This is a genomic window from Kribbella sp. VKM Ac-2571, from assembly GCF_004362255.1.
GTDB classification, from domain to species: Bacteria; Actinomycetota; Actinomycetes; order Propionibacteriales; family Kribbellaceae; genus Kribbella; species Kribbella pratensis.
On record NZ_SNWS01000026.1, the window covers coordinates 1 to 56,343 of the forward strand.

At 68.6% G+C, this 56,343-nt stretch carries 55 protein-coding genes (1 of these 55 only partly in view); 32 read left to right on the forward strand and 23 right to left on the reverse strand.

What is annotated here, in order from left to right; translation table 11 throughout:
- Positions 1 to 423 precede the first annotated feature (423 nt).
- From EV651_RS41700 to EV651_RS38355, 3 genes are all read right to left on the reverse strand, one after another.
- A complete protein-coding gene (locus EV651_RS41700; RefSeq protein WP_166658929.1) occupies positions 424 to 660 on the reverse strand; it encodes a hypothetical protein in 237 nt (78 codons plus the stop codon).
- A gap of 544 nt (positions 661 to 1,204) precedes the next feature.
- Positions 1,205 to 3,835, reverse strand: coding sequence for an HNH endonuclease signature motif containing protein (locus EV651_RS38350; protein ID WP_133790628.1), 2,631 nt, complete (start codon positions 3,833 to 3,835; stop codon positions 1,205 to 1,207).
- A gap of 257 nt (positions 3,836 to 4,092) precedes the next feature.
- On the reverse strand, positions 4,093 to 4,680 hold the full coding sequence (locus EV651_RS38355) for a helix-turn-helix domain-containing protein (RefSeq protein WP_133790630.1): 588 nt from the start codon (positions 4,678 to 4,680) through the stop codon (positions 4,093 to 4,095).
- A 77-nt stretch (positions 4,681 to 4,757) separates the two neighbouring features.
- On the opposite strand from EV651_RS38355, the gene EV651_RS42805 reads away from it, so the two are divergent.
- The 7 genes from EV651_RS42805 to EV651_RS42815 all read left to right on the forward strand — a co-directional run bounded on the left by EV651_RS42805 (position 4,758) and on the right by EV651_RS42815 (position 7,736).
- On the forward strand, positions 4,758 to 4,913 hold the full coding sequence (locus EV651_RS42805; protein ID WP_238157472.1) for an FAD-dependent oxidoreductase: 156 nt from the start codon (positions 4,758 to 4,760) through the stop codon (positions 4,911 to 4,913).
- Complete coding sequence (locus EV651_RS38365; RefSeq protein ID WP_133790632.1) at positions 4,855 to 5,163, forward strand: hypothetical protein; 309 nt, start codon at positions 4,855 to 4,857, stop codon at positions 5,161 to 5,163. The genes EV651_RS42805 and EV651_RS38365 overlap by 59 nt, the downstream gene beginning before the upstream one ends.
- 84 nt (positions 5,164 to 5,247) lie before the next feature.
- Positions 5,248 to 5,550 carry a hypothetical protein gene (locus EV651_RS42810; RefSeq protein WP_238157473.1) on the forward strand — a complete coding sequence of 101 codons (303 nt, stop codon included), beginning with the start codon at positions 5,248 to 5,250 and terminating at the stop codon, positions 5,548 to 5,550.
- A gap of 24 nt (positions 5,551 to 5,574) precedes the next feature.
- Positions 5,575 to 6,027: a hypothetical protein gene (locus EV651_RS38375; protein WP_133790635.1), complete on the forward strand. Its 453-nt coding sequence runs from the start codon at positions 5,575 to 5,577 to the stop codon at positions 6,025 to 6,027.
- 42 nt (positions 6,028 to 6,069) lie between these two features.
- Complete coding sequence (locus EV651_RS38380; protein WP_133790637.1) at positions 6,070 to 6,363, forward strand: hypothetical protein; 294 nt, start codon at positions 6,070 to 6,072, stop codon at positions 6,361 to 6,363.
- A gap of 48 nt (positions 6,364 to 6,411) precedes the next feature.
- Complete coding sequence (locus EV651_RS38385) at positions 6,412 to 7,176, forward strand: alpha/beta fold hydrolase (protein WP_133790638.1); 765 nt, start codon at positions 6,412 to 6,414, stop codon at positions 7,174 to 7,176.
- Positions 7,177 to 7,241: 65 nt separating this feature from the next.
- Positions 7,242 to 7,736: a DUF5956 family protein gene (locus tag EV651_RS42815; protein ID WP_238157474.1), complete on the forward strand. Its 495-nt coding sequence runs from the start codon at positions 7,242 to 7,244 to the stop codon at positions 7,734 to 7,736.
- A gap of 6 nt (positions 7,737 to 7,742) precedes the next feature.
- Here EV651_RS42815 and EV651_RS38395 read toward each other — a convergent pair whose 3' ends face one another.
- Complete coding sequence (locus tag EV651_RS38395; RefSeq protein ID WP_133790642.1) at positions 7,743 to 8,156, reverse strand: hypothetical protein; 414 nt, start codon at positions 8,154 to 8,156, stop codon at positions 7,743 to 7,745.
- Between the two features lie 574 nt (positions 8,157 to 8,730).
- On the opposite strand from EV651_RS38395, the gene EV651_RS38400 reads away from it, so the two are divergent.
- From EV651_RS38400 to EV651_RS38430, 7 genes are all read left to right on the forward strand, one after another.
- On the forward strand, positions 8,731 to 9,837 hold the full coding sequence (locus EV651_RS38400) for an exo-beta-N-acetylmuramidase NamZ domain-containing protein (protein ID WP_133790644.1): 1,107 nt from the start codon (positions 8,731 to 8,733) through the stop codon (positions 9,835 to 9,837).
- Positions 9,834 to 10,799, forward strand: coding sequence for a GNAT family N-acetyltransferase (locus EV651_RS38405; protein ID WP_133790647.1), 966 nt, complete (start codon positions 9,834 to 9,836; stop codon positions 10,797 to 10,799). The genes EV651_RS38400 and EV651_RS38405 overlap by 4 nt, the downstream gene beginning before the upstream one ends.
- Position 10,800: 1 nt before the next feature.
- Positions 10,801 to 12,087, forward strand: coding sequence for an extracellular solute-binding protein (locus EV651_RS38410; protein WP_133790649.1), 1,287 nt, complete (start codon positions 10,801 to 10,803; stop codon positions 12,085 to 12,087).
- The gene (locus EV651_RS38415) at positions 12,084 to 13,022 is read left to right on the forward strand and encodes a carbohydrate ABC transporter permease (protein WP_133790651.1); all 939 of its coding nucleotides are present in this window, start codon (positions 12,084 to 12,086) and stop codon (positions 13,020 to 13,022) included. The genes EV651_RS38410 and EV651_RS38415 overlap by 4 nt, the downstream gene beginning before the upstream one ends.
- Positions 13,019 to 13,894 (forward strand): carbohydrate ABC transporter permease, encoded by an 876-nt coding sequence (locus tag EV651_RS38420; RefSeq protein WP_133790653.1) that lies wholly within the window; start codon positions 13,019 to 13,021, stop codon positions 13,892 to 13,894. Before EV651_RS38415 ends, EV651_RS38420 begins: the two co-directional genes overlap by 4 nt.
- Before the next feature lie 24 nt (positions 13,895 to 13,918).
- Entirely contained in the window at positions 13,919 to 14,665 is a 747-nt protein-coding gene (locus EV651_RS38425) for a PIG-L deacetylase family protein (protein WP_133790655.1), read from the forward strand.
- A gap of 64 nt (positions 14,666 to 14,729) precedes the next feature.
- Complete coding sequence (locus EV651_RS38430; RefSeq protein WP_166658931.1) at positions 14,730 to 15,488, forward strand: carbohydrate deacetylase; 759 nt, start codon at positions 14,730 to 14,732, stop codon at positions 15,486 to 15,488.
- A gap of 20 nt (positions 15,489 to 15,508) precedes the next feature.
- On the opposite strand, the gene EV651_RS38435 is transcribed toward EV651_RS38430, so the two are convergent.
- Positions 15,509 to 16,228: an AraC family transcriptional regulator gene (locus tag EV651_RS38435; protein ID WP_166658932.1), complete on the reverse strand. Its 720-nt coding sequence runs from the start codon at positions 16,226 to 16,228 to the stop codon at positions 15,509 to 15,511.
- 85 nt (positions 16,229 to 16,313) lie between these two features.
- On the opposite strand from EV651_RS38435, the gene EV651_RS38440 reads away from it, so the two are divergent.
- Positions 16,314 to 17,078 (forward strand): phytanoyl-CoA dioxygenase family protein, encoded by a 765-nt coding sequence (locus EV651_RS38440; RefSeq protein WP_133790662.1) that lies wholly within the window; start codon positions 16,314 to 16,316, stop codon positions 17,076 to 17,078.
- Here EV651_RS38440 and EV651_RS38445 read toward each other — a convergent pair.
- From EV651_RS38445 to mce, 5 genes are all read right to left on the reverse strand, one after another.
- Positions 17,073 to 18,353, reverse strand: coding sequence for an AI-2E family transporter (locus tag EV651_RS38445; protein ID WP_133790664.1), 1,281 nt, complete (start codon positions 18,351 to 18,353; stop codon positions 17,073 to 17,075). The genes EV651_RS38440 and EV651_RS38445 overlap by 6 nt on opposite strands.
- Positions 18,350 to 20,350: a transposase gene (locus EV651_RS38450; RefSeq protein WP_133790666.1), complete on the reverse strand. Its 2,001-nt coding sequence runs from the start codon at positions 20,348 to 20,350 to the stop codon at positions 18,350 to 18,352. Before EV651_RS38450 ends, EV651_RS38445 begins: the two co-directional genes overlap by 4 nt.
- A 95-nt stretch (positions 20,351 to 20,445) precedes the next feature.
- Complete coding sequence (ccrA, locus tag EV651_RS38455) at positions 20,446 to 21,777, reverse strand: crotonyl-CoA carboxylase/reductase (protein WP_202870716.1); 1,332 nt, start codon at positions 21,775 to 21,777, stop codon at positions 20,446 to 20,448.
- 168 nt (positions 21,778 to 21,945) lie between these two features.
- Entirely contained in the window at positions 21,946 to 22,845 is a 900-nt protein-coding gene (locus tag EV651_RS38460) for a sensor histidine kinase (RefSeq protein WP_133790668.1), read from the reverse strand.
- 83 nt (positions 22,846 to 22,928) lie between these two features.
- On the reverse strand, positions 22,929 to 23,354 hold the full coding sequence (gene mce / locus EV651_RS38465) for a methylmalonyl-CoA epimerase (protein WP_133790670.1): 426 nt from the start codon (positions 23,352 to 23,354) through the stop codon (positions 22,929 to 22,931).
- A gap of 125 nt (positions 23,355 to 23,479) precedes the next feature.
- Between mce and EV651_RS38470 the strand changes: the two genes are divergently transcribed.
- The 4 genes from EV651_RS38470 to EV651_RS38480 all read left to right on the forward strand — a co-directional run bounded on the left by EV651_RS38470 (position 23,480) and on the right by EV651_RS38480 (position 26,932).
- The gene (locus EV651_RS38470) at positions 23,480 to 24,682 is read left to right on the forward strand and encodes an acetyl-CoA C-acetyltransferase (RefSeq protein WP_133790672.1); all 1,203 of its coding nucleotides are present in this window, start codon (positions 23,480 to 23,482) and stop codon (positions 24,680 to 24,682) included.
- A gap of 21 nt (positions 24,683 to 24,703) precedes the next feature.
- On the forward strand, positions 24,704 to 25,660 hold the full coding sequence (gene meaB / locus EV651_RS38475; RefSeq protein WP_133790674.1) for a methylmalonyl Co-A mutase-associated GTPase MeaB: 957 nt from the start codon (positions 24,704 to 24,706) through the stop codon (positions 25,658 to 25,660).
- A gap of 297 nt (positions 25,661 to 25,957) precedes the next feature.
- Positions 25,958 to 26,116: a hypothetical protein gene (locus EV651_RS41705; protein WP_165546737.1), complete on the forward strand. Its 159-nt coding sequence runs from the start codon at positions 25,958 to 25,960 to the stop codon at positions 26,114 to 26,116.
- A 90-nt stretch (positions 26,117 to 26,206) separates the two neighbouring features.
- Positions 26,207 to 26,932, forward strand: coding sequence for a PH domain-containing protein (locus EV651_RS38480; RefSeq protein ID WP_133790676.1), 726 nt, complete (start codon positions 26,207 to 26,209; stop codon positions 26,930 to 26,932).
- 19 nt (positions 26,933 to 26,951) lie between these two features.
- Here the strand turns inward: EV651_RS38480 and EV651_RS38485 are convergent, their stop codons facing one another.
- The 3 genes from EV651_RS38485 to EV651_RS38495 all read right to left on the reverse strand — a co-directional run bounded on the left by EV651_RS38485 (position 26,952) and on the right by EV651_RS38495 (position 29,368).
- Complete coding sequence (locus tag EV651_RS38485; protein ID WP_133790679.1) at positions 26,952 to 28,196, reverse strand: RNA polymerase sigma factor; 1,245 nt, start codon at positions 28,194 to 28,196, stop codon at positions 26,952 to 26,954.
- Between the two features lie 10 nt (positions 28,197 to 28,206).
- Positions 28,207 to 28,554: a YciI family protein gene (locus tag EV651_RS38490; RefSeq protein ID WP_133790681.1), complete on the reverse strand. Its 348-nt coding sequence runs from the start codon at positions 28,552 to 28,554 to the stop codon at positions 28,207 to 28,209.
- Positions 28,555 to 28,645: 91 nt separating this feature from the next.
- Positions 28,646 to 29,368 (reverse strand): maleylpyruvate isomerase family mycothiol-dependent enzyme, encoded by a 723-nt coding sequence (locus tag EV651_RS38495; RefSeq protein WP_133790683.1) that lies wholly within the window; start codon positions 29,366 to 29,368, stop codon positions 28,646 to 28,648.
- 95 nt (positions 29,369 to 29,463) lie between these two features.
- Between EV651_RS38495 and EV651_RS38500 the strand changes: the two genes are divergently transcribed.
- From EV651_RS38500 to EV651_RS38515, 4 genes are all read left to right on the forward strand, one after another.
- Entirely contained in the window at positions 29,464 to 29,967 is a 504-nt protein-coding gene (locus tag EV651_RS38500) for a MarR family winged helix-turn-helix transcriptional regulator (RefSeq protein WP_133790685.1), read from the forward strand.
- A gap of 90 nt (positions 29,968 to 30,057) precedes the next feature.
- Positions 30,058 to 31,731, forward strand: coding sequence for a methylmalonyl-CoA mutase (locus tag EV651_RS38505; RefSeq protein ID WP_133790687.1), 1,674 nt, complete (start codon positions 30,058 to 30,060; stop codon positions 31,729 to 31,731).
- Entirely contained in the window at positions 31,652 to 33,448 is a 1,797-nt protein-coding gene (locus tag EV651_RS38510; RefSeq protein ID WP_133790689.1) for an NAD-binding protein, read from the forward strand. Before EV651_RS38505 ends, EV651_RS38510 begins: the two co-directional genes overlap by 80 nt.
- Positions 33,449 to 33,497: 49 nt before the next feature.
- Positions 33,498 to 34,433, forward strand: a complete 936-nt coding sequence (locus tag EV651_RS38515) for a tetratricopeptide repeat protein (protein ID WP_133790691.1) — start codon at positions 33,498 to 33,500, stop codon at positions 34,431 to 34,433.
- Between the two features lie 490 nt (positions 34,434 to 34,923).
- On the opposite strand, the gene EV651_RS38520 is transcribed toward EV651_RS38515, so the two are convergent.
- Both EV651_RS38520 and EV651_RS38525 read right to left on the reverse strand, forming a co-directional pair.
- Positions 34,924 to 35,976, reverse strand: coding sequence for a transposase (locus EV651_RS38520; protein WP_133790693.1), 1,053 nt, complete (start codon positions 35,974 to 35,976; stop codon positions 34,924 to 34,926).
- 124 nt (positions 35,977 to 36,100) lie between these two features.
- A complete protein-coding gene (locus tag EV651_RS38525; RefSeq protein WP_202870717.1) occupies positions 36,101 to 36,547 on the reverse strand; it encodes a MarR family winged helix-turn-helix transcriptional regulator in 447 nt (148 codons plus the stop codon).
- A 100-nt stretch (positions 36,548 to 36,647) separates the two neighbouring features.
- Between EV651_RS38525 and EV651_RS38535 the strand changes: the two genes are divergently transcribed.
- The 3 genes from EV651_RS38535 to EV651_RS38550 all read left to right on the forward strand — a co-directional run bounded on the left by EV651_RS38535 (position 36,648) and on the right by EV651_RS38550 (position 40,564).
- A complete protein-coding gene (locus EV651_RS38535; protein ID WP_166658933.1) occupies positions 36,648 to 37,757 on the forward strand; it encodes an SMP-30/gluconolactonase/LRE family protein in 1,110 nt (369 codons plus the stop codon).
- 319 nt (positions 37,758 to 38,076) lie between these two features.
- On the forward strand, positions 38,077 to 38,958 hold the full coding sequence (locus EV651_RS38540; RefSeq protein ID WP_133790699.1) for a MurR/RpiR family transcriptional regulator: 882 nt from the start codon (positions 38,077 to 38,079) through the stop codon (positions 38,956 to 38,958).
- A 139-nt stretch (positions 38,959 to 39,097) separates the two neighbouring features.
- Positions 39,098 to 40,564, forward strand: a complete 1,467-nt coding sequence (locus EV651_RS38550; RefSeq protein WP_238157476.1) for a hypothetical protein — start codon at positions 39,098 to 39,100, stop codon at positions 40,562 to 40,564.
- 123 nt (positions 40,565 to 40,687) lie between these two features.
- Here EV651_RS38550 and EV651_RS38555 read toward each other — a convergent pair whose 3' ends face one another.
- The gene (locus EV651_RS38555; protein WP_133790703.1) at positions 40,688 to 41,938 is read right to left on the reverse strand and encodes a citrate/2-methylcitrate synthase; all 1,251 of its coding nucleotides are present in this window, start codon (positions 41,936 to 41,938) and stop codon (positions 40,688 to 40,690) included.
- Positions 41,939 to 42,011: 73 nt separating this feature from the next.
- Between EV651_RS38555 and EV651_RS38560 the strand changes: the two genes are divergently transcribed.
- Positions 42,012 to 43,151: a citrate/2-methylcitrate synthase gene (locus EV651_RS38560; protein WP_133790705.1), complete on the forward strand. Its 1,140-nt coding sequence runs from the start codon at positions 42,012 to 42,014 to the stop codon at positions 43,149 to 43,151.
- 196 nt (positions 43,152 to 43,347) lie between these two features.
- On the opposite strand, the gene EV651_RS38565 is transcribed toward EV651_RS38560, so the two are convergent.
- Positions 43,348 to 44,784, reverse strand: a complete 1,437-nt coding sequence (locus tag EV651_RS38565) for an NAD(P)/FAD-dependent oxidoreductase (RefSeq protein ID WP_133790707.1) — start codon at positions 44,782 to 44,784, stop codon at positions 43,348 to 43,350.
- 100 nt (positions 44,785 to 44,884) lie between these two features.
- Here EV651_RS38565 and EV651_RS38570 point away from each other — a divergent pair, with 100 nt between their 5' ends.
- Both EV651_RS38570 and EV651_RS38575 read left to right on the forward strand, forming a co-directional pair.
- Entirely contained in the window at positions 44,885 to 45,256 is a 372-nt protein-coding gene (locus EV651_RS38570) for a YciI family protein (RefSeq protein ID WP_133790709.1), read from the forward strand.
- A 24-nt stretch (positions 45,257 to 45,280) separates the two neighbouring features.
- Positions 45,281 to 46,585, forward strand: a complete 1,305-nt coding sequence (locus EV651_RS38575) for an RNA polymerase sigma factor (protein ID WP_370354083.1) — start codon at positions 45,281 to 45,283, stop codon at positions 46,583 to 46,585.
- Between the two features lie 49 nt (positions 46,586 to 46,634).
- Here the strand turns inward: EV651_RS38575 and EV651_RS38580 are convergent, their stop codons facing one another.
- Complete coding sequence (locus EV651_RS38580) at positions 46,635 to 47,051, reverse strand: MerR family transcriptional regulator (RefSeq protein WP_133790712.1); 417 nt, start codon at positions 47,049 to 47,051, stop codon at positions 46,635 to 46,637.
- Positions 47,052 to 47,074: 23 nt separating this feature from the next.
- Here EV651_RS38580 and EV651_RS38585 point away from each other — a divergent pair, with 23 nt between their 5' ends.
- A complete protein-coding gene (locus EV651_RS38585) occupies positions 47,075 to 48,466 on the forward strand; it encodes an MFS transporter (protein WP_133790714.1) in 1,392 nt (463 codons plus the stop codon).
- Here the strand turns inward: EV651_RS38585 and EV651_RS38590 are convergent.
- A complete protein-coding gene (locus tag EV651_RS38590; RefSeq protein ID WP_133790716.1) occupies positions 48,447 to 49,412 on the reverse strand; it encodes an RNA polymerase subunit sigma-70 in 966 nt (321 codons plus the stop codon). The genes EV651_RS38585 and EV651_RS38590 overlap by 20 nt on opposite strands.
- Before the next feature lie 89 nt (positions 49,413 to 49,501).
- Here EV651_RS38590 and EV651_RS38595 point away from each other — a divergent pair, with 89 nt between their 5' ends.
- Positions 49,502 to 49,885, forward strand: coding sequence for a DUF4870 domain-containing protein (locus EV651_RS38595; protein WP_133790717.1), 384 nt, complete (start codon positions 49,502 to 49,504; stop codon positions 49,883 to 49,885).
- A gap of 36 nt (positions 49,886 to 49,921) precedes the next feature.
- The gene (locus EV651_RS38600) at positions 49,922 to 50,734 is read left to right on the forward strand and encodes a phosphotransferase family protein (RefSeq protein WP_133790719.1); all 813 of its coding nucleotides are present in this window, start codon (positions 49,922 to 49,924) and stop codon (positions 50,732 to 50,734) included.
- Here the strand turns inward: EV651_RS38600 and EV651_RS38605 are convergent.
- From EV651_RS38605 to treS, 4 genes are all read right to left on the reverse strand, one after another.
- Entirely contained in the window at positions 50,724 to 51,599 is an 876-nt protein-coding gene (locus EV651_RS38605) for a GNAT family N-acetyltransferase (RefSeq protein WP_133790720.1), read from the reverse strand. The two genes, EV651_RS38600 and EV651_RS38605, sit on opposite strands and share 11 nt — an antisense overlap.
- Before the next feature lie 10 nt (positions 51,600 to 51,609).
- Positions 51,610 to 53,838, reverse strand: a complete 2,229-nt coding sequence (gene glgB, locus EV651_RS38610) for a 1,4-alpha-glucan branching protein GlgB (protein ID WP_133790722.1) — start codon at positions 53,836 to 53,838, stop codon at positions 51,610 to 51,612.
- 90 nt (positions 53,839 to 53,928) lie between these two features.
- The gene (locus EV651_RS38615; protein WP_133790724.1) at positions 53,929 to 55,341 is read right to left on the reverse strand and encodes an aminoglycoside phosphotransferase; all 1,413 of its coding nucleotides are present in this window, start codon (positions 55,339 to 55,341) and stop codon (positions 53,929 to 53,931) included.
- Positions 55,342 to 56,343, reverse strand: partial view of a maltose alpha-D-glucosyltransferase gene (treS, locus tag EV651_RS38620; protein ID WP_133790726.1) — the 3' portion only. It continues 732 nt past the right edge of the window; 1,002 of the gene's 1,734 nt are visible here — the last part of the coding sequence; the start codon falls outside the window, past its right edge; its stop codon occupies positions 55,342 to 55,344.

A 56,343-nucleotide genomic window follows, 5' to 3' on the forward strand; every position in this document is an offset into this window, starting at 1 on the left:
ACGATGGCGTCCCCTACGACCCCGCCAAACACGGTGCCGCAGCAGCGCTCAACAAGCCCGTCGCTGCCTGAGGTTGACACAGGGAGTGTCATGGGTACCGGTCAGCGGCGTGCTGGCGAGCGGCGTGCTGGCGAGCGGCGTGCTGGCGAGCGGCGTGCTGGCGAGGGCGTGCGGGTGAGGGGCGTGCGGTGAGGGGCGTGCGGTGAGGGGCGTGCGGTGAGGGGCGTGCGGTGAGGGGCGCGCTGGCGACGAGCCTGCCGGTCAGGAGCCGGGCTGGGCCGTTTGCAGCTGTGCGTGGTTTCGCGGGCTGGTTGTGGTCACCGCGCGATCCGTGTTCGCCGACCGTGGTGCCGACACGGCGTTTCTGGCGATGGTGCTTGCCGGCGATGGCGTGCTGGCGCCGGTTACCCGTGATGGCCGCGGTCATGGCGTGCCTGCAGAGTGATGGCGCGTCTTCAGGATGATGGCGTCCGCCCAGCCCAGCCATGCGCCCAGCCCCAGCCATGCGCCCAGCCCCAGCCATGCGCCCAGCCCCAGCCATGCGCCCAGCCCCAGCCATGCGCCCAGCCCCAGCCATGCGCCCGGCCCCAGCCATGCGCCCGGCCCCAGCCATGCGCCCGGCCCCAGCCATGCGCCCGGCCCAGCCCCGGCCCCAGCCATGCGCCCAGCCCAGCCATGCGCCCAGCCCAGCCATGCGCCCGGACCGCGCGAACTGCCCGAGGGCGGCTGATGAGTTCCGTTTGGCGCACTGGCTTCAGAACGGTGGCAGGTCGTGAGCTGCTTCCATAGTGGTGGCGTGCGCCCGGCCCAGCCGCGCGGCCGGGCAGGGCGGTCGGGCAGGGCGGTCGGGCAGGGCGGCCGGGCAGGGCGAACGGGCAGGGCGAACGGGCAGGGCGGCCCGGGGCGACGGTGGTTGGTGGGTTCCGAGTGGCGTGCTGGCTTCAGAACGGTGGCGGGTTGTGAGCTGCCTGCCGGAGGGGCGATCGTGCTTGCTGGCGACGGCGTCGCCCGTGATGGCGTCGGTGATGTCGTGCCTTCAAAGTGATGGCCTGCTCCTGGCCCAGTTGTGCGGCCGGGTCATGCGAGGGGTCATGCGGCCGGGTCATGCGGCCGGGTCATGCGGCCGGGTCATGCGGCCGGGCCGCGTGAACGGGCCGCGTGAACGGGGCGAGGGGGGATGCTGGTTCCGACTGGTGTGCTGGCTTCAGAACGGTGGCCGGTCGTGAGCTGCTTGCCGGGGGCCGGTGCTGGGGCTTGCGTCGGGCTGTTGGGTGATGGGGCCGCGGGCGGGTGGGACGGTGGTGTAGCGGTGGCCGGTGGGGGTGGTGAGTGTGATTGATCCGTCGTGGTGGCTGGTGGTGGTCCAGCCCCACGCATGGGTGTCTTTGATGACGTGGTGATATTCGCAGTACGGCGCCATTCCGGTGAGGGTTGTGCGCCCGGAGCGGGTGAAGGGGGTGAGGTGGTCGCGGTCGCACTCGCGGGAGGTCCGGTTGCAGCCGGGCCAGGCGCAGACGGGGTGGCGGGCGAGCAGGGTTTCGGTGACGAGTGCGCCGGGGTCGTGGCGGGTGGTGGAGGCCTCGAGCACGGTGCCGTTGGTGGGGTCGGTGAGCAGCCGTCGCCAGGTGCCGTCAGTGGCGATGCGGCGGGCCAGGTCGGCGGGGATAGGTCCGTAGCCGGTGAGCTCGGCAGGGTCGTCGTCCAAGCCGAGCAGGGTCGAGGCAGGGACGACGACCTCGATGTGAGGGCGGCGGCGATGCTGGTCGGGCAGCCGCCGCCCGAGCCAGTCCAACCCGTTGCGCAGGATGTGCTCGAACAGATCCGCAACCACATCCGCACGCCGCTGCTCGGCGGTACGGACGTCCTTCCCCGCACCGGCACCCGCACCAGCAGCCCCCGCGCCAATACCCGCACCAGCTCCGGTATCCGCATCAGCGCTCGGGCCAATACCCGCACCAGCTCCGGTATCCGCATCAGCGCTCGGGCCAATACCCGCATCAGCTCCGGTATCCGCAGCAGCGCTCGGGCCAATACCCGCACCAGCTCCGGTATCCGCAGCAGCACTCGGGCCAATACCCGCATCAGCTCCGGTATCCGCATCAGCACTCGGGCCAATACCCGCACCAGCGCCCGCACCGGCATCAGCACACGCACTGGAACCCACACTTGCGGTGGTGCCGGTGGTGGTGATGTCGTCGGGGATGGCCGGATCGGGACCGGGTCTGGCGTGCGGGGATGGGTCGGCGTCCGCGGGGGCCGTCGGTGCGGGATGCACGGACGCGCCGAGCGGCGCCGTTGCGGCATTGCCTGTGGGCGCTGAGTCGCTGGCTTGAGGCGCCGCGGTGGCGCTGACAGTGCCGCCGCCTGGGACGTCGGCGATACCTCCCGCGGGGACCGTGTTGCGAGCGTTGCAAGTCATGCCTGGGTTGCCCGTCGTGCCCGTGAGACCGGTCGTGCCCGTGTCGGCGGCGGAGCTGCCGACGACGTCCGCAGTGGTGGCGGCGGACGTGGCGCGTGCGTTGGCGTCAGTGGTGGCGGCTGCGGGCGCAGCTGGGTTGGCGGTGGGGTTGGCGGTGAGTTTGGTGGTGGGGTTGGTGGTGGGGTTGGTGGTGGGGGTGCTGCGTTTGGCGAGGGTGGTCATGGCTTGGAGGGTGATCCACATTTGCTGGATCTTGTCGGCGGTGTGGACGATCCATAGTCCGGCCATGCCGTTGGGCAGCGGGACGATCTTGCAGGTCCGTTCGGCGACCGCGGCGCGGTGATCGTCGGCGGCTTGCGCGGTGGTGTGTTTGGCGACCTGGCGGCGCAGCGACTCCAGTAGGTTGCGGTGGGTCTGGCGGGCGGCGCGTTTCAGCACATGCGCCTGCACTGCGCGGGCCGCGTCATCGGGGAGTTCGCTGGTGGCCTCGGAGATTGCTAGCGCTTTGCCCCAGGTGAGTGCGCCGCAGCGCAGGCCCGAATGGGTGGCCGCCAGGGTCGAGGTGAGCCGCAGCGCGGTGTCGACTCGCCGTCCCACGGTGTTGGGGGACAGGCCGAGGGCGAGGGCGATCTCGCCGTGCCAGGACCGCTCGGGGTCGATCGGGCGGCCTCTGGAGTCGAGCTGGGTCGGGCGCGGCGACTCGCGGTGTTCGGCGCGGCGCTGACGGACGAACGATGCCGTCGCGCTGGTCTTGATCGCCTCGCCCCAGCTGATCAGCCGGTCCGCGGCCTTCATCAACTCGATCAGCGCCATCGGCGACATCGCCTCCGGCCGGGTCACCTCCAACGCGGCAGCCAGCGCACCGCCGGGCGGCAGGAACACCCACGGCGGCGCCTCCCGGCGCAGCATTTCGCGCTCGGCGGCGTCCTGCTCGATACCGTCCCACTCCTGCCACTCGAACTCGTCGACACGTGAGTAGCGGTTCCGGCCGAGCAGCTCGTCGAGTTCGGCGTCCAACTGGTCCTGCTCGCTGATGACCGCCTGGCCGCCGGGGAGTTCGGGATCGGTCGGGTAGAACAGGTCGTCGGGGACGTAGTCATCGTTGAGCGGCGCGTCATCCCAACCGCTCCATGGAGACCGCCTGGCGGCCCCACCGGGGGTGGAGTCGATCGTGGCCGCCTGGCCGGGAGCCGAAGCCGTGATCGTCGAGGCGCGGACAGGGGAGGCGGTCTGGCAGCCGCTGGCTGGTGCAGTCCGGTCCGGTCGGCTCGTGGTGGTTGCGGTCTCGGAGAGGTCGTGCGCGACTGGGGTCTCGGGCGAGCTGGCTGGGGAGAGGACGACCTTCGCCGCGGGCGCGCCCGGTTCGGCAGGGACCTGGTGGTCGCCGCTGAGGTGGGTGCCCGGGATTCCTCTCATGCGCCTATATTAGAACATCTGTTCGATTAGACCAAATCGCGGATCCTCACTCGGATCGTGAAGGGTGGGCTCAGGGCAGCGAATGCAGGAGTGTGAGTCCGGAGATGTCGTCCGGTTGATCGGACTCTGGCACGACCAGCGGATCGCCGGCTTGGACCATCGTCTATGGCGCGGCGTGTGAGACCGCCGAGGGCGCGGCGCCAACGATGTGCTGGTGGAGTACGCGACGCGCCGAGCCGGGCCACGCGCGCACCGGATCAGGATTTGGGGTCCGGGGTTCGGATGTTCATTCGTTCGCCGGGTCTTGCGAAGATGCTGAGGATCTCCGAGGGCCCCTCACCGGTGCTGCCGAACCAGTGCGGCACGTGGGTGTCGAACTCGGCGACCTCGCCGGGCCCGAGGACCCAGTCCCGTTCGCCGAGGACGAATCGCAGGTGTCCGGACAGGACATAGATCCACTCGTGGCCGTCGTGGGCCCGCGGCTCCGGGACGATCTTGCTGGTCGGGATGACGATCTTCCAGACCTGCATGCCATCGGGCTGCCGGGTGAGCGGGATGACCGTCCGGCCCTTGACGCGGCCGGGCTTGAGGCGAATGCGTGGGTCGCCGACCTCGGGCGCGCCGACGAGATCGTCCAGGGGTACTCGGTAGGCCTGCGACAGCGCGAGGAGCAGTTCAAGGGTCGGTCGCCGCTGTCCGGTCTCGAGTCGCGAGAGTGTGCTCTTCGAGATGCCGGTCGTGGCCGCCAGACCGGTCAGGGTGATATGGCGCTGGGTGCGAACCCGCTTCAGCCTGGGCCCAACCTGCTCGAGCACCGCCGCGATCTCCGATGAGGTGTCTTCCACGACCTCATCACACTGCGCATTCCCGGAAACAGCAACGACCGTAGGTGAGAGATCGACGGTGCTTCAGCCTGATGGACATGAGTCAGTACGACGTGGTGGTCATCGGCGGAGGCGCCGTCGGACTGTCCACTGCCCTGGCCCTGTCACGCGCTTGCCGGAAGGTTCTCGTGGTCGATGCCGGCACGCCTCGCAACGCTTCGGCCGTTCACCTGCACCGGGGATCTGTCGCGTGAGGGCCTCCTGCTCAGCGAACTGCTGGAGCAGTGGGAGGAACTGGCTGCGCGTGGAATCGCCGAGCTCGGACGAGACGAAGTCGGGAGGTACGGCGCTGACGCCCGCACCGGCGTCGCACGCCTGACCGACGAGCTGCAGATCGACGGGGTACGGCCGCGGCCGTTGTTCCCGGCGTCTGGTGCGCCGGCAATGTCGTCGACCCTGCGCTCAGGTCGTCGCCGCCGCCGGCGTCGGTCGCGATCGGGTTGAACGCCGATCTGGTCGAGGGCGACGTACGCGAAGCCGCTCACGGCCTCGTGCACTGATCCGACCATCACAAAACCAAGGAGCGATATGAGCACCCCGAATCCCCGCAGCAGCGCAGCCGTGCCCGAGTCCCGGGCGATCGTTGCCGAGCCGGGCCGGCGTATTGCCGGGCCGCCGACCAAGCATCAGTTGGCGTTGATGATCTGGCTGGCCGTCTTCCCGACTCTCACCGTCCTCAATCTCACCCTCGCCGACTGGCTGGGCACGCTTGCGCCCGTACTGCGCACGTTCGTGCTCGCCACCATCGCCGTACCGATCGTGAGCTACGGCGTGATGCCGCAACTGCACCGGCTCCGGATCCGCATCCTGTCTCGATCCGCGGACCGCTGAGCCATTCCCAACTAAGGAGCTCCGATGTCGACTCTGATCACGCACCCAGAACGCACGACCGCCGCCGATCTTCCGCTCTACCGCCTGCATCTCATGCGCGCCGGGTACCTCCTCATGGGCGTCGGGCTCGCCATCGTCAAGTGGCCGGTCCTCATCACCCACGCGGTGCTTCAGCCTGACAGCTCCTGGCCGCTCTTCGAAGGAGTCGTCACCTGCATTCTCACCGCCATGTCGCTGCTCGCGTTCCTCGGATTGCGCTACCCGGTCCGGCTGCTGCCGATCCTTCTTTTCGAGTCCGCCTGGAAGCTCATCTGGCTCTCCGTCGTCGCACTGCCCCAGGTAGTCGCCGGGGAGATGGACTCGGCCACACAAGGAGTTGCGGTCAACTGTGCGGTGGTCCTGGTCATCCTCGCGGTGACGCCGTGGCGGTACGTCTGGCAGCAGTACGTGCGTGCTCCTGGAGACAGGTGGCGATGACCTCCAAACTCTGGTTGAGGCATGGCCTAGCCTTGAGGGGCTATGTCGCGTAGAAGGCCTTCCAAGTGGCAGCGGCCGGTCAGTGACCGGCCGCTCCTTGGTGGTACCCAGTCTCGCGAGGCGAAGGCGGGCGCCGAGTGGAACGTCCGCCGGGTGTCCGGGTCCGCGTCGGCGAAGTCCTATCGCTGTCCCGGCTGTGACCAGCAGATCCCGCCCGCGACACCGCACGTCGTCGTCTGGCCGGAGAACCCGAGCCTGCTCGGTGCGATCGGTGGCAGCCAGTCGTTGGACGAGCGGCGGCACTGGCATACGGCCTGCTGGCAGCGCAGCCGGTGATGCAGTCGGTGAAGCGGTCGGTGAGCACGTGGTGAAAGGGTGGAGGGCATGAAGCTTCCGGTCACGGCGTACGGCGAGACTGGTACGCCGGTCGTGGTGATGCACGGGTTGTTCGGCTCGGGGCGGAACTGGATGACCGCCGCGCGCCGGCTCGCGGACCGGCACCGGGTGTTCGCGTTCGACCTGCGCAACCACGGGACCTCGCCGCACGTCGAGACGATGAGCTACCCGGAGATGGCCGACGACGTCCGCGAGACGATCGAGTCGCTCGGGCTCGGGCCGGTCGCGCTCGTCGGGCACTCGATGGGCGGCAAGACCGCGATGCTCACCGCATTGCAGTACCCCGCGGCGGTCGAGCGGCTCGTCGTCGTGGACGCGGCGCCGGTCGCGTACCCGCCGGCGTTCGTCGAGTACGCCCGGGCGATGCGGAACGCCGACCTGTCCTCGGTCACCCGCCGGGCGGAGGTCGACGCCCAGCTCGCCGCCGCCGTACCGACGCCCGGGACGCGCGCCTTCCTGCTGCAGAATCTGATCCTCGATGCCGACGGTGCGCGCTGGCGGCCCAACCTGCCGGTGATCGAGGCCGCGCTGCCGGCCATCTCCGGCTGGCCCGCGGTCGAGGGGCGGCGGTACGACGGGCCGACGCTGTTCATCTACGGCGGCAAGTCCGACTACGTCCAGCAGGACCACCGCGCGACCATCGCGGCGTACTTCCCGCACGTCCAGTACGCCGAGGTCCCGGAGGCCGGCCACTGGGTCCACGCCGAACGCCTCGACGACTTCCTCGCCGCCCTCACACCGTTCCTGCCGTAGCGCAGCCGACCTTCATCCTGACGCCCGCTCGTTTACATGTCGTGATACCTGTTGGGAGAGCGGTGATGGTGAGTTTCGACTGGGGACTTGATGAGCCGGCCGCGACGCCTGGTGTTGGGTGCATCGCGGTTCCGCCTGCGGACCTACCTGAGGTGGTTGAGCTAGTAGGTCAGGGCTGGAGTCTCGCACCGGAGGAGCCCCTCTGGGTCTTCCTGCCCGCGATCTGGCCAAGAACTCATCGGACGTGGGTGGCGGACCGTTCGACGCGTTGGGTCGAGCATTCACGTGATGGCGTCGTTGTCGAACGAGTACCGTGGTCCGCCGACGTGTACGCGGAGGTCGAGTCGGATTACAACGGTTTGCTGGCCGAGGCGGAGATCCCGCCTCGGCCCGCCAACCGGCTTTGGCTGCTCAAGCCGCCGTCATCCGTCGTCTCGGTGCAGGCCGTGCTCGACCGGCTGCTCGAGCCGACTCTGTCACCGGACAGCGAGATCGTTCCGAGTTGCAATTCGGCCTTCGTGAGTCACGCACACCGTACGATCCACGCACTCTTCAGCTGACCACTCTTACGGCAGCCACGGGACTTGGTAGTACTTGCAGTTCGGCCCACACTGGCGCCAGCGACCGGTATGAATGGTCCCCAGCCCGAATGTCTGGGAATAACCGTCGGCCTTGAAGCTGCCGTGAAGGTCGTCGTGGTACGTCGTGTTGTTGGACAGCCTCGTACTCAATTGGTTATATCCGGTGGACGACGGCGCCCACGAACGCCAGCTGGTTGAGGTGATGTTGGAAAAGTCGAGCTCGACGTTGCCGCAGAAGCCGTCGGGACCAGAGCGATTGATCCGGCAATCGGCCCAGAACAGGTTCGGGCGAACGGTCGGTCCACTGTCCCAGATCAACAGTCCGCGCCACCGTGGATAGGCTCCGTTGAATGCCTGCCGGACGACGAAGTCGATCCGGCCGACGACTGTGGTGTTCACGCCGTAGGCACCGTTGCCCTTGACCTCGGCGATGTAGTCGGTGATCTTCCGGCCGCAGACAGTTCCGCCTTCACACCAGGAGTCGTAGTCGTCGGCAAGGATGCCGAAGTCGTCCGCCGTCGTCCGCGCTGGCGGAGGAGTTGCGCCTCACAATTCCCCCTGAAACGACCTCTGTGGTTTGCGCCGGGCGTTCGACTGCCCGACGACTGATTTCCCTGGAATGGAGCCGCCCGCGGAAACGCGTGGCGGATCATGATGGTGAGCTCACAAACCCGTTTCGCGATGGTTGTTAGGCCACTAAACTGCCGCGATATCGACATGTCAATCGCCGGTTGATTGCACGTTCCTGCAATTTCGCTGGAGCTTCCCGGCGCTGGGCCGTCAGTCGGTTGCTGTCGGGCTCACCGCTGTCGCGGTGCTGCGGCGAGCCGGGAGGGCTTGGGTCCGAGGCTCCAGCGGCGGCGTGCGCAGCCAACCCGGCAAACGGTTGTCAGTAATCTATTGACCTTCTGTTGGAGGCGTCGGTAAGTTTTCAACCCAGTTCCTGCAGGATCCACGATCTGGGGTGGTGGCGATGGTGGTCCGGACCGGCGCGCAGCGTCTGGCCGAGGACCCGGGGTTGGTGCCGGACGGGCGCCTGGGACTGATCACGAACTTCACCGGCGTGCTGCCGAACCTCACGCCGACCTCGGTCGCGTTGCGTGCGGCCGGGTTGCCGTTGACGGCGTTGTTCGGTCCCGAGCACGGCCTCCGCGGTACGGCGCAAGCGGGTGAGAGCGAAGGCGAGGGCATCGACCCCGACACCGGACTCCCCGTGTTCGACACCTATCGGCGTACGGTGGCCGAGCTCGACGACCTGTTCTCGGGTGTCGACGTACTGCTGTTCGACATCCAGGACATCGGGACGCGGTTCTACACCTACATCTGGACGATGTACGACTGCCAGCAGGCGGCTGCCCGGCTTGGTATGCCATTTGTGGTGCTGGACCGGCCGAACCCGCTCGGCGGCGTACGGGTCGAGGGCCCGCTGCTGCAGCCCGGGTTCGAGAGCTTCGTCGGGCGGGCGCCGATCCCGCTCCGCCACGGGCTGACGGTCGGCGAACTCGCCCTTCAGTTGGGTAGGGCAACGGTCGTCGAGGCGGAGGGCTGGAGCCGTACGTCGACCGGGACCGGTCTGCCGTGGGTGCCGCCGTCACCGAACATGCCGACACCGGAGACGGCTTTGGTATACCCCGGCACCGGCCTGTTCGAGGGCACGAACCTCAGCGAGGGCCGCGGTACGACGCGACCGTTCGAGACGATCGGGGCGCCGTACGTCGACGACCGGCTGGTGCCGGCGTTGCGCGCGTGTGAGCTGCCCGGTGTGATCTTCCGGCGGACGTGGTTCGAGCCGGTGTTCCACAAGTACGCGGGTCAGGCGCTGTCCGGCGTACAGCTGCACGTCGTGGATCGCGATGCGTTCGAGCCGGTGCGGACCGCGCTGGTGATGCTGCGCGTCCTGAACGAGCTGTATCCCGACGACTTCGATCTGCTGCCGTCGCTCGACAAGCTGTGGGGCTCGGACTCGCTGCGGAAAGCGCTGGAGGCCGGCGACGACCCGGTCGAGCTCTTGCCCGCGGCAACCACACCGGCCGACTGGGTACGCGACGGCGTACTGCTCTACGAAGGGGCTGCCCGATGATCCGTTCGTTCCAGGTCGGCGACGGGCCGGCACTGGCTGCGGCGTGGACCGCCGCGGCGCCGGCCGACCCGATCAGCTACCAGCGGTTCCGCGACCTGTTCCTGCTCGACCGCAACTTCGACGCGGCCGGTCTGCAGGTGGCCGTGATCAATGATCAGATCGTCGGCGCCGCGTACGCCGTCCGCCGGCTGATCGCCGTCGACGCCGACGACCTGGAGCCGGCTTCCGGCTGGATCCCGTTCTTCTTCGTGCATCCGGAGTACCGCGGTCGTGGTCTCGGGCGCGAGTTGTTGTCTACGGCAATGGACTGGCTCCGGTCCCACGGGCAGTCCGAAGTGTACTTCTCGTCGTACACGCCGAACTACTTCCTCCCCGGTCTCGACACGGCCCGCTATCCCGCCGCGGCGCGGCTGCTCGCCGAGCTCGGCTTCGAGCGCGGGTACGACGCGGTCGCGATGGACCGCAGCCTCGTCGGGTATGCCATTCCGGACGAGGTCCGCCAGCGGATCGAGGCGCTGACGGCCGACGGCTACAGCTTTGGTACACCATCCGGCGACGAGCTGACCGCGCTGATCGCGATCGCCGGCGCGGAATTCAACCCGGACTGGGCGCGCGCGATCCGCGAAGGCGTCGTGTCCGGTCTGCCACTCGACCGCATCGTGGTAGCACGCGACCCCGGCGGAGCGATCCTCGGCTGGGCGATGCACGGGACGTACGAGGCGGTGATCGACCGCTTCGGGCCGTTCGGCGTCCTGCCGGCCTCCCGCGGCACCGGGCTCGGGAAGGTGCTGCTGCACCTGACGCTCGAGCGGATGGTCGCGGCCGGCGCACACAGTGCCTGGTTCCTGTGGACCGGCGAGAAGTCTGCCGCCGGGCAGCTGTACCTGAAGACAGGTTTCGACATCACCCGCACGTTCACCATCCTCCGGGCGCCCGTGGTCCCGGATGGCGGGAAGGAATGACATGAGGATTTCCAGAGGTCTGCGGCTTGCCGTTGCGCTCGGACTGTTCGCCACGGCCGCGGCCTGCGGCGGCGGTGGCGGCGAGGCGGGCGGCAGCGGCGACAAGGTCGAGCTGACGCTGCTGAGCCACTACAGCGACGGCCCGTCCAAGGAAGGGCTGGACAAGATGATCCAGCAGTGGAACAAGGAGAACCCGAAGGTCCAGGTGAAGGCGCAGGTGGTCAAGTTCGACGACCTGCTCACCACGATGACGGTCCGACAGACCGGCGGCCGCGGCGCCGACATCGTCAGCGCGTACGGCCTGTGGGGCGGCCAGCTGATGAAGGCGAACGTCGTGGCCAAGGTGCCGGACGACATCGCGACCAAGATCAAGGCGGAGTACAGCCCCGCCGCGCTCGGCGCGGTCACGACCGGCGACACGCTGCTCGGGTACCCGACCGAGCTGAACACCTATGTGCTCTTCTACAACAAGAAGATCCTGGCCGCGGCCGGCATCAGCAAGCCGCCGACCACCTGGGCCGAGCTCGCCGACGCGGCCAAGAAGACGGTGCAGCGCGATGCCAAGGGCAACATCCAGGTCGAGGGCCTGAGCCTGATCCAGGACGGCGACAACAAGTCCGTGCACCCGTTCCTGTCGCTGCTCGACGCGGCCGGCGGGAAGTTCCTCGGCCCGGACGGTACGGCGCAGTTCGACAACGCCGAGGGCAAGGCGGCGCTGAAGTTCGAGGCCGACCTCGCTGCCGCGAAGGCGACCAACCCCTCGATCATGCCGACCAAGCAGTTCCGCAGCGGCGGTGTCGCGATGGCGATCCAGGCCGGCTGGTGGATCGGCAGCCTGAAGACCCAGATGAAGGACAAGTACTCCTCCGACGTCGGCGTGACCGCGATCCCCGGCCCGACGGCGGGCAGCAAGGGCTCGCTGGCGTACGGGTTCTTCATGGGTGTCAACCAGCGCAGCAAGCACGCCGACGACGCGTGGAAGTTCCTCACTTGGATGAACGAGCACAAAGCGGCCGACGGTCAGGTGACGGAGACCGGCAAGTGGCTGGCCGACCAGGGCCTGATCCCGCCGCGGACCGCTGACCAGGCGGCGTACAAGCAGTCGTTGTCCGACCCGAACCTGGCGCCGATCTACGACGCGGCGACGTACGCGATGGCCGAACCCAACCAGCCGGGTGCGTACGAGGCGAAGACCGCGCTGCACAACGCGATCATGGGTGTGCTTGCCGACGGCAAGAATCCGGACGACGCGCTGGCGCAGGCCGCCAAGGCGGTCAAGCCGCAATGACGTCCGCGGTCGGCAGGGTCGGCACGTTGACGGTGCCGGCCCAGCGGGTCGGGAAGCTGCAGCGCGAGGGACGGGCGGTGTACCTGTTCCTCGCGCCCGCATTGCTGTTCTTCTGTGTTTTCCTGATCCTGCCGTTCATCTTCGCGATCGTGCTCGCGTTCTCGGACTGGGGAGGCTTCGACCTCGGGACCCTGAAGTGGGCCGGTACGGCGAACTTCGGCGACGTCCTGAGCTTCGACGGGACGTTCGTCAAGCCCATCCTGGTGAACACGCTGCTGTTCGCGTTCGGGTCGGTGTTCCTGGCCACGTTCGGGTCGGTGCTGGTCGCCTACTGCATCGATCGGCTGGCTTTCCAGGGGTTCTGGCGAGTGCTGTACTTCCTGCCCGTGGTCGCGACGGTCGTGGCCATCGGCAACGTGTGGAAGATGATGTACCAGCCGGCCGGGCTGATCAACGGCGTCCTGAACAAGCTCGGCGTGAACAGCATCGGGTTCCTGTCCGATGCGTCGTACGCGCTTCCGTCGGTGACCGTCGTACAGGCCTGGGCCTCGATCGGCGGCGCCGTTCTCATCCTGACGGCCGGGCTGAAGGCGATCCCGGAGATGTACTACGAGGCGGCCGAGGTGGACGGGGCGAACTCGTGGCACATGTTCTGGTCGATCACGTTGCCGTTGCTGCGGCCGGCCCTGCTGTTCGTGCTGATCACGCAGTTCATCGGCGGGTTGCAGTCGTTCGCGCTGATCATCGTGATGACGGGTGACGGCGGGCCGGTGAACGCGACCAACGTGGCGGCGTTCGAGATGTACCAGCGAGCGTTCAAGTACGGCGCCTGGGGTACGGCGAGCGCGATGGCCATGGTGCTGTTCGTGATCATCCTGGCGATCACCCTGCTGCAGTTGTGGGTCGCCCGGCGGCGCGGGGAGGAGACCTCGTGAGGCGGCACGGCAAGTTCCCGTGGTTCGCGTACCTGGTCGTGATCCTCGGCGGGGTCGCGATGGTCATGCCGTTCCTAGACATGGTGATGAGCTCGTTCAAGGGCGCGGGCGAGTACGGCGTGATTCCGTACAAGCTGTTCCCGGAGTCGTTCAATCTGGACAATTATCGCGAGGCGTTCTCGCAGCTCGAGCTGCCGCGGTTGTTCCGCAACAGTGTGATCGTCACGGTCAGCGTGACGGTGTCGGTGCTGATCACCTCGGCGCTGGCCGGGTACGCGCTGGCCAAGCTGCGGTTCCGCGGGCGGGCGGTGATCTTCCGGTTCATCCTCGCCACGATGATGCTGCCGCCGTTCCTGCTGCTGATCCCGACGTTCCTGATCATGCTCAACTGGCCGTTGGCCGGCGGCAACGACTTCCTCGGGCGCGGCGGCGACGGCGGGCTGACGACCAGCCTGCTGGCGCTGATCCTGCCGTTCACGGTCTCCGGATTCGGGATCTTCCTGATGCGGCAGTTCATGATCTCGCTGCCGGACGAGATGCTCGAGGCGGCCAAGATCGACGGCGCGAACCAGTGGCAGATCTGGCGGCTGATCGTGCTGCCGCAGACCAAGCCGGTGGCGATCACGCTCGGGCTGATCACGTTCATCGGCACTTGGAACGAGTACATCTGGACGCTGCTGATCTCGTCGTCCGACCCGTCGTTGCAGACACTGCCGGTCGGGATCCAGCTGCTGCAGAGCTTCCTCGATCCGGACCGCACCATGCCGATCGTGATGGCCGGCCTGGTGATCAGCACGCTGCCGGTGCTGGTCGTGTTCCTGGTGTTCCAGAAGTACTACGTGCGTGGCGTCGTACTCAGTGGCCTGAAATGAATGGCCTGAAATGAGGAGACAGTTGTGACCAGATCAGTGCTCGCCATCGGGGCGCACATCGGCGATATGGACCTGACCGCCGGGCCGACGCTGGCCAAGCTCGTCCTGGAGGGTGCGTCGGCGACGATCGTCGCGCTGACGCCGGGGGAGCGCGGTCACCCGCGGATGACGCCGGCCGACTACAAGAAGCAGAAGATCGCTGAGGGTACGGCGTTCGCAGAGGCGATCGGCGCGGACTTCGTGGTGCTCGACCACAGCGACGGCTTCCTCCCGGACACCGACGACGTGGCCCTGCAGCTCGCCCAGATCATCCGCGAGAAGCAGCCCGACACGATCATCACGCACTGGAAGCACTCGATCCACCGCGATCACGAACACACCGCTGTGCTGGCCGAGCGCGCCCGCTTCCTCGCCGGCCTGCCGATCGATCCAGCGGACGACTTCGCCGCCATCACGCCGTACGCCGAACTGGCCGAGAAGCTCGCCGCACTGCCGCGGCACGGTGTGCGCTCGTTCCTGCACGCGGAGAACTGGGAGGACATGGAGGGCTTCACGCCGTCGCTGTACGTCCCGATCTCCGACGAGGCGTTCTACCGCTGGGTGTCCGCGATCCGGCACCAGGCCTTCGCCCGCGGCGAGACGTACGGGTTCCGGTACATCGACTACTACACCGCGCTGATGACGACTCGCGGCTGCCTGGCGTCGTACCCCCGTGCGTGCGCCTTCCACACCAATCAGTCCCCGGAGGTCACCAAACTCGCCGGACCGTAGGGGATCTGTCGGCGTTTGGTCGTACGGTCGGTGGTGGCTCTGTCGGCGGATGGTGGGAGTAGGCGTGAGTGAAGTCCGGCTGGTTGTTCAGGGTGACGACTTCGGGATGTGTCATGCGGTCAACGTGGGGACCGTGCAGGCGTTTCGCGAGGGGATCGTGACGCAGGCGTCGACGATGGCGGCGTGTCCGTGGTTCACGGAGGCGGCCGCGTTGGCGCGCGAGTTCGCGATCCCGGTGGGCGTGCATCAGACGCTGACGTGTGAGTGGGACTTCCTTCGATGGCGGCCGCTGACGGACGGTACGTCGTTGGTGGGGGAGGACGGCACGTTCCGGCGTACGGTCGAGGAGGCCGAGGCTGCGGTCAGTCACGCGGACGCAGTACGGGAGTTGTCGGCGCAGGCGGCGAAGTTCGCGGCGGAAGGGCTGACGCTCGAGTATCTCGACGTACACATGGGTCAGGCAGCGCCGGCGGCGTACGACGAGGTTTCGGCGGCGCTCGGGAAGCCGTTCATCTACGGGCCGGAGGAGTCGAAACGGTTCGCGTCGATCGAGACGTTGAGCGACCGCGACGCCGCCGACAAGAAGCCCTGGCTGCTCGAGTACTTGGACAAACTGACGCCCGGCGTCCACCTGCTCGTCACTCACTGCGCAGCCGCCGAACCGGAGCTAGCAGCAATCCACCGGCCCGGTTCCTACACCTACCGCTGGGCCGAGGAGTACCGCCTCTCGGACCAGGCAATGGTCACCGACCCAGAAATCCACCAGTCGATCAAGGACCACAACATCACCCTCACCACCGTCGCCGACGCCTTCGCCGACTGACTCGCAGTTCGGATGCGAACTTAGGGGCGGAGGGCTCCGGGGGGTGAGCCGGTGGCGGACTTGATGTGGCGGGTGAGGTGGCTGACCGAGTGGTAGCCGGTGATGTCGGCAATGGCTTGGAGGGGGAGGGTGGAGTTGCGGATGTGAGCGAGGGCGTGGCGTAGGCGGACTGCTTGGAGCGCGGCCTGTGGGCTGGTGTTGCGGAGGCGGGCGAACGCGGTTCGGAGGCCGGACGGGGAGATGCCGAGGTCGGCTGCTACCTGCGTGATGCGGAGGCCGGTCGCGAAGCGTTCCTCGAAGAGCTGTTCGGCTTGGGTGACCAGTTGTTCGGCAGGAGTTCTGGGTGGGGCGGTGGCGCGCCGCAGGCGGAGGTCCAGTTCGGCGAGGAGCAGCGAGCGGAGTTCGCCATCGGTTTCCCGGACCAGTGCGTCGAAGACCCGGCGCAGGGTGTGGTCGGTGTCGTCGTAGCACAGTCGCGGCCACGGGTGGGTGGTTGCGGCGTCGACCTGGAGGAAACGGTTCGCGTACCCGGTGCGGCTCTGCTCGGCGTGCCAGGTGTGCGGTGGGGTGAGGAGCACGGTGCCGGGAGTGGCGTCGTACGTCTCGTCGCCGACGGGGCAGGTGATCCGCCCGCGGACGTAGTACACGAGCTCCCACGACGTGTGCGCGTGGTGCGGATAGTCCTTGCCGGGCGCGGCCGTGTGTACGCCGGCTCCTAGCAGCCGTGGCGATTTGTGCATAAGCCCTGTCGCCTCCTGCATTGTTTCCCAGGTACGTCGCAACGATGCTGGCATCGATTCGTGCATCTTGTGAAGGAGCACTCCGATGGATATGGCGACCGCACTACGCGATCTCGGCGTCACCGACGACGTACTCACGCAGGACGAGAAGGACCAGCTCGACCGCGACGGATTCCTTCCACTGCAGGGGATTCTCACGGCGGAGGAGGTGGCCGCGATCAACGAACGGCTGGCCGAACTGACCGCGGCCGAGGGCGATCGGGCCGGCCTCGAGGTGCATCAGGAGCGGGGTACGGACCGGTTGGCGGATCTGGTGAACAAGGATCCGAGGTTCGAGGTGTGCTTCAGCCACCCGCGGGTGCTGGCCGCCATGCGGCACGTGCTGGGCGAGTTCAAACTCTCGTCCCTCAACAGCCGCGCGGCCCTCCCCGGTGAAGGGCACCAGGGCCTGCATGCGGACTTCGGGCATCCCGTCCAGCCGGGCGAGTACGAGGTCTGCAACTCGATCTGGCTCCTCGACGACTTCACGCCCGAGAACGGCGCCACCCGCGTAGTCCCCGGCTCCCACCGCCGCGGCACCATGCCCGGCGACGAGATGCTCGACCCGGCCGCCGACCACCCCGACCAGATCCAACTGACCGGCCAAGCCGGCACCGTCGTCATCTTCAACAGCCACCTCTGGCACGGCGGCACCCAGAACCGCACCGACAACCCCCGCCGAGCCCTGCACTCCTACTTCGCCCGACGCCACCTACCCCAGCAGCTCGACCAACAGACCTACATCCGCCTCAACACCTACAACCGCCTGACCCCCGCCCAACACTTCATCCTCGACGTCACGCAGTTATGAGGCGTCGGCTTTGCGGACCCAGACTTCTCGGATGATGAGGAGGATGGCGGCGGCCGACGGGATGGCCAGGAGGGCGCCGACCACGCCGAGGAGGGCGCCGCCGAGCAGGGCGGCGATGACGGTGACGGCGCCGGGGATGTCGACGGCCCGGCGCATGATGCGCGGCGCCACGAAGTAGTTCTCGACCTGCTGGTAGATGACGCCGTAGATCAGGCAGGCGATGCCGATCCCGACGCCGCCGGTGAAGCCGATCAGCGAGACCACGACGACGCCGATCAGGCCCCCGACCATCGGGATGAAGTCACAGAACATCACCACGATCGCCAGCGCCACAGCGTACTCCCGCAGCCCGACGATCTCCAGGAAGATGAACATCATCACGCCGGCGGTCAGCGCCACCAGGAACTGGCCGCTGACGTAGCCGCCGACCCGGCCGAGGACCTCGTCGCCGAGGATCGAGACACGGGTACGGCGGGTGTTGGGGACCAGGCTGTACGCCGCCCGCTTGACCGAGGGGAGCGAGGCGAGGAAGTACAGCGTCAGCACCAGGATCGTGAACGTGTTGAACAGCGCGCCCGCGACCACCTTGCCGACGCCGAGGATCCCGCCGAACGCACGTTGCGCCAGCGCCGGGTCCTGGATGTAGTCCTGCGCCTTCTGGATGAAGTGGTACTTGTTGTCCAGCTCGTTGAGCGTCTTCGACTTGGTCAGCAGGTCGAGCCACTCGGGAGCGTTCTTGATCAGGCTGTTGATCTGATCCGAGACCACCGGGACGATCGCGACGGCGACGCCGGCGACCGCGAGGATCATCAGCAGGAACACCACGCCGACGGACAGGCCGCGCTTCAGTCCGCGGCGCATGAACCACTCGACCAGCGGGTTCAGGCCGACCGCGATGAACATCGAGACCAGCAGCAGGATCAGGACCGAGCGGGCCTGGCCGGCCGCGTTCCACAGACCCAGTGCGACGAGTACGCCGAGCGCCGCGAAGAACCCGAACGTGAACGGGTTCCCCCGGCGCAGCGGCGGACCCGGGGTACCCATCCCGACCGACGGGTGCCGCTCTTCGATCAGCAGTTCGTCCGCGAAGTTGGTGTCCTTGTCGTCCGCCTGCGCGGCGGCAGCAGCAGCCTCGTCGGCTGCGTCGGTTGCGGACTGTTTGCTCTTGTCGGCGGCGGCCTGAGCTTCCGCGGCGGCGGACTTCGCTTCGCGCGTGGCGTCGGCAAGGTCCTTGTCGGGGGTCGCTGTGGAGGTGTCGTCGCCGGATGGCGTCACATCTTGTCCTTCGGGGATCGCGCGCGCGAGGTGGCCGCATCGGTCTTCTCGTCGTCCGCGGGCGACTCGTCGTCGGAGGACTTCGCCGAGCCGGAGCGCCGCGTCTGGACCCGAGTCTCCTCGCTCGCGAGGTCACCCAGCCGGAACTCGTCCACCATCGTCGAGTCCTTCGGCTCCTCGTCATCGCCCGAATCCCCGGACCCGGCCGTGTCGGCCAGGTCGGGCGAATTGGCGATGTCGGCAGGCTCGGCGAGATCCGCGGCGTCGGCAGTACGGCCGGCAGCAGGGTTGGCAGCAGGGTCGGCCGGGCCGCCGGCGGTCTTGCTGGTCTGGCCGGCGAGGTCGCCGGCGTCCTTCGGGTCGATGCGCAGGCCGGTGTCGATCCGGGTCTCGTCGACGCGGGCGTCCCCGGCGCCGATGCCGACGAACGGGCTGGAACCGGTGAACGGTCCCTCGGTGTCGTACGACGACTCGCGCGAGGATCCCGCGGCCGGCGTCGCCCCCGGGAACGGGTTGTCGGCCGGCGTCGTCGCCGGGAACGGGTTCCCGCCATCCCCGAAGTCCGCGGCCGCGCCCGAGTCAGCCGCCGTACCTGCCCCGGCCGGAGCCGAACCCGAGCCGGCCGGACCCGAGCCGGCCGGACCCGAGCCGGCCGGACCCGAGCCGGCCGGACCCGAGCCGGCCGGAGCCGAGCCGGCCGGAGCCGAGCCGGCCGGAGCCGAGCCGGCCGGAGCCGAGCCGGCCGGAGCCGAGCCGGCCGGAGCTGGGTCGGACGGAGCTGGGTCGGACGGAGCTGGGTCGGACGGAGCTGAGCTGGGGCCGGTGGGGTACGGGGTCGAGGACTCGGAGGCGAAGGGGCTGCCGACGCCCTGCCCCAACGCACCGGCCGGAGGCTGGTGCGACTCGGTGGGCCGGGCGAACGGGTTCACGTAGGGCCCCGCGGCGGTCTCCGAGTCGAGCTCGGCGGCCTGGCGGGCGATGTTGCTGGCGATCTCGTTCAGGCCGGCGATCTGGGTGAGGATGCCGTCGCGGCGCTTCGCCAGGCGCTCGGTCTCGCGGGCGACGACGGTCCGGGACCGCTCCGCCTCGTCGGCAGCGTTCGCCAGCTCGGCCTCGGCGCGGGTGCGCGCGGTGGTCAGCAGCTGCTCGGCCTCCCGGCGGGCACGCGCGAGCGTCCGCTCGGCCGACTCTTCCGCCTCGGCGCGGATCTTGCGGGCCTGCTCGGTCGCCTCGGCCACGCGGCGCTCGGACGCCTCGGCGGCCTCTTTCATCTGGGAGGTCAGGTTCTCGGTGTCGGCCGCGATCTGCTGGTGCTTGTCGGCCAGCTCCTTGGCCTGCTGCTCGCGCTCGTCCGCCAGCCGCGCCCGCAGCGCCGCCGACTCGCGCTGGATCGCGGTCCGGATCTTCTCGGCCTCGTGCAGCGCGCCGTTCTTCAGCGTGCTCGCCTGCGACTCGGCGGTCAGCTGCAGCTGCTCCGCCTTCCGCCGGGCCGCCTGCAGTACCTCGGCCGCCTCGGTCTCCGCCGTACGCCGCAGCTCGGCCGCGTCGCCCTCGGCGGTACGGCGCATGCTGTCCGCCTCGTTCAGCGCGACGGTCCGGATGTCCTCGGCCTCACGCTCGCCGGTCGCCCGCGCCGCGGCAGCCTCCTTGGCCGCGTTCGCGCGGAGCTCCTCCGCCTCACGCTTGGCTTCCTCGAGGGCCTCGGACGCCTGGTCCTGCGCGAGCCGGAGGATCTGCGCGGCCCGGTCGCCGAGCCCGGCGTACGACGGGTTGGCGCTGGCCTCGAGCTGGCGCCGGGTCTCCGCGAGCTCGTGCTGCATCGGCGCGACACTCTGCTGCAGCTCGTCGGCGCGGTTGCGTGCCTCGACGAGTTGCATCTCCAGCGCGCGGACATAGTCGTCCACGGCCTGCTTGTCGTACCCTCGGCGACTGACCGGGAAGCCCCCGGCCGCAGTCGCCGTGCGGTCGAAGAACGGCAGGCTCGACTCGTCAGGCATTCTCCCGAGGTTCCCTTCTGGCGGCTCAGTGTGAATCCCCCACCTTAAGCCTGTCAGAACCGACTCGAAACCAGCCAATCGGGAGTCGGCGGCAACTACCTGTTGCGGAAGCGATTGATGGCGGCCAGGTGCTGCTCGCGCAGGGCTGGGTCGCGGACCCCGAGGCCTTCGGTGGGGGCCAGGGTGAGGACGCCGACCTTGCCCTGGTGCAGGTTGCGGTGGACGTCGTACGCCGCCTGCGCGGTGTCCTCGAGCGGGTAGACCTTGCTGACCGTCGGGTGCACCATGCCCTTGGCGATCAGCCGGTTGGCCTCCCAGGCCTCGCGGTAGTTAGCGAAGTGAGAACCGATGATCCGTTTCAGGTTCATCCACAGGTACCGGTTGTCGTACTCGTGCATGAACCCGGACGTCGACGCGCACGTCACGATCGTCCCGCCCTTGCGGGCGACGTACACCGACGCCCCGAACGTCTCCCGCCCCGGGTGCTCGAACACGATGTCCGGGTCGTCCCCGCCGGTCAGCTCCCGGATCCGCGCCCCGAACCGCTTCCACTCCTTCTGGTCCTGGGTGTGCTCGTCCTTCCAGAACTTGTACCCCTCCGCCGTCCGGTCGATGATCAGCTCGGCGCCCATCGCCCGGCAGAGCTCCGCCTTCTCCGGCGACGACACCACGCACACCGGGATCGCCCCGCCGTTCAGCGCGAACTGCGTCGCGTACGACCCCAGACCGCCGGACGCGCCCCAGACCAGCACCACGTCGCCCTGCTTCATGTTCGCGCCGTTCGCGGACACCAGCTGCCGGTACGCCGTACTGTTCACCAGCCCCGGCGACGCAGCTTCCTCCCACGTCAGGTGGGCCGGCTTCGGCATCAGCTGGTTCGACTTCACCAGCGCGATCTCGGCGAGACCGCCGAAGTTCGTCTCGAATCCCCAGATCCGCTGCTCGGAGTCGAGCATCGTGTCGTTGTGCCCGTCCGGCGACTCCAGCTCGACCGACAGGCAGTGCGCGACCACCTCGTCGCCCGGCTTCCAGGCATTCACGCCCGGGCCGGTCCGCAGTACGACGCCTGCCAGGTCGGAGCCGACCACGTGGTACGGCAGGTCGTGCCGGGCCGTCAGCGGCGACAGCTTCCCGTACCGCTTCAGGAACGAGAAGGTCGACACCGGCTCGAAGATCGACGTCCAGACGGTGTTGTAGTTGATCGCGCTGGCCATCACCGCGACCAGCGCCTCACCCGGCCCGAGCTCGGGCGTCGGTACGTCGTCGAGGTGCAGACTCTTGCGCGGATCCTTCTCCTTGCTGTCCAGCCCGTCGAACATCGCGGCCTCGTCGGCATGGACGGTGATTCCGCGGTAATGCTCCGGTACGTCGAGCTCTCCGACGGCGGCGTTGTCGCCGGAGAGGATCGCCTCAAGGATCTGCTTCACGAAAGTACCTCCTGCAGCGGCGGTCCCGTAACAAATCGGTGAGCGGAACTTACCGTTGAGTATGCGCCCGTGGCTGTGCGCTGTAACACAGCGAGCGACGGTTGAGACGACCGTCACTTTTCCAGTCCACCGTTGTCAGTGGTCTTATCGGGTCTTATCGCCTCGAGGTCACCGCAGTCGCGTGTGGAGCCGTACCTGGGTGAAGTCGTCCCCGGACCGCAACTGCGCCAGGTCGCACAGCTGGTTGGCGAGCCAGACGCCTCGCCCGCCGAGCCCGTCCAGCGGCGGCAGCACCCGTCCGACGAGCAGGTCGTCGATCCGCCCGCAGTCCAGTACGTCGCAGATCAGCGTGCCGTCGGCGATCCACACCGCCAGCCGTCCGCGCCCGCCGCCGAACCGGATGCTGTTCGTGCAGACCTCGTGCAACGCCAGCGACAGGTCCTCGAGCCGGTCCCTGGACACGCCGTGCGAGGCGGCCTGTCCACTCAGCCACTGCCGGATCTGCCCCAGCTCGTCAGGCCCGAACTCCCACCGCTCGGCCCGGTCCGGTACGTCGTCGAGCGCAGTCCGGAACTCCTTCTCCGCAAGGGCTTCCGCGCCGGAATGCGTCACGGTCGGGTCGATGCCGACGGACGCCTCGTACGCGCAGTACAGCCGGAATGCCCGGTCCTGGGAGAACGCGATGTCGGACAGCGCCTCGTGCAGCAGCACCTCGTCGTACGCCGCCGCGCTCCGGCCCGGGTACGCCGGCTCGCAGAGCCCGCGCACCGGGCCGGGATGCTTCTCGATGACGCCCCGCCAGTACGGGATCAGCCGCGCCGGGTTGCCCCCGGCAACGGTCATGTCGGTGAAACGGACCTCATGGTGGATCGGTCCGAGAGCGTCGCGCAGTACGGCGGTGCGCTCCGGCGGCAGCACGGCCACGATGGTTTCCCCCGCCGCCAGACCCTCCCGCACGAACGCAGCCGAGCGCTGCACGAACTCCTCGTCCGACACGTGGACAAAGGCGTCGTGCAGGAATCCGGCCGGCGCACCGTGCAAGGAGTCGGTGGCGCTGTCCTTCAGCACCCGAACAGCGTAGTCCGCCGACGACGCCGGGGAGAGTCGAACAGCGCGCCGTCACAGCTAGGTCCTGTCTGGTGACCCATCGCCTAGTGCGAGGTTGATGGCTCCACGAGTTCGACCAGGACTCCGCCGGCCGACTTCGGGTGGATGAAGTTGACGCGGGAGCCGGCGGTGCCGCGTTTCGGCTCGTCGTACAGGAGGCGGGCGCCGCGGTCGCGGAGGATGTTCGAGACCGCGTCGAGATCGCGGACCCGGTACGCGAGCTGCTGGATGCCGGGGCCGCGCTGGTCGAGGAACTTCGCGATCGGCGAGGCGTCCGACAGCGGCGCCAGCAACTGGATCGAGGAGCCCGAGTCGCCGACCGAGAGCATCGCCTCCCGGACGCCCTGCTCCTCGTTGATCTCCTCGTGCGCCACGGTCATGCCGAACACGTCGGCGTAGTACCGGACGGCCTCGTCGAAGTCGGGCACCGCGATGCCGACGTGGTCGATCGCGTCGAACAGCTGATCCATCCCGTCAGCCTGGCGCAGGTCGCGGCGGCAGACCATCGAAAGTGGCTCACCTGACACCACCTGTGTGACCCGTCTGACGTGCGCGAGCAGCGGCGTACCAGTGCGGTCGCAGGTATCGTGACGGCATGTCTGACACGCGGAACCACAGCGTCATCGTCGCCGGTGCACGGACCCCGATCGGGCGGTTGCTGGGTGGCCTCAAGGGCTTCACCGGAGCAGAGCTCGGCGGGTTCGCGATCAAGGGCGCACTCGAGAAGGCCGGTGTCGCGCCGGACCAGGTCGAGTACGTCATCATGGGCCAGGTCCTGCAGGCCGGCGGCGGTCAGATCACCGCCCGCCAGGCCGCGGTCAAGGGCGGCATCCCGATGGACATTCCGGCCATCACGATCAACAAGGTCTGCCTGTCCGGGCTGAACGCGATCGCGCTCGCCGACCAGCTGATCCGCGCCGGTGAGTACGACATCGTCGTCGCCGGCGGCATGGAGTCGATGACGAACGCGCCGCACCTGCTGCCGAAGTCCCGCGAGGGCATCAAGTACGGCGACACCGCGCTGGTCGACTCGATGGCGTACGACGGGTTGTGGGACGCGTTCACCGACCAGGCCATGGGCGCGCTCACCGACCAGGCGAACAACGAGCGCCAGAAGCTGAGCCGCGAGGAGCAGGACGAGTTCAGCGCCCGTTCGCACCAGCGCGCCGCCGAGGCCTGGAAGAACGGCCTCTTCGCCGACGAGGTCGTGCCGGTCGAGGTGCCGCAGCGCAAGGGCGACCCGGTCGTGGTGGACAGCGACGAAGGTGTTCGCGGTGACACGTCGGTCGAGGTGCTGGGCAAGCTGCGGCCGGCGTTCGGCAAGGACGGCACGATCACGGCCGGTTCGGCGTCGCAGATCTCCGACGGCGGTTGTGCGGTCGTCGTGATGAGCAAGGCGAAGGCCGAGGAACTCGGACTCAGCTGGATCGCCGAGATCGGCGCGCACGGCTCGGTCGCCGGACCGGACTCGTCGCTGCAGAGCCAGCCGGCCAACGCGATCGTCAAGGCATGCGCGAAGGAAGGCATCCAGCCCGCGGACCTCGACCTGATCGAGATCAACGAGGCCTTCGCGGCGGTCGGGATCGCGTCCGCGCGTGAGCTGCAGGTCAGCGACGACAAGGTGAACGTGAACGGCGGCGCGATCGCGCTCGGCCACCCGATCGGGATGTCCGGCGCGCGCCTCGTGCTGCACCTGGCCCTCGAGCTCGGCCGGCGCGGCGGCGGCGTGGGTGCGGCGGCCTTGTGCGGCGGCGGCGGTCAGGGCGACGCACTGATCGTCCGCGTTCCCCAGAAGTGATCTAGAGCTGATCGAGAGCTGATGCCACGACGTACGGCGCCTGTCGGTGAGCTGGTCGAGCGGGCCCGGGAGGGCGACTCCCGGGCCGTCGCTCGGCTGATCTCACTGGTCGAGGACGAGTCCCCGCTGTTGCGCGAGGTGATGGCGGAGCTGGCGCCGTACGCCGGTCACGCGCACATTGTCGGCATCACCGGCTCGCCAGGCGTCGGCAAGTCGACGTCGACGTCGGCCCTGGTCTCGGCGTACCGCGAGACCGGGAAGCGGGTCGGCGTACTCGCGGTGGACCCGTCGTCGCCGTTCTCCGGGGGTGCGCTGCTCGGGGACCGGGTGCGGATGCAGGACCATGCGACCGACCGCGGGGTGTTCATCCGGTCGATGGCGTCCCGCGGGCATCTCGGCGGGCTGTCGTGGTCGACGCCGCAGGCGCTGCGGGTGCTGGACGCGGCAGGGTTCGACGTGGTGCTGGTGGAGACGGTCGGAGTCGGGCAGTCCGAGGTCGAGATCGCCGGGATGGCCGACACGACGCTGGTCCTGCTGGCGCCGGGAATGGGCGACGGCATCCAGGCGGCCAAGGCCGGGATCCTCGAGGTCGGCGACATCTACGTGGTGAACAAGGCGGACCGCGACGGCGTCCAGTCGGTCACCCGGGACCTGCGGTCGATGCTGGCGCTGGCCGAGCGGCCCGAGGGCGCCTGGTCGCCGCCGATCCTCAAGACGGTCGCTTCCCGCAACGAAGGTGTCGCCGAGGTGGTGCAGGCGATCGAGGACCGGCTGGAGTGGATGCGTGGGAACGGGGTACTGACCGAGCGTCGCCGCAGTCGCGCGCGGGACGAGATCGAGGCGATCGCGACGACGGCGCTGCGGGCCCGGTTCGCGCACCTGCACGGCGACGCACGACTCGACGTACTCGCGGCAAAGGTCGCGGACGGCGGCACAGACCCCTATTCGGCAGCCGACGAGTTGATCGCCGCTTTGTGACACTTGTCTCGCCGTGGAACAATCGACCACGTTGTGTCACATCGTGTCTTTTGCTTTCGTTCACCGGAAGTTGTCCCGATTTCGGGCAAATGCGACAGGATTTCCGCCGGGTACGGCGATCTGCGTCTCAGGGCGGCGCGCCGATGGCTGCCGTGCCCCCGGATCCGTTACAGAATGGACCTTGTAGCTGGTGAGGATTGTGAGGTGGGCTGTGTTCAGTCAGTGACAATTGGTCACGGTCCGTGATACAAACTCAAAACACAGTCGACCGAGTGGTTAGGAACAAGGAGTGGCGACATGCCGAAGAAGCTGTTGATCTGGTCGCTCATCGCCTTTGCCGGCTTCTATCTGTTCACTCAGCCGGCCAACGCCGCCGGAGCGGTAGGGGGCGCGTTCTCGGCCGTTGGTGACGCGTTCGGAAGCGTCATCACCTTCCTGACGGCGCTGTTCAGCTGATCTGCCGTCTCTTGTGTCCCGTTGCGCGTCGTCGTGCGGGACACTTGAGTCGTACGGAGTCACACAACAGCGTGACAGGGGAGTGAGCGGATGGCCGGAATAGGCCTGTTCCGGATCTTCGACCCGAAGGTCCGGCGCCATCTGATCTCGGACGAGGGCGAAGTCGTCATCGACGAGGTGCGGCACCACTGGGTGGTGTTCACGGTGCCGATGCTCGAGGTCGTGCTCGCGGCGGCGCTGCTGCTCACGATGGCCACCACCTCGATCGGCGGGCAGCCGGTGCTGCTGGCGATCGTCCTGGTGCTGCTCAGTCATGCCTTCTGGCAATTCCTCACCCAGCATCGCGACCGCTTCGTGGTCACGAACATGCGGGTCATGCGGATCCGCGGCGTCTTCTCCCAGACCGTCGCGACCACCCCGATCGCCCGGGTCCTCGACATCACACTGCAGAAGCCGATCATCGGGCGGATGCTCGGCTACGGCCACTTCGTCTTCGAATCCGCCGCGCAGGACCAGGGCTTCCGCGAGATCAAGTGGGTCAGTCGGCCCGACGACCGCGACCTCACCATTCAGCGCGTCATCCAGCGCACCGGACTGCGAGCCTCCGCGAGCGTCGACGTACTCCAGGGCGACGAGGACTCCGACGACGACGGCACCGGCCCGATCGGGATGGACTCGGCGCAGGAGGTCGGCGGAGCGTACGCGCCGGTCACGGCGACGAGCACCAGCCAGCCTTCCCGGCCGGCGCCGCCACCCTCCTCCGGCGCGAAGTCGATCTTCAACAGCGAACGCGGCAACTGGACCGACGAGGACTGACCCGGCTGCCGACAGCTGGTCAGGTGTTCGTCGCGGACTTCGCGTCGAACAGGGCTCGGCGGCGTTCCCGATGTGCGCGCTCGGGGTGGTCAGGCGGCGCGCCGGCCAGCGCCTGGTCCAGCTCTGCGACGGCTTCGGCGTAGCGGGAGCTGCGGGCGAGGAGTTCGGCGCGTACTGCGTGTTTGCGTGAGCTTCCCGGGATCTCGTCGAGCAGCTCGAGGGCCGTGTCGACGTGACCGGTTTCCGCGATCGCGACGACGCGGGCGAGTTCGGCGGCGGGGCTGGGGGAGACCTCGACCAGCAGGTCGTACAGCCGGACGATCTCGCGCCAGTCGGTCGCGGTGTAGCTGGGTACGCGCGCGTGTTCGGCCGCGATCGCGGCCTGCAACTGGTAGGCATCGGCCTGCCGCTCGGACCGCTCCAGCGAGTCGTTGAGGAGCGCGACGCCGCGGCTGATCAGGTCCTGATCCCACAGCGAGCGGTCCTGTAGGTCGAGTGTCACCACTTCGCCGGAGTCATCGACGCGCGCCGGTCGACGCGCCTCGGTGAGGAGCAGGAGCGCCAGCACCGCGGTCGGTGTCGGCTGGTCGGGGAGGAGGGAGTGCAGGAGCTCAGCCAGCCGGATCGCCTCAGCACACAGGTCGACGTCGTACGCCGCTTCGCCCTCGGATGGCGCGTGACCTGCGGTGTAGAGGCTGTGGATGACGGCGCAGACCGCGGGCAGCCGTTCGGGTAGCTCGGCCTCGGCCGGAACACGGTACGGGATGCGCGCGGCGGCGATCTTCTGCCGCGCGCGGACCAGCCGCTTCGTTGTGGCGACCTCGGTCGTCAGCAGAACGCCGGCGATCTGTGCGGGTGACAGGCCGCAGAGCGTGCGGAGCGCGAGAGCCACTCGGGTCGGCGGAGACAGCGACGGGTGGCAGCAGGTGAAGATCAGCCGCAGCAGGTCGTCATCTACGACCTCGTCCGTCTCGACCTCACGCTTGCTCAGCTCGATCAGGTCCGCGCCGTCGCGTTCCTTCGTGCCGCGAGCCTGCTCGCGGCGGATGATGTCGATCGCCTTCCGTCGGGCGGTCACGGTCAGCCAGGCGCGCGGCTCGGGCGGTACGCCGGTCACCGGCCACGCACCGAGCGCCGCCAACGCCGCCTCCTGGACCGCGTCCTCGGCAAGCTGGACGTTGCCGACGGTCCGGATCAGGGTCGCGAGAATCCGCGTCCCCTCGATCCGGATCGTCTCGGCGACCGCGTCGTACCGCTCGTCCACGGGACCTGTTCTACTTCGCCACGATCACCGGGCGGACCTCGACTGCGCCGCCCCAGGCCGCCGGGATCTCGGCCGCGATCCGCACCGCCTCCTCGAGGTCCTCGGCCTCGATCAGGTAGTAGCCGGTCAGCGCCTCCTTGGTCTCGGCGTAAGGTCCGTCGGTGGTGACCACCGGCCCGCCGCGGGCGCCCTCGACCCGGACGACGGTCGCCGTCGAGGTCGGATGCAGGACGGCGCTCGCCTTCACCTGCTCGGCGAACTCGACGCCGAACCTCCGGTACTCGGCCAGCTCGTCGGCCTGCTCGGGCGCCCACCAGTCGACGTCAGCGGTGTAGGTCAGTGCAAGGTACTGCGCCATCGGATTCCTCCTTCTCGCTGAGACCACTGTGGTCTCTCAGGCTGTGCTCTCTCAATGGGAGAACGAACAGCCCGCCCCCGAGAGGACATCGTCATTGCGAAGCCTCCGAAAGTCTCCCGCGAAACGCCCGCACGACGTTCGGATCGCCGGTCGTCTCGATCGCGTCCTCGCCGGCCCGCCCCCACAACCACAGGTAGACCTGCGCCGGATCCCCGGAAACCTCCGCCGTGGCATCCCCTTCAGCCCCTTGCCGTACGTCGACACTCGTCGCGTCGGCGTACACGGTCCACGACCGGCCTCCCGTGGTCAGCCGAACGGTCGCGTCGATCGGGTAGGCGGTGTCACCCTCCTCCCACCACGGCCCGCCGAGCGTCGGGTACAGGACCTCGTCGATCCCGTCGAGGGCGAGCTCGGCGTCGATCGGTGTGACGACGCCATGCGCCTGCTCGACGTCGATCCGGTGGATGACGGTCTCGTGTGCCATCCGCCGGTACCAGAACGCGGACGTGCTGTCGCGCGGGTTGAACGTCCACGTCTGCGTCGCGGTCCCGGCCGCCTCCAGGGCGCTGACGATCGCTGCGCGCGCATCGTCGTACCACTCCAGCGAATCGAGCCCGGAGAAGTCCGGCGGCCACGGGTCGGGGCGGGCGCCGAGTTTCAGCACCTCGACCTTGTGGACGTACACCATCGCGACGTGCCGCACCACGTCGTCCACCGTCCACCCCGGGCAACTGGGCACGGCCGCGTCGAGTCCGATCCGCGCAACCTCACCGAGCCGGGCGCTCTCCGTCCGCACGTGCTCCAGAAATCTCATGCCGGCACCCTCGCAGGCCCCACCGACAGTTCCGGACGCCGCCGCCTCACAGTTCTCGGTCCGTAGCCAGATCGATGGGGACTAAGGTTCCGGTCATGGCCAGGAAGAGGGCGTTGCCGTTCGATCCGATCGACGAGGCGTCGCGGCAATGGGGGCGGCGCTGGGGCGCCGTCGAGCAGATGCGGGCCGTGACGTCGCTGATGCGGGCGCAGCAGATCGTGATCAACGAGCTGGACGAGATCCTCCGCAAGCACGGGCTGACCTTCGCCCGGTTCGAGGCCCTGGTGCTGCTCACGTTCTCCCGGCGCGGATCGCTGCCGCTCGGGAAGATGGGGGAGCGGCTGCAGGTGCACCCGACGTCGGTGACCTCGATCGTCCGCCGGCTCGAGTCGGCCGGGCTGGTGACCCGGACACCGCACCCGGACGACGGCCGCGCGGTGCTCTGCGAGATCACCCCCGAAGGCCGCGACCTGGTCGAACGCGCCACCGCCGACCTGGTCGCCGCCGACTTCGCCCTGTCCGGCCTCACCGATGAGCAGCTGAAGATGCTCTGGTCCGTCCTGGAACCCCTCCGCCACAACGCCGGCGACTTCAACTGACCGGAAACTGAGCAGGTCTGGGCGTTGCATCGGTTGGAAATAGTTGGACGTCCTAGTATTTTGGGACCAGTTCCCTAGGAGGTCTGACTGATGGATGCCGAGCAGATCGCGGCCGGCCGGAGCCGGTGGCAGCTGCGGTACGACGCCGCGCGCAAGCGGGAGGCGGACTTCACCACGCTGTCCGGCACCGAGGTCGAGCCGGTGTACGGGCCGCCCGAAGGCGTCGACGACCCGCGGATGGAGCGGATCGGCTGGCCGGGGGAGTTCCCGTTCACCCGCGGTCTGTACGCGACCGGGTACCGCGGCCGGACGTGGACGATCCGCCAGTTCGCCGGTTTCGGGAACGCCGAGCAGACCAACGAGCGCTACCGGATGATCCTCAACGGCGGTGGCGGCGGTCTGTCCGTCGCGTTCGACATGCCGACGCTGATGGGCCGCGACTCCGACGACCCGAAGGCGCTCGGTGAGGTCGGGCACTGCGGCGTCGCGATCGACTCGGCCGTCGACATGGACCGGCTGTTCAAGGACATCCCGCTCCAGGACGTCACCACGTCGATGACGATCTCCGGCCCGGCGGTGCCGGTGTTCTGCATGTACCTCGTGGCCGCCGAGCGCCAGGGCGCGGACATCTCCAAGCTGAACGGGACGCTGCAGACCGACATCTTCAAGGAGTACATCGCGCAGAAGGAATGGCTGTTCCCGCCGGAGCCGCATCTGCGCCTGATCGGCGACCTGATGGAGTACTGCGCGACCACGATCCCGGCGTACAAGCCGCTCAGCGTCTCCGGGTACCACATCCGTGAGGCCGGCTCGACCGCCGCGCAGGAGCTCGCCTACACGCTCGCCGACGGCTTCGGGTACGTCGAACTCGGGCTCTCCCGTGGTCTCGACGTCGACGTGTTCGCGCCGGGCCTGTCGTTCTTCTTCGACAGCCACCTCGACTTCTTCGAGGAGATCGCGAAGTTCCGGGCCGCCCGCCGGATCTGGGCCCGCTGGCTGCGCGACGTGTACGGCGCCAAGACCGAGAAAGCGCAGTGGCTCCGGTTCCACACGCAGACGGCCGGGGTGTCGCTCACGGCGCAGCAGCCGTACAACAACGTCGTACGGACGGCTGTCGAGGCGCTGGCCGCCGTACTGGGCGGGACGAACTCGCTGCACACCAACGCGCTCGACGAGACGCTGGCGCTGCCGAGTGAGGAGTCGGCCGAGATCGCGCTGCGGACCCAGTCGGTGCTGATGGAGGAGATCGGCATCACGAACGTCGCCGACCCGCTCGGCGGGTCCTGGTACGTCGAGGCGCTGACCGACGCGATCGAGGCCGAGGCCGAGGCGATCTTCGCGCGGATCAAGGAGATGAGCCCGGACGAGACCATGACCGGCGGCATCCTGCGCGGGATCGAGGACGGCTGGTTCATGGCCGAGATCGCCGACGCCGCGTTCGAGTACCAGCAGAAGCTCGAGAAGAGCGAGAAGAAGATCGTCGGCGTGAACACACTCACCGACACCGTGTCCGGCGAGCTGGAGATCCTCCGGGTCTCGCACGAGGTCGAGGTCGAGCAGTGCCGCGTCCTCGCGGAACGCAAGGCGCACCGCGACGAGGACCGGGTACGGCGTACGCTGTCGGCTCTGGTGGAGGCGGCCAGCGGCACTGGCAACCTGATCGAGCCCATGCTGGAGGCAGTGCGTGCGGAGGCCACGATGGGGGAAATCTGTCACGTTCTTCGGGAACAGTGGGGAGAGTACCGAGAGCCCGCCCGATTCTGAGGAGCCGCCACCGTCCGGGCGAGAGGCCCCTGGTGCGGCCGATTCCCCGGACGGACGACGCGTGGTGGTCTGCGGTTCGGACCGCACGATGCTGCGGGTGGTCACCGAACTGGTGAGCTCAGGCGAACGCGTGACCGCGATCGTCAACCCCGCGTCCCGGCACTACGACCGGATCGGTGAACTCGGCGCGACCGTGATGGGCGCCCGGGTGATCAGCGAGGCGTTGCTGCGGCGGGCCGGGATCGACGCCGACGACGACGGTACGCCGTCCACCGCGCGCGCACTGGTCCTGCTGGACACCGACGACGTACACAACGTCCACACCGCACTGACTGCGCGGGACATGGATCCGGAGCTGCGGATCGTCGTACAGATGGTCAATCCGCGGCTGAGCAAACAGCTGAACAGCCTGCTCGGCGACTGCGTGGTGATCAACGGGCCGTCGCTCGCCGCCCCCGCGTTCGTGTCGGACGCGCTGGAGGACGACGAGCTGACCTGGATGGAGCTCGGCGGTCAGCGGGTCGTTGTGGGACAGGCCGATCTGATCCGCGAGCCGCATCTGACGGTGCTCGCGGACACGACCTCGTCCGCGACGCCGCAGTTGTTGCCGATGGCCAGCGCCGACCCGGACGGTGACATCGTTCTCGGCGCCGGCGTACGGACGATCTGGCGCAGCCGCGACGTACGTCCGGCCGGCTGGTTCATGGGCCTGCGCGACATCCTCGACAGCCGGGTCCGGAAGATCGCCGCGGTGATGGCGTTCCTGGTCGCGGCGGGTACGGCGGTCATCCATTTCGTCGGCGGGATCGACTGGTGGCGGGCGATCTACCTGGCGGCCGGTGCGGTGACGTCGGCGGGCATCGAGGACAACGCGTTCTCCGACGCGGACCCGTGGGTGAAGGTCGCGGCGGTCGTGGTGCAACTGACCGGGATCGTGCTGATGGCGTTGCTGACCGCGGTCGTGGTCGACTCGCTGATCGGCGCGCGGCTGTCGCGGATCATCGGCGGTGTCCGCGGGCGACCGCGCAACCATGTGGTGGTGTGCGGTCTCGGTACGGTCGGCGCTCGGGTGCTCGAGATCCTCACCGAGCGGGGCGTCGCGGTCGTCGGCGTCGATCAGGACGAGGACGCGCCGGGCATCCAGGTCGCGCACCGGCTGAAGATCCCGGTCGTGATCGGGGACAGCAGCAACGAGGAGACGCTGCGGTCGGCCGGCGTCCAGCGGTGCCAGTCGGTGCTCGCGATCACCGATGGCGACATCACGAACCTGGAGTCGGCGATGGTGGCCCGGGACCTGAACCCGGATGCCCGGATCACGATGCGGATGTTCGACCACGACCTGGCGCAGCGGGTCGAGCGGCGGCTGGGCCTCGGCCATAGCCGCTCGGTGTCGATGCTGGTGGCACCGGCGATCGCCGCCGCGGTCGCGAACCGGCGCAAGCAGGTGACGATCCCGGCCGGTCGCCGCGTGCTGCTGCTGACCGAGGTGACCGTCGAGCCCGGGTCGGTCGCCGACGGCCGGCGGCTCGGCGAACTGAACGAGGCCGAGGGGCTGCGGGTACTCGCACGGCAGGATCGGCACGGCCCGTGGGAGTGGAGTCCGGCGGCCGAGCGGCCGGTCACGGTAGGGACCCGGTTGGCGGTCGCGGGGACCCGAGCGGGCCTCGCCCGGCTCCTGATGGTGACCCGGGCGCAGCGCAAGTCGGCGGCGTCGTAGAGGATGGACCTGTGAACGTACGGAGTGTGCACGGAATGCGAGGACAGTGGTGAGCCAGTCCAACTTCTCCCGTCCAGGGGCGGTCGACCTGTCGTCCCTCCGTAAACCGGCCGGTGCGCCCGGCGCTCCTGGTGCTCCAGCCGGTGGTGCTGCGGGTGGCGGGCCTGCAGGTGCGTACGTGCTGGAGGTCGGCGAGGCCAACTTCCAGTCCGACGTCATCGAGCGCTCGCTCCAGGCACCGGTCGTCGTCGAGCTGTATTCGCCGCGGTCGCAGGGCTCGAACGCGCTCGGTGCGGTGCTGGCCCAGTTGTCGACCGAGTACGCCGGCAAGTTCCTGGTGGCCCGCATCGACGTCGACGCGAACCCACAGGTTGCTCAGGCGTTCGGCGTACAGGCGGTGCCGACCGTGATCGCGATCCTGCGGGGTCAGCCGGTGCCGCTGTTCCAGGGCGTCCTCGGTGAGCCCGAGGTCCGGCAGTACCTCGACCAGTTGCTGACGGTCGCCGTCGCGAACGGGATCACCGGTCGCGCCGAGCCGGTCGGTCCGGTCGGCGAGGCTGCCGAGGAGGAGGCTCCGAACCTGCGGTACGAGCAGGCCGAGAACGCGGTCGCCGCGGGCGATCTGGACGGCGCGATCGCGGCGTACGAAGAGCTGCTGAAGGAGACGCCGAACGACGCCGAGGCGAAGTCGGGGCTGGCCCGGGTGCAGCTGGTGAAGCGTACGCAGGACGTGCCGGCCGACGTGCGGACGCGGGCGGCCGACAACCCGACAGACGTCGAGGCGCAGCTGCTGGTGGCCGACGTGGACCTGATGGGCGGGCATGTGGACGACGCGTTCGCGCGCCTGATCTCCACGGTCCAGGCGACCTCAGGCGACGAGCGGAACGCCGTACGGCTGCACCTGCTCGAGCTCTTCGAGGTCGTCGGCGCGGACGACGAGCGCGTCGTCAAGGCGCGTCGCCGGTTGATGGCCGCGCTGTTCTAACTGGCTGTAAGTCAGTCAAGCCTCTCGTGTGGGCGTGTGGCAGCGACTCCGCGGGGTGTTGCGGGGTTTGTTGTTCGGTCTTGACCGGTGAAGGTGGGGTGCTGGTCCGGGTGCCGGACGCCCACGTTGACGTATGCGACCTTCGCTGTGGGGTCATCTGGCGTCGTTCGGGCTGTCGTGATGGGCGAAGGGCCGGGCGCCAAGTTAGATGCGGCGTCACCGTGGGGTGCGCCATAACTCATGCGGCGTCTGATCCGGCCCTTCGTCTCGTCCAGCGTGGCACCCACCGGCTGGAGTTGTGAAGGGGTCTGCTCCTTGGCTCGGGCGGAGGTTGACGGTGAGAGCGCGCCCTTCCTCGCCGCTGCGGGTTGTACGCCGGTGCTCGTCGCGGTCAACGTCGTTCGTCCTCGCTGCGCTGCGGGCGCTCCACGTTGACCGTTCCCACGCGGCCGGCGTTGAGGGCAGCGGCGGCGGGAAAGGGCAGGTGTGTTCAGGTCCAGCGGCCCGGGTCGTAGCGGGCCTGGTCGTAGCGGGCCTGGTCGCGCACCAGGGCGTGGGCGATGTGGGTGGCGCGGTGCGCGAGCGCGCAGGCGATGACACCGCCGCGTTTACCGCGTGCCTTGAGCCCGGCGGCGTACTGCTTGGCGGCCGGGTCGTTCAGCCATAGCCCGACGCCGAGGTCGATCAGGGCGCGGCGCAGCACGACGCTGCCTTCTCGGCTGATCGCCCCGTCGCGGCGCCGCCCAGCCGACTCGTACTGGGCCGGGGACAGCCCGGAGGCCCGGTAGATCTGCGCCGGGCCAGGCCAGCGCCGCGGGTCGCCCAGCGCACCGGCATAGTTGGCGGCGCGGACCACGCCCCAGCCCGGGACGCTGGTCAACGTGCGAAACGGACTGGCCGGCAGCAGCATCGCCAGTTCCTGCTCGGCAGTACAGATCTGCCGCTCCAACTCGTTCAGCAGCCTCAGATCGGTGGCCACGACCCGGCGGGCCACCGCGGCATCGGCGGTCGGCAGCGCCTCGCGGGCCGCGGTAACCTGGCCCAGCAACTGGTTCTTCGTCGCCGTCCGCACTGCCACGCGGCGGGTCCGGTGCGCAGTCCACGCCCTCAGTTCGCCCAGCACCAACTCCCGCGTGGTGACCGGGACCCCGGCTCCGGCCAGCAGCAACTCGGTGATCGCTTCCAGATCGAACGCATCGGTCTTCACCCGCCGCCGACCCATCACCCTGCGCTGCTCGCAGACGTGCCCCGGATTCAACTCGAGCACCTCCCACCCGCTCGGCCACGCCGACGGCGCCAGCAGCGGCTGGTGATAGTGCCCGCAAGCCTCCACCCCGACCTTCACCCACGCCCCGTCGTCGGGCAGCACGCCACGGACCTGGCCCACCACCGACGCCAACGCCGATCTCGTCATCTCGAACTCCACCGGCCCCAGCACCCGATGACGCCCAGCATCGGTCACCGACAACGCGACCGACCGCTTACCCACATCCACCGCAACCACGACCGTCGACGACGTGACAGGAGCAGCATGCACAGACACAACCCACCTCCAGCAAACGTCAAGAGAACCCCGGCGCTACCAAACGCCAGATCCTCCAAGGACCCCATAACGGATCCCTTCTGACACCTCCGGAGGCGCTTAGGAAGGGCTAACCCGACCTATATCAACTCTTCAGGATCGGGTCAGTTGTCAGGGTCTCTGAGACCCGGGCGAGGAGGGTGCGGAGGGTCTCCGCTTCCTCCTCGCTGAAGGCGTCGGCGAGTCTGCGCTCGACGCCTGTGGCGCGCTTGTCCGCCTGTTCGAGAGCTTTCCGGCCGGCTGTGGTCGGGCGGGTCTCGATGACATGCCTGTGCAGTGGGTGCGGTGTGCGCTCGATCAGGCCGGCCGACTCCAGGTTGCGCAGGATCGTCGTCATCGTCTGTGGGGTGACCAGGCAGCGGCGAGCGAGCTCGGCGGCCGAGATTCCCGGCTGCTCGTCCAGGACGAACAGGGCGGCGTACTGCGGCACGGTGAGCCCGGCCGGCTTCACCGCGGCCGCCTTCGCCGCCTGCAGCTCCTGCTCAACCCGCTTGAGGTGACTCCCGAGCCGTTCGTCGAAGGACATCCGCATGGTGACCATCGTACGAACGACGCTGCTGATATATGCATTGACGGCTATCAGAGCTCTGATTAGTCTCTGTGTTCGTATCCGACGGAAGAGAGACCCGGCCATGAAATTCCGCACCCCAACAACAGCCCTACTAACCCTGGCAACCGCCCTACCCGCCACCACCGCCTTCACCAGCGCTACCTCCACCACCACCGCGTTCGCCGCCACCGCCACCACGACCGTTGTCCCGGCCACCACCACCGCCGCTATCGCCGGCCCCGCCGCGGCCACCACCCCGGCCACCGCCGCAGCTATGTCGCCTCGTGCGGCGTTCCGTCGGGTTGGGCAGATCGACGGGTGGACGAGAGATCGGTATCCGGAAGGGATCGCCTGGGACCCGACGCGGCGGGCGTTCCTGGTCGGATCGTTGGCGACCGGCCGGATCTCCGTGGTCGGCCGCGACGGCGTACCGCATCCGTTCGGCGTCGCACCCGGCGTCTCCACCTTCGGCCTGCACGTCGACGCGGTGCGCAACCGAGTACTTGTCACGTACGCCGACATCGGCAATGGCGATCGCTCATCGGAAGCCACGACGTACAAGCAATCCGGCATCGCCATCTACAACCTGCGCACCGGCCAACTGGAGCAGCGCGTCGATCTGAACACCCCGCGCCTCAACCCAGCCGGCGGCCACCACGGCGCCAACGACCTGGCACTCGATGCCGCGGGCAACGCCTACGTCACCGACCCGGCATCCGATGCGATCTACAAGGTGACCCCTGCGGGCGTCGCAACCGTCCTGGTCCGCGACGAGCGCCTGCGCAGCGCCACGATCGGTGCCAACGGCATCGTCTGGCACCCGGCCGGCTACCTCCTGACCGTCCGCTACGACACCGGCGCCTTGTTCCGCATCTCGCCGCGCGGTGAACTAAGTGCGACTGGTCTGACCAGTGCACTGGTCGGCGGAGACGGCTTAGCGCTCAGGCCAGACGGTCGGTTGATCGCGATCACCAACAAGCTCGGCGCCCCTGGCGTGGAGCAGGCGACCGTGCTCAGCAGTCGCGACAACTACCGCACCGCGCAGGTCCGATCAGTCGAACCGTGGCCTGTCGCCGCTCCGACAACGGCGGCGATCACGCCGTACGGCACCTACGTGCTCAGCGGCCGCATCGACGTACTCCTAGCCGGCGCCCAGTCCAACCAGTTCACCATCCGCCGCATGACCCACTGACCAACCAGACCACTCCGCCGCTCGAGGGCTGGTCGGACCAGGCCCACTGCGCGGAGGGATGAGAGTCGGTGGCTGGTCGGACCAGGCCACTGGGCGGGGTGGATAGGTGGCTGCTCGACGGGGTGGGGCGGTGGCGCGCGGGCCGGTTCACCGCCCGGCGGGATGGGGCGTGGCGCGCGGGCCGGTTCACCGTCCGGCGGGATGGGGCGCGGTGGCTGGTCGGACCGGTTCACCCCTCAGTGGATGAGTGGATGGCTGGCCGGAAGTGGTCAGTGTGAATCCTTGTAATTTTGGTTGACGTGCTCTGAGAATTCTTTACATGAGTGCTTTCGAGTCACCGCGGCCGAGTCTCGAGGCGCGGATCCACGGTCTGTTGCCGGCGCTCAGTCCGGCGCAGGCGCGGATCGCCGCCGAGGTGCTCCGGGACCCGGCGGCGGTCGCCTCGTCGACGATCGGCCAGTTGGCGGCCCGCTGCAGTACATCGCTGCCGACCGTCACGCGGTTCTGCCTGGCGCTCGGTCTGTCCGGGTACGCCGAGTTGCGGCTGACGCTGGCGGCCGAGAGTGGTCGGACCAGTCCGAGCTGGGAGCGGGGGACCGGCTCGGAGGTGGGACCGGACGACTCGCTGGACGACGTACTCCGGACTCTGCTGCGCGCCGACACCCGCGCGCTCGAAGACACGGTCGCGGCACTCGACGTCGAAGCGCTCGGGCGGGCCGTCCGGGCGATCTCGGACGCGCGGCGGATCGATCTGTACGCCGTGGCGGGGTCGGCGTCCGTCGCCGAGGACCTGCGGTTGCGGCTGCACCGGATCGGGCGCGCCGCGAGCACCTGGAGCGACGTACACACCGCGCTGGCCAGCTCCGCGCTGCTCGGCACCGGCGACGTCGCGATCGGGATCTCGCACAGCGGCGAGACGATCGAAGTCCTGGAGCCGATGGCACGGGCCGGCCGGCAGGGCGCGACGACTGTTGCCATCACCAACTATCCCCGCTCGCCGCTGGCCCGGGCGGCGGACATCGTGCTGGTCACCGCGGCCCGCGACGTCACGTTCCGCACCGGGGGACTGTCCGGACGTCACGCCCAGATGATCGTCCTGGACGCGCTCTACCTCGGCGTTGCCCAACGCGACTATCCCCTGGCAGAACAGGCCTTCGATGCGACTGCCGACGCAGTGTCCACGCACCGGCAACCCACCTGAACAACCCTCACCACTCCGTTCGACCCCCTAGAGAGCCTTCGCCACTCGTTCGACCGCCCCTGGAGAACCTTCGCCGCTCGCTTCGACCGCCCCTGATCAACCCTCACCACTCCGTTCGACCGCCTTTCGAAGGAGAGACATGGACAGTCCGCACCAGACCCTCGGCCCGAGCCGTCGCGCCCTGCTCCTCGGCGCCGGCGCCACCGCCCTCACCGCAGGTGCCGTCTCCGCGGCATCCGCTACGACGGCGTCCGCCTCCACCGCGTCCGCTTCCACTTCCGCTTCCGCGGGATCTGCGTCTGCAGGATCAGCTTCCGCAGGATCCGTGTCGGGTGCAGCCGCTGGTGGTTCGGTCGGCTCGGGTGCGGTCGCCGTACCGTCGCCTGACACGTTGCCGTTGACGGGCGGGGCCGACTTCCCGATCGGGTTGTTCTGGCCGCCGCACCCGTACGCGAGTACGGCGGAGCGGTTCGGCGAGATCAAGGACGCCGGGTTCGACTTCGTGATCTCCGGCAACTACGCCGGCGACGGAAACATCTTCCAGTACCAGCTCGGGCTCGCCCGCGACGCCGGCCTGAAGATGCTGATCTCGGACGACATCCAGATCCGCAACATGTCCCGCTGGTTCTCGATCTCAGACAACCCGTCGGACTTCCTCAGCGTCACCCCGGCCGAGGCCAGGGCGCTCTACATCCGGGCCCGTGACGCGTACGGGCCGTTCTCCTCGCTCGCCGGCTTCAACTTCTACGACGAACCCGGCCCGGGCTGGTTCGCGACGCTCGCGAAGGCCCTGTCGATCTCCCGCGAGCTCGCGCCGCAACTGCTGCCGTACATCAACCTGTTCCCGTCCGACGACGCGTCGTACTATCGCAGCTTCGTCGACATGGCGAAGCCGTCGCTGATCTCGTTCGACCGGTACCCGCTGCTCTCCGAGGGGCGCGAGGACGCGAACTACTTCCATAACTGGGCGATCGTCCGGGACGCGGCGTTGCACGGTGACATCCCGTCCTGGGTGTTCATCCAGACGCTTGCCTACAACAACCATCGTGAACCGACCGCTGCCGAACTGCTCTGGCAGGTAAACATCAGCCTCGCGTACGGCGCCAAAGGCATCCAGTACTTCACCTACTGGACGCCCGAGGCGGCCCGCGGCGAAGGGTTCGGGCCGGCGCTGATCACCGTCGACGGGGAACGGACCTCGCGGTACTACGCGGCGAAGCAGATCAACACCACTTGGCTGCACCAGGTCGGTCGTGAACTCAAGCCGCTCGTGTCCGAGACCGTTGAGCACGCCAACGAAACACCACTGCCGAACGGGACCGTCGGCTTCACCCGGACGAACCTGGTGTCGGGTATCACGGGCGACGCGGTCGTGGTCGGTACCTTCCGATCCCGCGACGCCGCGTCGAGCGATCGCTGGCTGCTGGTCGCCAACCGCTCGCACAGTACGCGGGCGCGGGCGGTCGTGTCGGTCAACGAGCAAACGGTCGGCTCGATCGGGATCTTCCAGCCGGCCCGCCAGAAGTACGTCCCGCAACGCGTCGCCCCGGTCCCGATCTCCCTGGCCCCCGGCGCCGCGACCCTCCTCAAACTAACCACCAAGTAGCCCCAGGCCACTAGTTGCACCCACCCACCAAATCGGCTGCCCGGTGGCGGGTTGTTTCACCCCTGACGTGATGCAACCCGCCACCGGTCAAACAACCCGCCAGCGGCGTGGAGGGGTGGGGGGTTAGGTGGTTTGGCCGGTGTAGATGCCTAGGGTTCGGAAGCGGAGGGCGGGGGCTGCGTACTCCTCCAGGGCGTGGGCGGTCCAGCCGATCATGCGGGCCAGGGCGAAGAGAGCGTCGCCGGCGTCGGGGCGGAAGTTGTAGGCGTGCATGACCGCGGCGATCGCGAGATCGCTGTTGGGGAACGTCGGCGTACGTTCGGCGATCGCGTGGATCGTGCTGACGATCGGGTGGTCGCCGAGGAGTTCAAGCAGTACGTCGGCCCGCGGGTCGCGGTGCTGGTAGATGCGGTGGCCGAAGCCGGGGATCGGTTCGCCGGAACGCAACTGGTCCGACAACGCCTTCATCGGATCGTGTTTCGCTCGGTCCAGGAACTCGTAGGCGAGGGTCGGCGCTGCGCCGTGGTACTGGCCGTCGAGTGCGCCGAGTCCTGCCGAGATGACGGCGTACAGGTTTGCTCGTGCGCTGGCTGCGACCCTCGCCGCGATGGTGGAGACTGCGAGGCCGTGATCGGCGAGGAGGATGAGTGCGGCGTCGAGTACCTCCGGTCGTGGTTCTGCGTCCGTGAGCTTCGGCCAGAGCTTCCCGCCCAGGGTCGTACGCGTGACGATCGGCCCCGGGAGTGCCGCGACCAACGTCCCGATCAACCTCCCGGCCGCGGCCGTCACCGACGCCGCCGAAAGGTCGAACCGCAACGGATCCGCAGCCCCCAACACCGCCACCGCCACCCGCAACCGATCCGTCAACCGAGCCCCGGTCGGCACCACCTCCATCGCCGCCCGAGCCAATTCCACCCCCGCCCGCTCAACCCCGAACAAGTCCATCTCCACCCCACCTACAACTCCTGGGCTGGCCACACCAGCGCCTGCGGTGTCCGAGGCGACTGCTCCCGCGGGGGTTGGTGGGTTTGGGGCGTCCGTTGGCGGTCTGCCGGTCCAGAGGAGGGTGGCTACTTGGGGGAGGGTGGCGGTGGTGGCTAGGGATTGGGCGGAGTGGCCTCGGTAGTAGAGGTTGTCGTCCTGGAGGAGAGTCAGTTCGGATTCGATGCGTTCGACGACGCCTGAGTGTTCTACCGAGCGGGCGGCCAGGCGTTCGACGTCGGCGGCTGGGAAGAGACTGCCGCGGCGGCCGCGGGCTCGGACGCTGGTGAGGAGGCCGCGGCTGACGTAGGCGTAGACCGTCGCCGGCTTCACCTGCAGACGGCGCGCCACCTCGGCGGTGGTCAGGTAATTCTCATCACCTTCTGACGGCATCCCCGCTCCTCAGATGATTCATGTTGACTGGATCAATATTGACAATCATTGATCGCCTGTCAACTCTGAAGATATGTCAACAACGATCAATGTTCCGCCCGGCCTGCGCAACGTCGTCGTCACCGAGACGACCCTCGGCGACGTCCGGGGCGACGAGGGCTTCTACCACTACCGCGAGTACTCGGCGATCGATCTCGCCAAGTCCAAGACCCTCGAGGACGTCTGGTACCTGATGTTCGAAGGCCACCTCCCGACCGCCGCCGAGCGCGACCGGTTCGTTGCCGAGATTGCTCCGCTGCGGGTCCTCCCCGACGAGGTCAGCGCGGTCCTCCCGGCGATCGCGACCGCCGGTACGGCGTTCAACCCGCTCGCCGGTCTCCGCACCGCCCTGTCGCTCCTGGCGGCTGTCCGTGGTCTCCCGCCGCTCTGGGATGCCGACCCGGCCCGCCGTAAGGCCGACGCGATGCTGGTCTGCGCAGTGACACCGACCATCCTTGCGGCCCTGTACCGGCTTCGCGAAGGACAGCAGCCGCTCGAGCCGCGGGCCGATCTGTCGGCGGCCGAGAACTGGCTGTACCTGGTGACCGGCGCTGAACCCACTGCCGTCCACGCGGCCGCGATCGAGCACTACCTGGTCTCGACCGTCGATCACGGCTTCAACGCGTCCACCTTTACCGCCCGCGTCATCGCGTCCACTGGTGCGGACGTGGTCTCGGCCGTCGCGGGTGCGATCGGCGCGTTCTCCGGTCCGCTGCACGGCGGCGCGCCGGATCGCGCTCTGGCGAGCCTCGACGAGATCGGTACGCCGGAGCGCATCGACGACTGGGTTCGCGCGAAGGTGTCCGCGGGCGACCGGATCATGGGGTTCGGGCATGCGGTGTACCGCACCGAGGACCCGCGTTCGCTGATGCTGCGCGACATCGCCCGCGGGATCGGCGGCGAGCTCGTCGACTTCGCGACGACCGTCGAGCAGCGGATCGTCGACGTACTCGCCGAGCTGAAGCCGGGCCGCAACCTGTACGCCAACGTCGAGTTCTACGCCGGTGTCGTGATGGAGCTGTGCGGCATCCCGCGCGCCATGTTCACGCCGACGTTCGCCGTCAGCCGCGTCATCGGCTGGTCCGCCAACATCCTCGAACAATCCACCGACCCGAAGATCATCCGCCCGATCGCCACGTACGTCGGCCCTCAACCGCCCGTGCCCGTCCCCTGACCCACACTGCGCGAACGCCGCGCCCGCACCGCCAGGTAGAACGCCGGCCTTGCCCGCTCGACTGGAGGGTTGTCCACTGAAAATACGAGGGGGTAACCCTGCACCTGCGGGGGCCACCCGCGTGCGGCGGGGCCGGGGCAGCGGGGCCGGGCTGGCGTCACGCACGAGTTCGGGGGTGGGGTGCTGCGGGAATCTGTCAGGGGGTGAACTGCATTACGCCGTCGTTGACTCGGTTGTAGCGGAGGGTGATGAGGTCTCGGGGGTAGTTCTGGCGGAGGCGCCAGGGGCCTTGGGTGCCTTGGCGGGGGAGGAGTTGGGCGGCTCGGCGGATGTAGCCGGAGCTCAGGTCGACGACGGGGCGGGGTGGGGCGTCGTACTCGGCGGGATCGACCTCGGGAACGCAGGTGCGGGTGCCGGTGGCCTTCAGGTGGTTGAGGAGCCGGCACACGTACTGCGAGGTGAGGTCGGAGCGCAGGGTCCACGAGTTGTTGGTGTACCCAATGCACCAGGCGAGATTCGGCACGCCGCTCAGCATCATGCCCTTGTAGACGAAGGTGTCGTGCGGCGCGATCTCCCGGCCGTCGACCGTCACCTGGATGTTGCCGAGCGCAACCATACGGAGGCCGGTCGCGGTGACGACGAGATCGGCCTCCAGTTCACGCCCGGACCGCAACCTCAGTCCGCGAGGGGTGAACCGTTCGATCTCGTCGGTCACCACTGAGGCCGACCCGTTACGCAGCGCCTTGAACAGGTCCGCGTCCGGGACCAGGCACAGTCGCTGATCCCACGGCTTGTACCGCGGCGTGAAGTGCGGATCGACGGGGATCGACTCGGGCAGTTGCTTCGCCACGGTGCTGTTCAGCAACCAGGCCGCATGCGCCGGCCACTTCCGGAACGCGTTGTAGATGGCGGTGCTCAGGACAACGTTCTTGCCGCGGATCAGCCGGTGCGCCAGGTTCTCGGGCAGTACGGCGCGGATACGGTCCGACATCGCGTCGTGGGCCGGGCGGGAGGCGACGTAGCTCGGCGACCGCTGCAGCATCGTCACGTGTTCCGCCGTACCCGCCATCGCGGGCACCAGAGTCACTGCGGTCGCGCCGCTGCCGATCACGACGACGCGCTGGCCGGTGTAGTCCAACTCGTCGGGCCAATGCTGCGGGTGCACGATCCGGCCTTGGAAATCGTTCTTTCCGTCGAAGTCGACGACGTACCCCGAGTCGTAGTCGTAGTACCCGCTGCACACGTAGAGGAAGGAGCAGGTGTACGACGTGTCCGCCGTCTCCACGGTCCACAGCGCGTCCGTCGACGACCACGAGGCCCGTACGACGCGTTGGCCGAAGCGGACGTGCTTGTCGATCCCGTACGTCGACGCGGTCTCGTGCAGGTAGTCGAGGATCGACGGACCGTCCGCGATCGCCTTCGCGGCCTTCCACGGGTGGAACGGGAACCCGAGCGTGAACATGTCGGAGTCCGACCGAACCCCCGGGTACCGGAACAGGTCCCAGGTGCCGCCGAGCGCGTCGCGGCCCTCCAGTACGGCGTACGTGCGGTCCGGGCACCGGGTCTGGATCCGGTACGCCGCACCGATCCCGGACAGCCCTGCGCCGACGATCAGGACGTCGAGATGCTCCATGTACCCCACGGTAATAAAAATTCTTTCCGGGTGTTGTCGATTCCGTGTCGCGACGATCGTCAGCAAGATGTCCAAGTAGACATCAACGAGGGAGCCTGAGATGGCGCAGTACATGTTCCTGCTGTTCGACAGCGAGGAGTGGTACGACAACCTGACGCGCGACGAGTGGCAGCAGGCGATGAAGTTGCACGGCGAGTTCGCGGCGGCGGTGGAGCAGGCCGGGGCGCGGATCCTCGGCGGGGAAGCGCTGGAGCGGTCCAGTACGGCGAGCACGGTCAAGAAGCGCGAGGGTGCCGAGCCGCTGGTAACCGACGGGCCGTTCATCGAGACGCGGGAGGCGCTCGGCGGGTACTACGTGATCGAGGCGCGTGACCTCGACCAGGCGCTGGAGCTGGCCAAGCTGTGCCCGTCCGGCAACATCGAGGTCCGGCCCGTGATGCCGACGTCCGAGGACGCGGCGCCGCCGGCCTGACCGGCGATCGCGATCGGCCTGATCATGCCGTTCGACCCGGGTACGCCGGCGTTCCGTCCCGTCGGCGTACCCACGGGCAGGGGGACAGGAGAGATGGTGACGGAGGCGGTCGAGGTGACCCGGGTCGTGGACCGGGTGCACCGGGAGAGTTGGTCGACGGTGCTGTCGTCCGTGGTGCGGCTGACCAGGGACCTGGATCTCGCGGAGGACTGCACACAGGACGCGTTCGTCCAGGCGCTGCGTACCTGGCCGGACGGGATTCCGGACAATCCGGCCGGCTGGCTGACGACCGTCGCTCGACGCCTGGCGCTGGACCGGCTGCGGCGGGAGACGAATCTGCGGCGGAAGCTGCCGCTTCTGGTGGAGCAGCCAGACGCCGAGCAGCCTGACGATGCCGAGCAGCCGACGGATCCGTTGCGGCTGGTGTTCACCTGCTGCCACCCGGCGTTGGCGCGGGAATCGCAGGTGGCGTTGACGTTGCGGCTGATCTGCGGGTTGACCACCCGCGAGGTTGCCGCGGTGCTGCTGATCGGCGAGGCGACGGCGGCGGCGCGGATCACCCGGGCGAAGAAGAAGATCGCGGCGGCCGGGATTCCGTATCGCATCCCGGCGGATCACGAGTTGCCGGCGCGGATGGATGTAGTGCTGACCGTCGTACATCTGGTCTACACGGCGGGGTACGTCGCCACGGGGGTGGAGCTGACACGGACCGATCTGACCGGGCGGGCGATCGAGCTGGCGCGGATGCTGGAGCGTTTGATGCCGGACGAGCCAGAACCGCTAGCACTGCTAGGGCTGCTGCTGATGACCGAGGCGCGCGGTGACGCGCGGGTCAGTGCGGACGGTGAACTGGTGCTTCTGGCGGATCAGGACCGCTCGCGGTGGGACGTGAAGCTGTTGGCGGAGGGCGTCTCCCGGGCGACGGCGGCATTGCAGCGCGGGCATGGGTGGTTCGCGTTGCAGGCGGCGGTTGCCGGTCTGCATGTGACGGCGCCGTCGTGGGAGAAGACGGACTGGGGGCAGGTGGTCAGGATGTACGACGCGATGATGGTGAGCTGGCCTACCCCGATCGTGGCGCTCAATCGGGTGGCCGCGCGCAGTCTGGTTCCGGGAGCCGATCTCGAGGCGGTCCTGGTCGAACTGGATGCCTTGAGCAAGGAGCCCGCGCTCGCGACGTACGCCTACCTTCCCGCGACCCGGGCCGACGTCCTCACCAGGCTTGGCCGTGTCGGGGAAGCGGCCGAGGCCTACGAGCAGGCGATTCGCCTGACCGCCAACGAGACCGAACGGCGCTTCCTCACCACCCGCCTCACCAACTTGAGCCGCTGAGACCACCTCGGGGACTGACCCTGAAGGGAGTTGGGCCGCGAGTGGTGGGTTACTCGCGAGGGGCCCAGAGTTGGTCGGCGTCGCCGGCTTGCATGCGGCCTCGGTAGACGTCGATCTTGTGGTCGATGAGTTCGAGGCTCTCGGTGAGGTCGGCCAGCTGGGTGAGGATCTCGGCGCGGTGGGTCTCGAGGAGTTCGAGGCGGTCCTTCTCGTTGCCGCGGCCGGCGGTGACGAGTTCGGCGTACCGGCGGATGGTGCGGATCGGCATCCCGGTGGCGCGGAACTTCGTGCAGATCTTGATCCAGTCCAGGTCGATCTGGCGGTAGCGGCGGCGCCCGCCGGCGGTGCGGTCGACGGTGGTGACGACCAGGCCGGCGCGCTCGTAGTACCGCAGCGTGTGGACGCTGACGCCGGTGCGTTCGGCGGCTTCGGCGATGCTGATCCCGCGTTCATTGACTTCGAGCACGCTCTAAATCCTAGCGTGGTGATATGACGCTTCCAACGCTCCAGGAAACGGCCAGTGCCCGCCGGTACGTCGTGCTCGCGATCTGCTGCGCGAGCCTGCTGATCTCGGTCATGGACATCTCGATCGTGAACATGGCGCTGCCCGCGATCCGGGACGATCTCGGCGCCTCGACGGCCGGTCTGCAGTGGACCGTCGACGCCTACACGCTGGTGCTGGCGAGCTTCCTGCTGCTGGCCGGCTCCACCGCGGACCGGTACGGCCGCAAGCGCATGTTCCGCCTCGGTCTGACCGTGTTCGGCCTTGGCTCGCTCCTCTGCAGCCTCGCCCCGAGCATCGAGGCGCTGATCGCCGCCCGAGCCGTCCAGGCCGTCGGCGGCACGCTGCTGAACCCGGTCGCGATGGCGATCGTGGTGACTGTGTTCCCGGAGCGCGCCGAGCGGGCCCGCGCGATCGGGATCTTCGGCGCGACCGCCGGCCTCTCGCTCGTCCTCGGCCCGATCCTCGGCGGCGCGCTCGTCGACGGTCTCGGCTGGCGGTCGATCTTCTGGGTGAACCTGCCGATCGTCGTGCTCGCGGTGATCTTCACCAGCTTGTTCGTGCCCGAGTCCCGCGCCGCCCACGGCCGCCGCTTCGACCCGATCGGCCAGCTCCTGGTCGTCGTACTCCTCGGCAGCGTGGTGTCCGCGATCATCGAGGACAACGGGTGGCGTACGCCGTTGATCGTCGCGGCCGCCGTCGCCGCGGTGCTCCTGATCGCGTACGAACACCGCCGCGCGGAGCCCTTGCTCGAACTCGGCCTGTTCCGCAGCGTCCCGTTCAGCTCGGCGGTGGTGATCGCGATGTTCGCCTACACCGGGTTCGGCGCGTTCCTGTTCGTCACCACGCTCTACCTGCAGAGCGTTCGCCACCTGTCCGCCCTGGACGCCGGCCTGTGCCTGCTGCCCGTCGGTCTCCTCATCTGCGTCCTTTCACCGCTGACGGGCCGGGTCGTCGGCGCGCGCGGCCCACGCCTGCCGCTCGTCGTCGCCGGTACGGCGCTGACACTCGGAGCGCTGGCGTCCCTCACGATCCAGGCGTCCACACCGCTGCCCCACGTGCTCGCGGTCTTCCTGTTCTTCGGTGTCTTCCTCGGCACCATCAACCCGCCGATCGCGAACTCGGCGGTGTCCGGGATGCCCGGGTCGATGGCCGGTCTGGCCGGTTCGCTCGCCTCGGTCGGGCGGCAGACCGGTACGTCGCTCGGTGTCGCGATCGCCGGATCGATCGTCGGCGCCACCGCGAAGACCGATCCGCGACGGTTCGTCCGCGCCGAGCACATCGTCTGGTGGCCGACGCTCGCAATGGGTCTCGTCGTACTGGCGCTGGCTCTCATCAGCACGAGCCGCCGCGCGCGTCTTACCGTGCAGGAGCTTTAGGCGGCAGGCCGAAGTACGTGACGAGACTCGGCGTGCTGAAGACGTGGATATGGGTGATTCCGGTCGGAGTGGGCGTGAGTACGGCGACGCCGTACGGGTCGCCCTTGAAGTAGCTGCCGACCGCGGGCTGGCCGTTCGCGGTGATCGGGATCATCCGCCAGTCACCCGGTGCGCCGACCGCGGAAGCCAGCAAGCGCATGCACATCACGCGACCGTTGAACCAGGCCGTCGTACCGACCATCTCGATCGCCGCGTCCGCACGGAGAGCGCGTTCGAGGGCGGCGGTGTCAGCGTTCTCGAAACCGGCGATGTAGTCGTCTAGCAGTGCTAGCGATTCAGGATCGGTGGGCGCCGAGACCTCACCTTGTGTCGGCGCCTTCTCGTCCAAGCTGGCACGGGCGCGTTGCAGCGTGCTCTTCACGGCCGCGACCGACGTGTCGAGCATCGTGGCGACCTCGGCGGCCGGGAACGCGAGGACGTCTCGCAGGATCAGTACGGCGCGCTGCTTCGGCGGCAGGTACTGCAGGGCGGCGATCAGCGCCAGCCGCAGGCTCTCCCGGACGGTGACGATCGACGCCGGATCGGAGAGGACCAGGGTCTCGGCGATCGGCTCCACGAAGCGCACCGCTGGATCGTCCGGCGGTACGCCCGGGCTGAGGTCGGTGGCAGGTGCTCCCAGACCGGACGGCAACGCGCGTCGGCCGCGCTGCTCGAGCGCGGTGAGGCTCACGTTGGTCGCGATGCGGTACAGCCAGACGCGCACCGACGAGCGGCCTTCGAAGGACGACCAGGACCGCCACGCCCGGAGGTAGGTTTCCTGTACCGCGTCCTCGGCCTCGTGCACGGACGCAAGCATCCGGTAGCAGTGCGCCAGCAACTCCTTGCGGAAAGGCTCGGTCCGACCAGCGAACTCGGCCTCGTCCTCCATCACAGCTCCCTGAGTCATCGCGTCTCCAGCTCCAGCACCATCGTGCATCCCATTCGTTGCAGGTCTGTCACCGGTATTGACCGAGGACACCGCGAAAAGGAATCGGTGTGCTTGACTGGAGCATGAGCACGCCGCTGTCCGGCTCTGAAGAACGCACGTGGGCGATGGTCGCGCACATCGGTGTGCTGATCGCGGCCTGGCTGGCGATGGGGTTCCTGTGCCCGCTGATCATCTGGCTGGTCTTCCGGGACCGCTCGGACTTCGTACGGCGGCACGCGGTGGAGTCGCTGAACTTCCAGATCTCGCTGCTGATCTACTCGGCGCTCGCGGCGGTGCTGATCTTCATCACGTTCGGGCTCGGCGTGCTGATCGTCGTACCGCTGGTCGTGATCGGCGCGATCGCGGCGCTGGTGGTGATCATCCTCGCGACGGTCGCCGCCTCCGGTGGGAACGACTACACCTATCCGCTGACGATCCGCTTCATCCGCTAACGGATCTGTCTGGACGGGGCCGATAGGGTCGGTCCGGTGGAGCTCATCGGGCAGGGGATGGAAGGCGCCGTCTACGATCTCGGCGACGGGACCGTGCGGAAGGTCTGGTTCGATCGGCGGCCGGAGGACGTGCGCCCGTTGCAGGCGTTCCTCGACGAGTTGCCGGAGCTGCCCTTCCGGACGCCGCGGATCCGGGAGATCACAGCGGGGGAGGACGGGCTCGCGGTCAGCGTCGAGGACAAGCTGACCGGGGTGCCGCTGCACGAGGCCGGGCTGCCGGAAGACGTTGCACTCGATGCGTTTGTCGCGGTCGTGGAGGCGTTGCGCGAAGTGCGGCCTGGCCCGGCGAGCAAAGGGATGCCGGTAGTGGGGCAGCCGTTCTGGGGGCGGTCCTGGGGTGAGAGTCTGGCGGGCCTGGTACGACGTCGCGCCGAAGCGTCCCGTGCTCACCTGGAGCGTGATGTCTCCGGTTTCCCAGCACTGCTGGACGACGTGCTGTACGGCCTGACCCAGCTGGAGGACGCGTCGAGCGTTGTGCACGGGGACATCTGTCCGCCCAACCTGCTGATGGATGGGCCGCGGGTGGCGGCCGTGCTGGACTGGGGATTCCTGTCGACCGCAGGGGACAGCACGTTCGAGGCGTCGCTCGCGGCGGGGTTCTTCGACATGTACTCGCCCGATGCGCGCCGGCTCGACGACCTGCTCACCGCCCGGTTCGAGGAACTCGGGCACGATCGAGAGCGGATGCGGCTGTACCGGCGGGCGTACGCGATCATCACCGCCACGATCTACGACGAGAACGCCGGCGACGGCCACTACTCCTGGTGCGTCAATCAGCTCAGGAGGTGATCGGTGAGCCGTTTCTGAGGTTGTGGAGCTGGTCCGGCGCGTCCAGGAGCATCGGGAGCCGGCGTGCGTTGAGCGGCGAGACCAGGCCGGCCAGTTTGTCCGGTGCGTGCCACGAGATGCTCCGGATCTCGAACCCGTCCGGCTGCAACCTGTCGATCAGCGACGGGTCGTGTACGCCGCCGTCGTACAGGATCTCGACGGCGTCGCCCCAGCCCTCCCAGCGCGGCAGCCAGTCGATCGCGAGTACGCCGAGCAGCGGGAGCGCCGTACCGAGCTCCTCCTCCATCTCCCGGGACGCACCCGTCGCGGGGTCCTCGTCCGGCTCGACCACGCCGCCCGGCAGCTCCAGGTCCTTCTTGTAGCTGACCTGGCACAGCAGCACCCGTCCACCGGTGTCGCGTACGACGACGTGCGCGATCACCCGCTTCTTCGGCAGCGTCGAGTCCATCAACGCGGTCCAGCCCGTCACCGTCTCCGGACGCGGATCGTCGATGCGCATCCCGTACACGGCGACGTCGCGGCGCTCGCCCTCCACCAGCGCGGCCCCGCGCAGGACGCCCTCCCGCCGGAAACCCGACCGCACCGCGACCCGGGCCGAGGCATGCAGTGAAGGATCCACCTCGACCTGCAACCGCTCCAGACCGAGCTCACCGAACGCGTACTCGGTCACCAGCCGGAGCGCGCGCTGCGCCGCGTCGGAGTTCTCCACCGCCCAGACCACCAGGCCGACGCCAGGCGTGGTCCGGCGTACCTCGACCGTGCCGACCGGTGCGCCGTTCTCGACGTCGAAGGCGATCACCTTCGGATCGTGGCGCAACAGTCGCAGGGTCAGGTCACCATCGGTCAGCGGCGGTACGGCGGTCACGCCGTGAACGCTACCCGGTGAAGCGCAGGTACACCGTCGCCAGGGGTGGCACGGACAGCTCGGCGCTACTGTCCAACCCGTGCCACGGCGTGCCGTTGGCCTCGACCGCGCCGAAGTTGCCCACACCGGATCCGCCGTACGAGGCGGCGTCGGTGTTGACGACCTCCTCCCAGCGGCCGGCGTACGGCAGACCGAGGCGGTAGCCGTGGTGCGGGATCGCGGAGAAGTTCGCGATACACGCCACGGTCGGCTCGCCTTCCGCGCCGTACCGCAGGAACGAGAACACGTTGTTGCCGGCGTCGTTCGCGTCGATCCAGCTGAACTTCTCCGCGTCGTGGTCGGTCCGCCAGAACGCCGGGTTGTCCTTGTAGACCCGGTTCAGGTCGCGGACCAGGTCCTGCAGGCCCTTGTGGTCGCTGTGCTCCAGCAGCCACCAGTCCAGCTCGCCCTTCTCCGACCACTCCGACTCCTGGCCGAACTCGCAGCCCATGAACAGCAGCTGCTTGCCCGGATGCGCCCACATCATCGCGAGATACGCGCGGAGGTTCGCCAGCTGCTGCCAGCGGTCGCCGGGCATCTTCCGCAGCAGCGACCCCTTGCCGTGCACGACCTCGTCGTGGGACAGCGGGAGGACGAAGTTCTCGGAGTACGCGTACATCATCGAGAACGTCAGCTCGTGGTGGTGGTACTGCCGGTGCACCGGCTCGTGCTCCAGGTAGCGGAGCGAGTCGTTCATCCAGCCCATGTTCCACTTGAAGCCGAACCCGAGCCCGCCGAGATGCGTCGCGCGCGTGACACCCGGCCAGGACGTCGACTCCTCCGCGACCGTGATCACGCCCGGGACCCGCTTGTAGAGCGTCGCGTTCATCTCCTGGAGGAACGACACCGCCTCCAGGTTCTCGCGGCCGCCGAACTGGTTCGGCACCCATTGCCCTTCCTGCCGTGAGTAGTCCAGGTAGAGCATCGAGGCGACCGCGTCCACCCGCAGGCCGTCGATGTGGAACTCCTCGGCCCAGTAGAGCGCGTTCGCGACCAGGAAGTTGCGCACCTGCGGCCGGCCGAAGTCGAACACCAACGTGCCCCAGTCCGGCTGCTCGCCGCGGCGCGGGTCGGGGTGCTCGTAGAGCGGCGTACCGTCGAACCGGGCCAGCGCCCAGGCGTCCTTCGGGAAGTGCGCCGGCACCCAGTCGACGAGTACGCCGATACCCGCCTGGTGCAGCCGGTCGACCAGGAACCGGAAGTCGTCCGGGTCGCCGAACCGCGAGGTCGGCGCGAAGTACGACGTGACCTGGTAGCCCCACGAACCGCCGAACGGGTGCTCCATCACCGGCATGAACTCGACATGGGTGAAACCCATCTCGTTGACATAGGCAACGAGCTCGTCGGCCAGCTCGCGGTACGACCTGCCCTTGCGCCACGAGCCGAGATGCACCTCGTACACGCTCATCGGCTCGGCGTACGCCTGCGCGTCGGCGCGCCTGGCCAGCCAGTCGGAGTCGCTCCACTCGTACGTCGACTCGTGCACGACGGACGCGTTCGCCGGGGGAGTCTCGGCCAGGTTCGCCATCGGGTCGGCCTTCTGCCGCCAGACGCCGTCACGGCCGCAGATGTCGAACTTGTACCGCGTACCCGGGCCGACGCCGGGCACGAACAGCTCCCACACGCCGGAGCCGCCGAGCGAGCGCATCGGATGCGCGCGGCCGTCCCAGAAGTTGAAGTCGGCGGTGAGCCGGATGCCCTGCGCGTTCGGGGCCCAGACCGCGAACGACGTACCGGTCACGGCGCCGCCCGGACCCTCGTACCGCCGGACGTGGGCGCCGAGCACGGTCCACAGCTGCTCGTGGCGGCCCTCGCCGATCAGATGCAGGTCGACCTCGCCGAGCGACGGGAGGTACCGGTACGGGTCGTCGACCTCGGTCGCGGGACCGTCGGTGTAGGTGACCTCGAGGCGGTAGTCCGGGACCTTGTCGACATCGAGCACGCCGACCCAGATCCCCTCGTGCTCGTGCCGGAGATCGAGCCGCTGGCCGTCGTACAGCACGGTCACGCTGTTCGCGTACGGGCGCAGCGCGCGGACGGTGACGCCGTGCTCGCCGAGATGCGGGCCGAGCACCTGATGAGGATCGTGGAACGTGCCGGCGACCAGTCGTTCGAGATCGGTCCGAGCGACCGGAACCGCTGTCACCACAGGCTCGTCGGCCGCCACCACCGGCACCTCAAAAGCTTCACGCTCTCCCATGAACCCCATCCTGCCCGATCCAGACCCTGTACACCGCACCCCGTACCCGACGAGTCCCGAAGTACACAATCGGTCAAAGATTTCGGGCTATTACTGTTCGGCCAGGTGCGCGGCGGCCGACAGCGGGATCTGCAGCCAGCTCGGGCGGTTGCGGGCCTCGTAGAGGGTCTCGTAGATGACCTTGTCCGCGAGGAACGCGTTCAGCAGCACGCTGTGCTCGCGCGGATCGCTGCCCGCCGTCTCGGCGTACCCGTCGCAGAAGGCCTGCTGGTTGCGGGTCGCCCACTCCGCCGCGCGGTACGCGATCTGCTGGTCGCCCTGGTGATCGGCCAGCAGCGACCGGGCCGCATAGTCGAACGAGCGCAGCATGCCGGCGATGTCCTTCACCTCGGTGTCCAGCGCCCGCCGCTCGACCAGCGACTTGGCCGGCTCACCCTCGAAGTCGATCAGCTTCCAGCCGTCGATCGTCCGCAGCACCTGACCGAGATGGAAGTCGCCGTGGATCCGCTGCACCGTCACCGGCTGGTCGTACGCCGCCAGCGCGTCGAACGCCCGCGCCAGTCCGTCGGCGTACGGCGCGAGCTCCGGGATCGCCGCAGCGGCCTTCTCGAGCCGGCGACGCATCGCCGCCGCGTGCTCGACCAGCTTGGCCGGCTCCCAGATGTCGGTGCCGAGCGCCTTCGCGAGCTCGGAATGCACCTGCGCCGTGCTCGCGCCGAGCCGGTGCGACTCGGCGGCGAAGTCCCCGCCGACCTCCTCGGCGTGCAGGTCCGCCTCGGCGTACAGGTCGCGCACCGACGACGTCGCGAACGTCCAGCCGTCGGTCGCGCTCTTCTGGAACGCCGTCATCATCGCCAGCTCGCCGCTGTCGGTACCGCCGCCCGCGCGCGGCCACCGACCACGCGCGGACCCCAGCACCGCCGGGACCAGTTCGGACCCGGCCTCGGTGAGCGCCGACTCGATCTCGACCCCCGGGTTGCTCCCGGGCTCGAGGCGGCGGAACACCTTCAGCAGCGCGACGTCGCCGAACACCAGCGACGTGTTGCTCTGCTCGACCGTGAGGACCAGCGACTGCGCGTCCTCCGGCACCTCGATCGACCCTTCCGGCGCCTGGACGGGATGGAACTCCAGCCCGTCCAGCTGCCGTCCGTGCGTGAGCCCGTCCAGCCAGTACGGCGTCGCTTCCTTGTCGTGCAACGCGTCGTACACCCAGACCTCGGTGTCGTCGAGGTCCGGCTCGATCCACTCACCCACCAGCGCGTGGCCGAGGTTCTCGACCGGCTCGCGGTGGTAGCTGAGCGGCAGCTGGTACACCCGGATCGGGGTTTCCGCCCCGGGTGGACCCGCACAGTAGACGAACCCGATCCGGACCGCGGGCCAGGCGTCCGCGTCCGAAAGCCACGCCGAGGTGGCCATCGCTTCGACGTGAACGTCGTGTCCCTTCTCGCCGAACCACCTCTGGCCCGAGCAGAAGGACTGGACCTGGTCCAGATGGGAAGTCACTTAAATGCTCTCCTCATGCTTTTCCGACTGTGCTTCCGGCTTCGCCACCGGCAGCCGGAACCAGTAGAAACCGTGGGCGCCGAGGGTCAGAAGGTAGGGCAACTCGCCGATCGTCGGGAAGTGCACGCCGCCGAGAAGTTCGATCGGCTCGACGCCCTGCCACTGCCGCAGATCCAGCTCGATCGGCTGCGGGAACCTCGACAGGTTGTTCACGCACAGCACCACGTCGTCGCCGAACTCCCGGACGTACGACAGCACGCTCGGGTTGGAGCCGCCCAGATCGGTGAAGGTGCCCATGCCGAACGACGGGTGCTGCTTGCGGGTCTGGATCATCCGCCGGGTCCAGTGCAGCAGCGACGAGGCGTTCTCCATCTCGGCCTCGACGTTCACCGCCTGGAAGCCGTAGACCGGATCCATGATCACCGGCAGGCTGAGCTTGCCCGGCGTCGCGGTCGAGAACGAGGCGTTGCGGTCCGGGGACCACTGCATCGGGGTGCGGACGCCGTCGCGGTCACCCAGCCAGATGTTGTCGCCCATGCCGATCTCGTCGCCGTAGTACAGGATCGGGGAGCCCGGCAGGCTGAGCAGCAGCGCGGTGAACAACTCCATCTTGTTGGTGTCGTTGTCCAGCAGCGGGGCGAGCCGGCGGCGGATGCCGATGTTCGCCTTCATCCGCGGGTCCTGCGCGTACTCCGACCACATGTAGTCGCGGTCCTCGTCGGTGACCATCTCGAGCGTCAGCTCGTCGTGGTTGCGCAGGAAGATGCCCCACTGGCAGGTGTCCGGGATCTCCGGCGTCTGGGCCAGGATCTCGGAGATCGGGAACCGCGACTCCCGCCGTACGCCCATGAAGATGCGCGGCATCACCGGGAAGTGGAACGCCATCTGGCACTCGTCACCGCCGGAGTCGCGGTCGCCGAAGTACTCGACCACGTCGGCCGGCCACTGGTTCGCCTCGCAGAGCAGGACGCGGTCCTCGTAGTTCGCGTCCACCTCCTTGCG

Bases quoted from the DNA above. Each gene is read 5' to 3' on its own strand.
- EV651_RS41700 (WP_166658929.1), bottom strand. From the start codon at position 660: ATGGCTGGGGCCGGGGCTGGGCCGGGCGCATGGCTGGGGCCGGGCGCA.
- EV651_RS38350 (WP_133790628.1), bottom strand. From the start codon at position 3,835: ATGAGAGGAATCCCGGGCACCCACCTCAGCGGCGACCACCAGGTCCCT.
- EV651_RS42805 (WP_238157472.1), top strand. From the start codon at position 4,758: ATGAGTCAGTACGACGTGGTGGTCATCGGCGGAGGCGCCGTCGGACTG.
- EV651_RS38365 (WP_133790632.1), top strand. From the start codon at position 4,855: ATGCCGGCACGCCTCGCAACGCTTCGGCCGTTCACCTGCACCGGGGAT.
- EV651_RS42810 (WP_238157473.1), top strand. From the start codon at position 5,248: ATGAGCACCCCGAATCCCCGCAGCAGCGCAGCCGTGCCCGAGTCCCGG.
- EV651_RS38375 (WP_133790635.1), top strand. From the start codon at position 5,575: ATGTCGACTCTGATCACGCACCCAGAACGCACGACCGCCGCCGATCTT.
- EV651_RS38380 (WP_133790637.1), top strand. From the start codon at position 6,070: ATGTCGCGTAGAAGGCCTTCCAAGTGGCAGCGGCCGGTCAGTGACCGG.
- EV651_RS38385 (WP_133790638.1), top strand. From the start codon at position 6,412: ATGAAGCTTCCGGTCACGGCGTACGGCGAGACTGGTACGCCGGTCGTG.
- EV651_RS42815 (WP_238157474.1), top strand. From the start codon at position 7,242: ATGGTGAGTTTCGACTGGGGACTTGATGAGCCGGCCGCGACGCCTGGT.
- EV651_RS38400 (WP_133790644.1), top strand. From the start codon at position 8,731: ATGGTGGTCCGGACCGGCGCGCAGCGTCTGGCCGAGGACCCGGGGTTG.
- EV651_RS38405 (WP_133790647.1), top strand. From the start codon at position 9,834: ATGATCCGTTCGTTCCAGGTCGGCGACGGGCCGGCACTGGCTGCGGCG.
- EV651_RS38410 (WP_133790649.1), top strand. From the start codon at position 10,801: ATGAGGATTTCCAGAGGTCTGCGGCTTGCCGTTGCGCTCGGACTGTTC.
- EV651_RS38415 (WP_133790651.1), top strand. From the start codon at position 12,084: ATGACGTCCGCGGTCGGCAGGGTCGGCACGTTGACGGTGCCGGCCCAG.
- EV651_RS38435 (WP_166658932.1), bottom strand. From the start codon at position 16,228: ATGCACAAATCGCCACGGCTGCTAGGAGCCGGCGTACACACGGCCGCG.
- EV651_RS38440 (WP_133790662.1), top strand. From the start codon at position 16,314: ATGGATATGGCGACCGCACTACGCGATCTCGGCGTCACCGACGACGTA.
- EV651_RS38450 (WP_133790666.1), bottom strand. From the start codon at position 20,350: ATGCCTGACGAGTCGAGCCTGCCGTTCTTCGACCGCACGGCGACTGCG.
- mce (WP_133790670.1), bottom strand. From the start codon at position 23,354: ATGGATCAGCTGTTCGACGCGATCGACCACGTCGGCATCGCGGTGCCC.
- EV651_RS38470 (WP_133790672.1), top strand. From the start codon at position 23,480: ATGTCTGACACGCGGAACCACAGCGTCATCGTCGCCGGTGCACGGACC.
- meaB (WP_133790674.1), top strand. From the start codon at position 24,704: ATGCCACGACGTACGGCGCCTGTCGGTGAGCTGGTCGAGCGGGCCCGG.
- EV651_RS41705 (WP_165546737.1), top strand. From the start codon at position 25,958: ATGCCGAAGAAGCTGTTGATCTGGTCGCTCATCGCCTTTGCCGGCTTC.
- EV651_RS38480 (WP_133790676.1), top strand. From the start codon at position 26,207: ATGGCCGGAATAGGCCTGTTCCGGATCTTCGACCCGAAGGTCCGGCGC.
- EV651_RS38490 (WP_133790681.1), bottom strand. From the start codon at position 28,554: ATGGCGCAGTACCTTGCACTGACCTACACCGCTGACGTCGACTGGTGG.
- EV651_RS38495 (WP_133790683.1), bottom strand. From the start codon at position 29,368: ATGAGATTTCTGGAGCACGTGCGGACGGAGAGCGCCCGGCTCGGTGAG.
- EV651_RS38500 (WP_133790685.1), top strand. From the start codon at position 29,464: ATGGCCAGGAAGAGGGCGTTGCCGTTCGATCCGATCGACGAGGCGTCG.
- EV651_RS38505 (WP_133790687.1), top strand. From the start codon at position 30,058: ATGGATGCCGAGCAGATCGCGGCCGGCCGGAGCCGGTGGCAGCTGCGG.
- EV651_RS38525 (WP_202870717.1), bottom strand. From the start codon at position 36,547: ATGCGGATGTCCTTCGACGAACGGCTCGGGAGTCACCTCAAGCGGGTT.
- EV651_RS38535 (WP_166658933.1), top strand. From the start codon at position 36,648: ATGAAATTCCGCACCCCAACAACAGCCCTACTAACCCTGGCAACCGCC.
- EV651_RS38540 (WP_133790699.1), top strand. From the start codon at position 38,077: ATGAGTGCTTTCGAGTCACCGCGGCCGAGTCTCGAGGCGCGGATCCAC.
- EV651_RS38550 (WP_238157476.1), top strand. From the start codon at position 39,098: ATGGACAGTCCGCACCAGACCCTCGGCCCGAGCCGTCGCGCCCTGCTC.
- EV651_RS38555 (WP_133790703.1), bottom strand. From the start codon at position 41,938: ATGCCGTCAGAAGGTGATGAGAATTACCTGACCACCGCCGAGGTGGCG.
- EV651_RS38560 (WP_133790705.1), top strand. From the start codon at position 42,012: ATGTCAACAACGATCAATGTTCCGCCCGGCCTGCGCAACGTCGTCGTC.
- EV651_RS38565 (WP_133790707.1), bottom strand. From the start codon at position 44,784: ATGGAGCATCTCGACGTCCTGATCGTCGGCGCAGGGCTGTCCGGGATC.
- EV651_RS38570 (WP_133790709.1), top strand. From the start codon at position 44,885: ATGGCGCAGTACATGTTCCTGCTGTTCGACAGCGAGGAGTGGTACGAC.
- EV651_RS38575 (WP_370354083.1), top strand. From the start codon at position 45,281: ATGCCGTTCGACCCGGGTACGCCGGCGTTCCGTCCCGTCGGCGTACCC.
- EV651_RS38585 (WP_133790714.1), top strand. From the start codon at position 47,075: ATGACGCTTCCAACGCTCCAGGAAACGGCCAGTGCCCGCCGGTACGTC.
- EV651_RS38590 (WP_133790716.1), bottom strand. From the start codon at position 49,412: ATGACTCAGGGAGCTGTGATGGAGGACGAGGCCGAGTTCGCTGGTCGG.
- glgB (WP_133790722.1), bottom strand. From the start codon at position 53,838: ATGGGAGAGCGTGAAGCTTTTGAGGTGCCGGTGGTGGCGGCCGACGAG.